This is a genomic window from Ancylobacter sp. GW821-FHT10E12, from assembly GCF_058809335.1.
The window spans coordinates 1-55,537 of sequence record NZ_JBXASN010000005.1 but is presented as its reverse complement, the minus strand read 5'-3'; the positions used below and the strand labels follow the sequence as shown (position 1 = coordinate 55,537).

General features: G+C 69.5%; 53 protein-coding genes and 1 pseudogene (1 of these 54 cut by a window edge). 41 read left to right on the top strand and 13 right to left on the bottom strand.

Annotated features, from left to right (window positions below):
* The 4 genes from dnaJ to AC1RU4_RS08030 form a co-directional block, all read right to left on the bottom strand.
* Nucleotides 1-1,023: the 5' portion of a molecular chaperone DnaJ gene (gene dnaJ, locus AC1RU4_RS08045; RefSeq protein WP_492890541.1), read on the bottom strand. It extends 120 nt beyond the left edge of the window; the window shows 1,023 of its 1,143 coding nt (coding positions 1-1,023); its start codon is at nucleotides 1,021-1,023; its stop codon lies off the left edge, out of view.
* A gap of 200 nt (nucleotides 1,024-1,223) precedes the next feature.
* Nucleotides 1,224-3,122, bottom strand: coding sequence for a molecular chaperone DnaK (dnaK, locus tag AC1RU4_RS08040; RefSeq protein WP_492890540.1), 1,899 nt, complete (start codon nucleotides 3,120-3,122; stop codon nucleotides 1,224-1,226).
* Between the two features lie 204 nt (nucleotides 3,123-3,326).
* On the bottom strand, nucleotides 3,327-4,256 hold the full coding sequence (locus AC1RU4_RS08035; RefSeq protein ID WP_492890539.1) for a sugar phosphate isomerase/epimerase family protein: 930 nt from the start codon (nucleotides 4,254-4,256) through the stop codon (nucleotides 3,327-3,329).
* A gap of 156 nt (nucleotides 4,257-4,412) precedes the next feature.
* Nucleotides 4,413-4,796, bottom strand: a complete 384-nt coding sequence (locus tag AC1RU4_RS08030; RefSeq protein WP_492890538.1) for a VOC family protein — start codon at nucleotides 4,794-4,796, stop codon at nucleotides 4,413-4,415.
* Between the two features lie 195 nt (nucleotides 4,797-4,991).
* On the opposite strand from AC1RU4_RS08030, the gene AC1RU4_RS08025 reads away from it, so the two are divergent.
* The 5 genes from AC1RU4_RS08025 (at nucleotide 4,992) to AC1RU4_RS08005 (ending at nucleotide 11,706) form a co-directional block, all read left to right on the top strand.
* A complete protein-coding gene (locus tag AC1RU4_RS08025) occupies nucleotides 4,992-5,681 on the top strand; it encodes a glutathione S-transferase family protein (RefSeq protein WP_492890537.1) in 690 nt (229 codons plus the stop codon).
* The gene (gene queG / locus AC1RU4_RS08020; protein ID WP_492890760.1) at nucleotides 5,657-6,898 is read left to right on the top strand and encodes a tRNA epoxyqueuosine(34) reductase QueG; all 1,242 of its coding nucleotides are present in this window, start codon (nucleotides 5,657-5,659) and stop codon (nucleotides 6,896-6,898) included. The genes AC1RU4_RS08025 and queG overlap by 25 nt, the downstream gene beginning before the upstream one ends.
* Nucleotides 6,895-7,746, top strand: a complete 852-nt coding sequence (locus AC1RU4_RS08015; RefSeq protein ID WP_492890536.1) for an NAD-dependent epimerase/dehydratase family protein — start codon at nucleotides 6,895-6,897, stop codon at nucleotides 7,744-7,746. Before queG ends, AC1RU4_RS08015 begins: the two co-directional genes overlap by 4 nt.
* 571 nt (nucleotides 7,747-8,317) lie before the next feature.
* Nucleotides 8,318-10,207, top strand: a complete 1,890-nt coding sequence (locus AC1RU4_RS08010; RefSeq protein ID WP_492890535.1) for a potassium transporter Kup — start codon at nucleotides 8,318-8,320, stop codon at nucleotides 10,205-10,207.
* 365 nt (nucleotides 10,208-10,572) lie between these two features.
* Nucleotides 10,573-11,706, top strand: a complete 1,134-nt coding sequence (locus tag AC1RU4_RS08005; RefSeq protein WP_492890534.1) for a putative bifunctional lysylphosphatidylglycerol flippase/synthetase — start codon at nucleotides 10,573-10,575, stop codon at nucleotides 11,704-11,706.
* Nucleotides 11,707-11,748: 42 nt separating this feature from the next.
* Here the strand turns inward: AC1RU4_RS08005 and AC1RU4_RS08000 are convergent, their stop codons facing one another.
* A complete protein-coding gene (locus AC1RU4_RS08000) occupies nucleotides 11,749-12,396 on the bottom strand; it encodes a hypothetical protein (protein WP_492890533.1) in 648 nt (215 codons plus the stop codon).
* A gap of 220 nt (nucleotides 12,397-12,616) precedes the next feature.
* A complete protein-coding gene (gene ppk2 / locus AC1RU4_RS07995; RefSeq protein ID WP_492890532.1) occupies nucleotides 12,617-13,633 on the bottom strand; it encodes a polyphosphate kinase 2 in 1,017 nt (338 codons plus the stop codon).
* Nucleotides 13,634-13,767: 134 nt separating this feature from the next.
* Here ppk2 and AC1RU4_RS07990 point away from each other — a divergent pair, with 134 nt between their 5' ends.
* From AC1RU4_RS07990 to AC1RU4_RS07940, 11 genes are all read left to right on the top strand, one after another.
* On the top strand, nucleotides 13,768-15,102 hold the full coding sequence (locus AC1RU4_RS07990) for an ATP-binding protein (protein WP_492890531.1): 1,335 nt from the start codon (nucleotides 13,768-13,770) through the stop codon (nucleotides 15,100-15,102).
* 146 nt (nucleotides 15,103-15,248) lie between these two features.
* Complete coding sequence (pstS, locus tag AC1RU4_RS07985) at nucleotides 15,249-16,295, top strand: phosphate ABC transporter substrate-binding protein PstS (RefSeq protein WP_492890530.1); 1,047 nt, start codon at nucleotides 15,249-15,251, stop codon at nucleotides 16,293-16,295.
* Between the two features lie 279 nt (nucleotides 16,296-16,574).
* A complete protein-coding gene (gene pstC / locus AC1RU4_RS07980) occupies nucleotides 16,575-17,552 on the top strand; it encodes a phosphate ABC transporter permease subunit PstC (RefSeq protein WP_492890529.1) in 978 nt (325 codons plus the stop codon).
* A 14-nt stretch (nucleotides 17,553-17,566) separates the two neighbouring features.
* Nucleotides 17,567-18,400 (top strand): phosphate ABC transporter permease PstA, encoded by an 834-nt coding sequence (gene pstA, locus AC1RU4_RS07975; protein ID WP_492890528.1) that lies wholly within the window; start codon nucleotides 17,567-17,569, stop codon nucleotides 18,398-18,400.
* A gap of 7 nt (nucleotides 18,401-18,407) precedes the next feature.
* The gene (gene pstB / locus AC1RU4_RS07970; protein WP_492890527.1) at nucleotides 18,408-19,229 is read left to right on the top strand and encodes a phosphate ABC transporter ATP-binding protein PstB; all 822 of its coding nucleotides are present in this window, start codon (nucleotides 18,408-18,410) and stop codon (nucleotides 19,227-19,229) included.
* A 26-nt stretch (nucleotides 19,230-19,255) separates the two neighbouring features.
* Complete coding sequence (gene phoU, locus AC1RU4_RS07965; protein WP_492890526.1) at nucleotides 19,256-19,969, top strand: phosphate signaling complex protein PhoU; 714 nt, start codon at nucleotides 19,256-19,258, stop codon at nucleotides 19,967-19,969.
* 44 nt (nucleotides 19,970-20,013) lie between these two features.
* Nucleotides 20,014-20,715 (top strand): phosphate regulon transcriptional regulator PhoB, encoded by a 702-nt coding sequence (phoB, locus tag AC1RU4_RS07960; RefSeq protein ID WP_492890525.1) that lies wholly within the window; start codon nucleotides 20,014-20,016, stop codon nucleotides 20,713-20,715.
* Nucleotides 20,716-20,919: 204 nt separating this feature from the next.
* On the top strand, nucleotides 20,920-21,669 hold the full coding sequence (gene nthA / locus AC1RU4_RS07955; RefSeq protein WP_492890523.1) for a nitrile hydratase subunit alpha: 750 nt from the start codon (nucleotides 20,920-20,922) through the stop codon (nucleotides 21,667-21,669).
* Nucleotides 21,666-22,001, top strand: a complete 336-nt coding sequence (locus tag AC1RU4_RS07950; protein WP_492890522.1) for a hypothetical protein — start codon at nucleotides 21,666-21,668, stop codon at nucleotides 21,999-22,001. The genes nthA and AC1RU4_RS07950 overlap by 4 nt, the downstream gene beginning before the upstream one ends.
* Nucleotides 21,995-22,360, top strand: coding sequence for an SH3-like domain-containing protein (locus AC1RU4_RS07945; RefSeq protein ID WP_492890521.1), 366 nt, complete (start codon nucleotides 21,995-21,997; stop codon nucleotides 22,358-22,360). The genes AC1RU4_RS07950 and AC1RU4_RS07945 overlap by 7 nt, the downstream gene beginning before the upstream one ends.
* A complete protein-coding gene (locus AC1RU4_RS07940) occupies nucleotides 22,357-22,698 on the top strand; it encodes a nitrile hydratase accessory protein (protein ID WP_492890520.1) in 342 nt (113 codons plus the stop codon). Before AC1RU4_RS07945 ends, AC1RU4_RS07940 begins: the two co-directional genes overlap by 4 nt.
* A gap of 12 nt (nucleotides 22,699-22,710) precedes the next feature.
* On the opposite strand, the gene AC1RU4_RS07935 is transcribed toward AC1RU4_RS07940, so the two are convergent.
* Entirely contained in the window at nucleotides 22,711-23,475 is a 765-nt protein-coding gene (locus tag AC1RU4_RS07935; RefSeq protein ID WP_492890519.1) for an SDR family oxidoreductase, read from the bottom strand.
* Nucleotides 23,476-23,635: 160 nt separating this feature from the next.
* Here AC1RU4_RS07935 and AC1RU4_RS07930 point away from each other — a divergent pair, with 160 nt between their 5' ends.
* From AC1RU4_RS07930 to AC1RU4_RS07920, 3 genes are all read left to right on the top strand, one after another.
* On the top strand, nucleotides 23,636-24,532 hold the full coding sequence (locus AC1RU4_RS07930) for a LysR family transcriptional regulator (protein WP_492890518.1): 897 nt from the start codon (nucleotides 23,636-23,638) through the stop codon (nucleotides 24,530-24,532).
* Between the two features lie 98 nt (nucleotides 24,533-24,630).
* A complete protein-coding gene (locus AC1RU4_RS07925; RefSeq protein WP_492890517.1) occupies nucleotides 24,631-25,587 on the top strand; it encodes an AraC family transcriptional regulator in 957 nt (318 codons plus the stop codon).
* A 145-nt stretch (nucleotides 25,588-25,732) separates the two neighbouring features.
* Nucleotides 25,733-26,254 (top strand): hypothetical protein, encoded by a 522-nt coding sequence (locus tag AC1RU4_RS07920; protein WP_492890516.1) that lies wholly within the window; start codon nucleotides 25,733-25,735, stop codon nucleotides 26,252-26,254.
* Nucleotides 26,255-26,620: 366 nt separating this feature from the next.
* On the opposite strand, the pseudogene AC1RU4_RS07915 reads toward AC1RU4_RS07920, so the two are convergent.
* A pseudogene (locus tag AC1RU4_RS07915) lies at nucleotides 26,621-27,934 on the bottom strand (polyhydroxyalkanoate depolymerase); the annotation flags it as partial.
* Nucleotides 27,935-28,166: 232 nt separating this feature from the next.
* Here AC1RU4_RS07915 and AC1RU4_RS07910 point away from each other — a divergent pair.
* Both AC1RU4_RS07910 and AC1RU4_RS07905 read left to right on the top strand, forming a co-directional pair.
* Nucleotides 28,167-29,579, top strand: a complete 1,413-nt coding sequence (locus tag AC1RU4_RS07910) for an ActS/PrrB/RegB family redox-sensitive histidine kinase (protein WP_492890515.1) — start codon at nucleotides 28,167-28,169, stop codon at nucleotides 29,577-29,579.
* Between the two features lie 157 nt (nucleotides 29,580-29,736).
* Nucleotides 29,737-30,285 carry an ActR/PrrA/RegA family redox response regulator transcription factor gene (locus AC1RU4_RS07905; RefSeq protein WP_492890514.1) on the top strand — a complete coding sequence of 183 codons (549 nt, stop codon included), beginning with the start codon at nucleotides 29,737-29,739 and terminating at the stop codon, nucleotides 30,283-30,285.
* 3 nt (nucleotides 30,286-30,288) lie between these two features.
* Here the strand turns inward: AC1RU4_RS07905 and AC1RU4_RS07900 are convergent, their stop codons facing one another.
* Nucleotides 30,289-31,185, bottom strand: coding sequence for a class I SAM-dependent methyltransferase (locus AC1RU4_RS07900; RefSeq protein WP_492890513.1), 897 nt, complete (start codon nucleotides 31,183-31,185; stop codon nucleotides 30,289-30,291).
* 175 nt (nucleotides 31,186-31,360) lie between these two features.
* The gene (locus tag AC1RU4_RS07895; RefSeq protein WP_492890512.1) at nucleotides 31,361-32,362 is read right to left on the bottom strand and encodes an adenosine kinase; all 1,002 of its coding nucleotides are present in this window, start codon (nucleotides 32,360-32,362) and stop codon (nucleotides 31,361-31,363) included.
* Between the two features lie 602 nt (nucleotides 32,363-32,964).
* Between AC1RU4_RS07895 and murJ the strand changes: the two genes are divergently transcribed.
* The 20 genes from murJ to AC1RU4_RS07795 all read left to right on the top strand — a co-directional run bounded on the left by murJ (nucleotide 32,965) and on the right by AC1RU4_RS07795 (nucleotide 52,370).
* Nucleotides 32,965-34,596, top strand: coding sequence for a murein biosynthesis integral membrane protein MurJ (gene murJ, locus AC1RU4_RS07890; RefSeq protein ID WP_492890759.1), 1,632 nt, complete (start codon nucleotides 32,965-32,967; stop codon nucleotides 34,594-34,596).
* A gap of 144 nt (nucleotides 34,597-34,740) precedes the next feature.
* Nucleotides 34,741-35,784, top strand: coding sequence for a tryptophan--tRNA ligase (trpS, locus tag AC1RU4_RS07885; protein WP_492890511.1), 1,044 nt, complete (start codon nucleotides 34,741-34,743; stop codon nucleotides 35,782-35,784).
* A 370-nt stretch (nucleotides 35,785-36,154) separates the two neighbouring features.
* A complete protein-coding gene (locus tag AC1RU4_RS07880; RefSeq protein ID WP_492890510.1) occupies nucleotides 36,155-36,652 on the top strand; it encodes a universal stress protein in 498 nt (165 codons plus the stop codon).
* 421 nt (nucleotides 36,653-37,073) lie between these two features.
* Nucleotides 37,074-37,346, top strand: a complete 273-nt coding sequence (locus AC1RU4_RS07875; RefSeq protein ID WP_492890509.1) for a hypothetical protein — start codon at nucleotides 37,074-37,076, stop codon at nucleotides 37,344-37,346.
* A gap of 240 nt (nucleotides 37,347-37,586) precedes the next feature.
* Nucleotides 37,587-38,141 (top strand): NifU family protein, encoded by a 555-nt coding sequence (locus AC1RU4_RS07870; RefSeq protein ID WP_492890508.1) that lies wholly within the window; start codon nucleotides 37,587-37,589, stop codon nucleotides 38,139-38,141.
* 145 nt (nucleotides 38,142-38,286) lie between these two features.
* Nucleotides 38,287-38,970, top strand: a complete 684-nt coding sequence (gene tsaB / locus AC1RU4_RS07865) for a tRNA (adenosine(37)-N6)-threonylcarbamoyltransferase complex dimerization subunit type 1 TsaB (protein WP_492890507.1) — start codon at nucleotides 38,287-38,289, stop codon at nucleotides 38,968-38,970.
* The gene (gene rimI / locus AC1RU4_RS07860) at nucleotides 38,967-39,464 is read left to right on the top strand and encodes a ribosomal protein S18-alanine N-acetyltransferase (protein ID WP_492890506.1); all 498 of its coding nucleotides are present in this window, start codon (nucleotides 38,967-38,969) and stop codon (nucleotides 39,462-39,464) included. The genes tsaB and rimI overlap by 4 nt, the downstream gene beginning before the upstream one ends.
* A 62-nt stretch (nucleotides 39,465-39,526) precedes the next feature.
* The gene (locus AC1RU4_RS07855) at nucleotides 39,527-39,958 is read left to right on the top strand and encodes a Fur family transcriptional regulator (RefSeq protein ID WP_492890505.1); all 432 of its coding nucleotides are present in this window, start codon (nucleotides 39,527-39,529) and stop codon (nucleotides 39,956-39,958) included.
* A gap of 3 nt (nucleotides 39,959-39,961) precedes the next feature.
* A complete protein-coding gene (olsA, locus tag AC1RU4_RS07850) occupies nucleotides 39,962-40,726 on the top strand; it encodes a lyso-ornithine lipid O-acyltransferase (RefSeq protein ID WP_492890504.1) in 765 nt (254 codons plus the stop codon).
* Between the two features lie 217 nt (nucleotides 40,727-40,943).
* Nucleotides 40,944-42,371: a tRNA (N6-isopentenyl adenosine(37)-C2)-methylthiotransferase MiaB gene (gene miaB / locus AC1RU4_RS07845; protein ID WP_492890503.1), complete on the top strand. Its 1,428-nt coding sequence runs from the start codon at nucleotides 40,944-40,946 to the stop codon at nucleotides 42,369-42,371.
* A gap of 122 nt (nucleotides 42,372-42,493) precedes the next feature.
* Complete coding sequence (locus AC1RU4_RS07840) at nucleotides 42,494-43,528, top strand: PhoH family protein (RefSeq protein WP_492890502.1); 1,035 nt, start codon at nucleotides 42,494-42,496, stop codon at nucleotides 43,526-43,528.
* A complete protein-coding gene (gene ybeY / locus AC1RU4_RS07835) occupies nucleotides 43,525-44,043 on the top strand; it encodes an rRNA maturation RNase YbeY (RefSeq protein ID WP_492890501.1) in 519 nt (172 codons plus the stop codon). The genes AC1RU4_RS07840 and ybeY overlap by 4 nt, the downstream gene beginning before the upstream one ends.
* Nucleotides 44,044-44,048: 5 nt before the next feature.
* Complete coding sequence (locus AC1RU4_RS07830) at nucleotides 44,049-45,239, top strand: hemolysin family protein (RefSeq protein ID WP_492890500.1); 1,191 nt, start codon at nucleotides 44,049-44,051, stop codon at nucleotides 45,237-45,239.
* Between the two features lie 73 nt (nucleotides 45,240-45,312).
* Entirely contained in the window at nucleotides 45,313-46,920 is a 1,608-nt protein-coding gene (gene lnt / locus AC1RU4_RS07825) for an apolipoprotein N-acyltransferase (protein WP_492890499.1), read from the top strand.
* 104 nt (nucleotides 46,921-47,024) lie between these two features.
* A complete protein-coding gene (locus AC1RU4_RS07820) occupies nucleotides 47,025-47,435 on the top strand; it encodes a helix-turn-helix domain-containing protein (RefSeq protein ID WP_492890758.1) in 411 nt (136 codons plus the stop codon).
* 44 nt (nucleotides 47,436-47,479) lie between these two features.
* Nucleotides 47,480-48,769 (top strand): methionine adenosyltransferase, encoded by a 1,290-nt coding sequence (gene metK / locus AC1RU4_RS07815; RefSeq protein WP_492890757.1) that lies wholly within the window; start codon nucleotides 47,480-47,482, stop codon nucleotides 48,767-48,769.
* Between the two features lie 82 nt (nucleotides 48,770-48,851).
* Complete coding sequence (trmB, locus tag AC1RU4_RS07810; RefSeq protein WP_492890498.1) at nucleotides 48,852-49,589, top strand: tRNA (guanine(46)-N(7))-methyltransferase TrmB; 738 nt, start codon at nucleotides 48,852-48,854, stop codon at nucleotides 49,587-49,589.
* A 78-nt stretch (nucleotides 49,590-49,667) separates the two neighbouring features.
* Nucleotides 49,668-50,015: a hypothetical protein gene (locus AC1RU4_RS07805; RefSeq protein WP_492890497.1), complete on the top strand. Its 348-nt coding sequence runs from the start codon at nucleotides 49,668-49,670 to the stop codon at nucleotides 50,013-50,015.
* The gene (locus AC1RU4_RS07800; RefSeq protein WP_492890496.1) at nucleotides 50,015-50,431 is read left to right on the top strand and encodes a phage holin family protein; all 417 of its coding nucleotides are present in this window, start codon (nucleotides 50,015-50,017) and stop codon (nucleotides 50,429-50,431) included. The genes AC1RU4_RS07805 and AC1RU4_RS07800 overlap by 1 nt, the downstream gene beginning before the upstream one ends.
* 151 nt (nucleotides 50,432-50,582) lie before the next feature.
* Nucleotides 50,583-52,370, top strand: a complete 1,788-nt coding sequence (locus AC1RU4_RS07795; RefSeq protein WP_492890495.1) for a tetratricopeptide repeat protein — start codon at nucleotides 50,583-50,585, stop codon at nucleotides 52,368-52,370.
* A gap of 32 nt (nucleotides 52,371-52,402) precedes the next feature.
* Here the strand turns inward: AC1RU4_RS07795 and AC1RU4_RS07790 are convergent, their stop codons facing one another.
* From AC1RU4_RS07790 to AC1RU4_RS07780, 3 genes are all read right to left on the bottom strand, one after another.
* On the bottom strand, nucleotides 52,403-52,828 hold the full coding sequence (locus AC1RU4_RS07790) for a DoxX family protein (RefSeq protein ID WP_492890494.1): 426 nt from the start codon (nucleotides 52,826-52,828) through the stop codon (nucleotides 52,403-52,405).
* Between the two features lie 546 nt (nucleotides 52,829-53,374).
* Entirely contained in the window at nucleotides 53,375-53,866 is a 492-nt protein-coding gene (locus AC1RU4_RS07785; RefSeq protein WP_492890493.1) for a hypothetical protein, read from the bottom strand.
* 225 nt (nucleotides 53,867-54,091) lie between these two features.
* Nucleotides 54,092-55,333 carry an MFS transporter gene (locus tag AC1RU4_RS07780; RefSeq protein ID WP_492890492.1) on the bottom strand — a complete coding sequence of 414 codons (1,242 nt, stop codon included), beginning with the start codon at nucleotides 55,331-55,333 and terminating at the stop codon, nucleotides 54,092-54,094.
* Nucleotides 55,334-55,537: the final 204 nt, after the last annotated feature.

Here is a 55,537-nt window from a genome sequence, read left to right as displayed (position 1 = left end):
GAGGTTCTGCGGCGTCTCCACCACGACCTGCACATACATGTCGCCGCGGGTGCGGGTGCGCAGCACCGGCATGCCCCTTCCGGCGAGCCGGAAGCGCTTGCCGGACTGGGTGCCCTCGGGGATCTTCACCTTGGTCTTGTCGCCGTCGATGGTCGGCACCTCGAAGCTGCCGCCGAGCGCGGCGGTGACCATCGAGATCGGCGCGCGGCAGAACAGGTCGGCGCCGTCGCGCTGGAAGAAGTCGTGCGGGGCGATGGACAGGAAGATGTAGAGATCGCCCGACGGGCCGCCGCGCGCGCCGGCCTCGCCCTCGTTGCCGAGGCGGATGCGGGTGCCGTCCTCGACGCCGGCGGGAATGGCGACCTGCAGCGTGCGCTCCTTGGTGACGCGGCCGGCGCCGGCGCAGGCCGCGCAGGGGTCCTCGATCACCTGGCCGCGGCCCTGGCAGGTCGGGCAGGTGCGCTCCAGCGTGAAGAAGCCCTGCGCCTGGCGCACCCGCCCCGCGCCGCCGCAGGTGCGGCAGGTGGTCGGCTGGGTGCCGGGCTTGGCGCCGGTGCCGGTGCAGGTCTCGCAGATGATGGAGGTCGGCAGGCGGATGGTGGCGTCCTTGCCGCCGAACGCCTCCTCCAGCGTGATTTCCATGTTGTAGCGCAGGTCCGCCCCGCGCTCGCGGCCCGAGGCACGCCCGCCGCGACGCCCGCCGCCGCCTCCACCGCTCATGCCGAACAGGTCGTCGAAAATGTCGGAGAAGGTCGAGGCGAAGTCGGAGCCGAAGCCCGGTCCGCCGCCCCCGCCATTCTCGAAGGCGGCATGGCCGAAGCGGTCATAGGCGGCGCGCTTTTGCGCGTCCTTGAGCACGTCATAGGCTTCGCTGATCTGCTTGAAGCGCGCCTCCGCCTCGGCATTGCCGGGATTCTTGTCGGGATGCCACTTCATGGCGAGCTTGCGATAGCTCGTCTTCAGGTCGCCATCCGTACAGGTGCGGGTGACCTCGAGAATCTCGTAATAATCGCTTTTGGCCATTTATCGTCGTGCCGCCGAATCTCTTCCGTCCTGAGCCAGCCTTCCCGCCGGGTCCACTGGCGGACGCGCGGGGCTGGCGGACATTCGGGCCTGTCACATGCAGGAAGCTTGCCGCGACCTGACGGCCGTCGGCATCCCCGCATCCCTCATGCAAGGCCGCCCCGGAAGCAGGCTCCCGGGGCGGTGCGTCGCATCGGCGATCAGGCCGACTTCTTCTTGTCGTCGTCGACCTCGGTGAACTCGGCGTCGACCACGTCGTCCTTCGGCGCGCCGCCGGCATCACCCTCGCCGCCCGACTGCGCGGCGTACATCGCCTCGCCGAGCTTGAGGGAGGCCTGCGCCAGCGCGTTGGTCTTGGCGGCGATCGTCTCGGCGTCGTCGCCTTCCAGCGCCGCCTTCAGCTCGGTGATCCCGGTCTCGATCGCGGCCTTCTCGGGCGCGCCGACCTTGTCGCCATGCTCGGCGAGCGCCTTTTCGGTCGAGTGGATCAGCGCCTCGCCGTGGTTCTTGGCTTCCACCAGCGCGCGGCGCTTCTTGTCCTCGGCGGCATGCGCCTCGGCGTCCTTCACCATCTTGTCGATGTCGGAATCCGACAGGCCGCCCGAGGCCTGGATGCGGATCTGCTGCTCCTTGCCGGTGCCCTTGTCCTTGGCCGAGACATTGACGATGCCGTTGGCGTCGATGTCGAAGGCGACCTCGATCTGCGGCACGCCGCGCGGCGCCGGCGGGATGCCGACCAGGTCGAACTGGCCGAGGATCTTGTTGTCCGCCGCCATTTCGCGCTCGCCCTGGAACACGCGGATGGTGACCGCGGTCTGGCCGTCCTCGGCGGTGGAGAACACCTGGCTCTTCTTGGTCGGGATGGTGGTGTTGCGGTCGATCAGGCGGGTGAACACGCCGCCCAGCGTCTCGATGCCGAGCGAGAGCGGGGTCACGTCGAGCAGCAGCACGTCCTTCACGTCACCCTGCAGCACGCCGGCCTGGATCGCGGCGCCGATGGCGACCACTTCATCCGGGTTGACGCCCTTGTGGGGCTCCTTGCCGAAGAACTGCTTCACGATCTCCTGCACCTTCGGCATGCGGGTCATGCCGCCGACCAGCACCACTTCGTCGATCTGCCCGGCGGTGAGGCCGGCATCCTTGAGCGCCTTCTTGCAGGGCTCGACGGTGCGCTGGATGAGATCGTCGACCAGCGCCTCGAACTTGGCGCGGGTCAGCTTCAGCGTCAGGTGCTTCGGCCCGGTGGCGTCGGCGGTGATGAAGGGCAGGTTGATCTCGGTCTGGCTGGCGCTCGACAGCTCGATCTTCGCCTTTTCGGCGGCCTCCTTGAGGCGCTGCAGCGCGAGCTTGTCGTTGCGCAGGTCGATGCCCTGCTCCTTCTTGAACTCGTCCGCCAGGTAGTTCACCAGGCGCATGTCGAAGTCCTCGCCGCCGAGGAACGTATCGCCATTGGTGGACTTCACCTCGAACACGCCGTCGCCGATCTCCAGGATCGACACGTCGAAGGTGCCGCCGCCGAGGTCGTAGACCGCGATCACGCCGGCCTGCTTCTTGTCGAGGCCGTAGGCGAGCGCGGCCGCGGTCGGCTCGTTGATGATGCGCAGCACTTCGAGGCCGGCGATGCGGCCGGCGTCCTTGGTGGCCTGGCGCTGGGCGTCGTTGAAATAGGCCGGGACGGTGATGACCGCCTTGTCGACCTTGGCGCCGAGATAGGCCTCCGCGGTCTCCTTCATTTTCTGCAGCGTGAAGGCGGAGATCTGCGAGGGCGAGTATTTCTTGCCGTCCGACTCCAGCCAGGCGTCGCCATTGTCGCCCTTCACGATGGAATAGGGGACGAGCTTCTTGTCCTTCTCGACCATGGGGTCGTCGTAGCGGCGGCCGATGAGGCGCTTCACCGCGAAGAAGGTACGCTCGGGATTGGTGACCGCCTGGCGCTTGGCCGGCTGGCCGACGAGGCGCTCGCCGTCTTCGGTGAAGGCGACGATGGAGGGCGTCGTGCGCGCGCCTTCCGCGTTCTCGATCACCTTGGGCGTGGAGCCTTCCATGACCGCCACGCAGCTATTGGTCGTTCCGAGGTCGATGCCGATGACTTTAGACATGAATATTCTCCTTCTGGCAGGCCGGCCGGACCTCGTGAAGCACCCGGAGAGGAACGGGACGGGCGCGTGCGCCGCGCCGTTCCCCCGGACCGGCCCCCAATCGATTGGGTACGGCGCGTTGCCCCGCGCCGTTCGCCGCCGATATAGGGGCGGCGTTCTTCGGCTGCAAGAAGACTCGTCCCGTTAAACGACAGCCGGAGTCCGTTAAACCATGGCCGGCTCGGCTGCGACGAGGAATCGGGACGCGAGCGCCTTCACCGCCGGCACCTGCGCGGCGATTTCCCGCCAGTGCCGCGGGTTCAGCTCGAGGATCGCCACCGCGCCGGCGGCCAGCGGCGCCGCCGCGACCACGCCCTGCCAGTCGATGGCGCCCCAGCCGATCGGCAGATGCAGGTCGCCGTCGCCGAAGGCCGCCGCCTCGGCGGGGTCGAAGGTCCACAATTCCTTGGGCCGGCCGAAGGAATCGTGCAGGTGCAGGTGGCGCGCATGCGGCGCCAGCGCCGCGATCTCGGCGAAGGGGTCGAGCCGGTTCTCGGCGCAGCGGATGAAGGCGTGGCTGACGTCGAGCGTCGCCTTCACCGCCTTGTGGTCGATGGCGGCGAGCTCGCCGGCGAGCTTCAGCGGGCTCGCGGTCTCGCGCACGCCGCCGAAGCGGAACACGTTCTCCACGCAGAGCGTGACGCCGGCCGCCGCCGCGCGGTCGCCGGCGCGGGCCAGCGCGTCGCGCTGGCGGGAATAGGCGACCTCGATGTCGTCGGCAGGATCGCGCACCATTCCCGTGTGCACCACCAGATGGGCGGCGCCGATCGCCCCGGCAATGTCGATCGAGGCGGCCAGCACCGCCTCGTGGCGCGGCAGCCGCTCCGGCAGGTCCATCAGGTTGATGGCGAGCGGGCCATGCACGCTGTAGCCCAGCCGGCGGCCGGCAAGGGCGCCCTTCAGGTCGGCGAGACGCCCCGCCAGCACCCGCCCGCCGACGATCAAATGCCAGGCATAGGCCGGCAGTTCCACCATATCGGCACCGAGCGCCTCCGCCTCGTCGAGCGCGGAGCCGAGATCGTCGAATTCGGGGCTGCCTTCGCGGAGGGAATAGCCGCAGGCGCGGATGGGGGAGGCCGGAAGGGGCATCTGCATCGTTCGGGGTGTCCTTCTCGTGGATATCCGCTGGGCGGATGGAAGCGGCGCAGCAGCGGTTTGACGCACTGCAGCAGCCTTGCACGAAATGGGCGCCCGACCTAATCAAGGCCGAACTACCGTTGCGTTACCAATAGCTTAGGAGGGTTTCGTCCCTCACATCGCCGGCGTGATCCAGCCCATATAGGCGCCTTCGGCATCCCTGAGGATGGCGATGCGCCCGATGCCCGGCACGTCGAAGCCCGGCCGCACCACCGTGCCGCCGGCCGCCTCGGCCTGCTTCAGCCGGGTGTCGACGTCGTCGACGGCGATATAGGTGAGCCAATGGGCGGGCATGCCCTCGAATTCCGGTCCGGCCAGCGGGAACAGGCCGCCGATCTCCTTGTCGCCCTTCTTGATGGTCCAGTAGTCGCCGCCCTCCATCGGCAGCGGCTCGAAGCTCCATCCCATCAGCTTCCCGTAAAAGGCCTTGGCGGCCTCGGGATCCGGGCTGTTGAGCTCGTTCCATACGACAATACCATGTGTCGCAGCGTCGGTCATGTCGGCGTCTCCTTGTGGCGTTCGGCGCGGCGTTAACCTCGCGGATACGATAACGCGAAAAACGTGACAGGGTCGCTTCGGTACCGGGCACGGGCGCGCCATCTTGGCGCCGTGATCGCTTGCGATGTCGCCCGAACCCTTCTAGACCGATCAGCAGGCGGCGTGTTTGAACGGCCGCGCGGCGCATCCCGGACAATGCAGCTCTATCATCATCCCTTCTGCCCGTTTTCGCGCATGATCCGCCTCGCCTCCGGCGAGATGGGGATGGAGCCCGAGCTCATCGAGGAACGGGTCTGGGAGCGGCGTCCCGGCTACCTGATGCTCGACCCCGCCGGCCAGACGCCGGTGCTGGTGGAGGATGACGGGCTGGTGGTGCCGGGCGGCGTCGTGGTCGCCGAATATCTCGACGAGACCTACGGCCACATGATGGGCGACCGCCGCCTGCTGCTCGCCGACCGCGAGGGGCGCATCGAGGTGCGCCGGCTGATGGCCTGGTTCAACGAGAAGTTCTACGCCGAGGTCTCCGAGCCGCTGGTGCGCGAGAAGGTCTACAAGCGCTACATGCCGCGCGAGGCCGGCGGCGGGCCGCCGGAAATGTCGACCATCCGCGCCGCGCGCTCGAATATCCGCTATCATCTCCACTATATCGGTTGGCTCCTCAAGACGCGGAACTGGCTGGCCGGCGAGCAGCTCACCTATGCCGACCTCGCCGCCGCCGCGCATATTTCCTGCGTCGACTATCTGGGCGACGTGCCGTGGAACGAGGACGAGACGGCGAAGATCTGGTACGCGCGCATCAAGTCGCGCCCGGCGTTCCGGCCGCTGCTCGCCCTGACCATGGCGGGCATGCCGCCCTCGGCCTGCTACGCGGATCTGGACTTCTGACCCCGGACGCCGCCGAGGCTGGCGTCGCCGAGGCTGGCGCCGCCGATCCCCTGGCCGCCGATCCCCTCGCGGCCGATCTTCTCGCCGCCAGGTCGCTGCTTCTCGACCTCGCCCGCGCCGAGGGCTTCGACGCCGCCGGCATCTGCGCCGCCGATGCCATCCCGCACGCCGCCCCGCGCCTCGCGCAATGGCTGGCCTCCGGCGCCCAGGGCGACATGGACTGGATGGCCGAGACCGCGGTGCGCCGCGCCGCGCCGCGCGCGATGTGGCCGCAGGCGCGCTCCGTGCTGATGCTGGGCCTCAATTACGGGCCGGACGAGGATCCCCGCGCCGCGCTCGCGGAACGCTCGCGCGGCGCCATCTCGGTCTATGCGCGCGGCGACGACTACCACGAGCTGGTCAAGGGCAAGCTCAAGCGCATCGCCTCGCGCTTCGTGCCGCGCGCCGGCGGTCCGGGGCGGGTCGAGGTGAAGGTGTTCGTCGACACCGCGCCGCTGATGGAGAAGCCGCTGGCCGAGGCCGCCGGGCTGGGCTGGCAGGGCAAGCACACCAATCTGGTCTCGCGCCAGCGCGGCTCCTGGCTGCTGCTCGGCGCCATCGCCACCAACCTGGACCTGCCGCCCGACGCGCCGGAGCGCGACCATTGCGGCTCCTGCCGCGCCTGCCTCGACGCCTGCCCGACCGATGCCTTCCCCGCGCCCTACCAGATCGACGCGCGCCGCTGCGTCTCCTATCTCACCATCGAGCACCGGGGACCGATCCCGCGCGAGCTGCGCCCGCTGATCGGCAACCGCATCTATGGCTGCGACGACTGCCTCGCCGCCTGCCCGTGGAACAAGTTCGCGATGCTGGGACGCGAGGCACGGCTTGCCGCCCGCGACGAGAACCGTGCCCCGGAGCTCGCCGAGCTCGCCCGGCTCGATGACGCGCAGTTCCGCCTGCGCTTCTCCAGGAGCCCGATCAAGCGCACCGGCCGGGTGCGCTTCCTGCGCAACGTGCTGGTCGCCATCGGCAATTCCGCCGATCCGGCGCTGGCCGCCGAGGCGGAGCGCCTGCTCGCCGATCCGCATCCGCTGATCCGCGGCGCCGCGGTATGGGCGCTGGCGCGGCTGTTGCCGGGGGAAGCGTTCGCCGGGCTCGCCGCCCGCCACCTGCCGACCGAGCCCGACGATGCCGTGCGGGCCGAATGGGATCCCTCGCTGGAGCGCGCCGCGTGACGACGCTGATCTGCCTCGGCTACGGATTCTGCGCCCGTCGCTACGCCAACCGGTATGCCGCGCGTTTCGACCGCATCCTCGGCACCTCCCGCACGTGGGAGGGCGCGGACGGCCCGGTGACGCTCGTCGCCCCGGATTCGCCGCTGCTCGCCGAGGCGGCGGCCGGCGCGGCCTCGGTGCTGGTCAGCGCCGCGCCGGGGGAGGCGGGCGACCCGTTCCTGCCGCCGCTCGCCGGGGCGCTGGAGCGCGGGGGCGGGCCGGTCGTCTATCTCTCCACCATCGGCGTCTATGGCGATAGCGCCGGCGCCTGGGTCGACGAAACCGCGCCGCTCGACACCACCCAGCCGCGCGGCCGCCGGCGCATCGAGGCGGAAGCCGGCTGGCAGGCGCTCGGCGCCCGCATCGGCCGGCCGGTGGCGGTGCTGCGGCTCGGCGGCATCTACGGACCCGGCCGCAACGCCCTCGTCGACGTCGCCGACGGCAGCGCCCGCTGCGTCGAGCGTCCCGGCCAGGTGTTCAACCGCATCCATGTCGACGACATCGCCCGCGCGATCGACGCCGCCTTCAGGGGCGGCTTCGACGGCGCGGTGAACGTGGTCGACGACGAGCCCTCGCCCTCCTGCGCGCCGGTGCGCCATGCGGCGCGCCTGCTCGGGCGCCCGGAGCCGGCGGCGGTGCCGTTCGAGACGGCGAAGGCTTCCATGTCGGCGATGGCGCTGACCTTCTGGGCCGATAACCGGCGGGTCGACAATGCCCGGCTCAAGGGCGATCTCGGCATCCGTCTTGCCTATCCGAGCTATCGCGAGGGCCTCGACGCGCTGTTCGCCGAGGGCGAGGGCCGAAGCTGAGCCGGAGCCGCCGGGCATATGCCGGCCGTTGCCGGCGAGGCCATTTGCCACTAGAGGGCGGTACCCGGATAGAATGAGTAATATATACTTAAAATCGAAATGCCTTGATCACTTCGTCGATAATGTTGTCGGAGGCGGCTAAAAGCATCCTGACAATCGGATGACGGCCATTTATATGTTATCTATCGGGCTGACTGAGTCGACTGACACGGTCTTCGATCGGAAACTCGGAAATACGGTTGGATTCTTGTACCCGCCGCCGAGAGTCCGAAGGCCCCCGCAAGCCTTCGGGTCGCTCCGACGGATGGTCGAGGGAGGAGAGTTTATCCGCCCCCCATGCTCTCCTCCCTCATTCCGTCCTCCGCGCCGTCCTCCGCCCGCGGCCAGACGGCCCCTCGGGAAACTCCGCTTGGCGCCGGCGGCGCGGCGCGCTATTGCTGCGGGGCGCTACTGTCTCCTCATCGTCGGCGTCGATCATGCCCATGGCCAGTTTCGTGAAGTGCGTCTGCATCGGGTTGACCGGCGGGCAGCGCCGGCTGCGCGCGGCGCGCTAGGGACGTAACGAGGCGTCATGGCCCGATCTTCTTCTCCGTCACGACCCGCCCGCGCGATTCCCTTCGCCGCGGAGATCGCGGCGCTCGGCGTGGTGTTCGGCGATATCGGCACCAGCCCGCTCTACGCCTTCAAGCAGGGCCTCATCGCCGTGGGCGGGGCGGTGCCGACCCAGGGCGAGGTGCTGGGCCTGCTGTCGCTGGTCACCTGGGCGATCATCCTCTCGGTCACCATCAAATATGTGCTGCTGGTGCTGCGGGCCGACAATGACGGCGAAGGCGGCATCCTCGCGCTCGTCACCCTGCTCGACCTGCACCGCAGCGCCACCGGCGGCCGGCTGTGGCTGCTGATCGCCGGGCTGGTCGGCGGCGCCATGCTGATCGGCGACGGCGTGCTGACCCCCGCCATCTCGGTGCTCTCCGCCATCGAGGGCCTGGAAGTGGTGGCGCCGGCGCTCGACCACTGGATCGTCGCCGTCACCGTGCTGGTGATCATCGCCGTCTTCGTGTCGCAGCGCGCCGGCACCGACCGCATCGGCGCCCTTTACGGGCCGATCATGCTGGTGTGGTTCCTGACCCTCGGCCTCATCGGCCTCCACGGCATCATCCAGGCGCCCGGCGTGCTGGCCGCCGTCGACCCGCGCTACGGCATCGCCCTCATCGCCGACCACATCTGGCTGTCCGGCGCGGTGCTCGGTGCCACCTTCCTCGCCATTACCGGCGGCGAGGCGCTCTATGCCGATCTCGGCCATTTCGGCCGGCCGGTCATCACCCGCGCCTGGCTGTTCGTCGCCATGCCGTCGCTGCTGCTGAACTATTACGGCCAGGGCGCCACCGTGCTGGTCAATCCGGCGGCGGTGCGCAATCCCTTCTACGACCTGTCGCCCGATTTCATGGACGTGCCGCTGCTGATCCTCGCCGCGGCGGCGACCGTCATCGCCTCGCAGGCGATCATCACCGGCGTGTTCTCGCTGGCCAAGCAGGCCATCGAGCTCGGCTACCTGCCGCCGATGCGCATCCGCTATACCAGCGAGCACAACGACCAGCACATCTATATCGGCCGGCTCAACTGGCTGCTGCTGGTGGCCTGCATCGCGGTGGTGATCTCCTTCGGCTCCTCGGACCGCCTCGCCTCCGCCTATGGCATCGCGGTGGCGATGGCGATGATCTCCACCACCATCCTGTTCGTCGCCTATGTGAAGCGGCTCGGCCGCCTGCCCTGGCCGGCGCTCGCGGCGCTGGCCGCCGGGCTGCTGGTGGTCGATCTCTCCTTCGCCGCCGCCAACCTCACCAAGCTGCATGACGGCGGCTGGCTGCCGGTCGCCATTGCCGCCGTGGTGCTGGTGGTGATGGTGAGCTGGCGGCGCGGGCTGGAGGGGCTCGGGATCCAGCAGAAGCGCTTCGCCCCGCCGCTCGAGGAGTTCATCGCCCGCGCCAAGCCGGCCGGCTGCGCCACCAGCCCACGCACCGCCATCTTCCTGTCGCGCGGTGGCGCGCTGACCCCGGTGGCGCTGGGCCGGCTCTCCGACCTGCTCAACGTGCAGTTCACCAAATCGGTCATCGCCTCGGTGTGGATCGCCTCCCGCCCGCGGGTGGCGGTGGACGAGCGGGTGCGCGTCACCGTGCTCGATGCCGGCCATGTCAGGGTCGACGTGCGCTTTGGCTACATGCAGCAGATCGACGTGCCCTCGGTCCTCGGCCCGGCGCTCTATTCGCTGGGCATCGATCCCGACGAGGCGGTCTATGTCATCGGCCATGAGCGCATCATGCCGCCGGACGAGATCGGCGGCATTCGCGATGCACTCGCCCATGTCTTCGCCTTCCTCGCCCGCAATGCCGAGCGCTCGGTCGACCGTTTCGGCCTGCCGCGCCCGCGCACCATCGAGATCGGCTACCCGGTGCGGCTATAGGAGCCGTTCTGGTCGGGCGGAATCGCCTCCCCGACAGGAAAGCGAGCCGATTCCAACGGGTTGTGGCATGCGCCGCTCGCAAGCCCGCTCAAGCGCCGCCAGGCCTGCCGCAGGGGGCGGCGGGGCTCTCCCGTTCGCCCCTCTTCATCACGGACGCGCGACCGTCATTCGCCCGTCACGGCTCTGCCGCGTTCTGGGCGGACAAGCGCGCTCCTCGCGCGGTGCCGCGGCATTCCGGGTGGTTCCGCCGGCGCCGAAGGTCTGCTAGGGCTGGGATCCGTCGCCTTTGGAAGCGGAACGTGACGAGGCAAAGGTGGCGGGCAGGGGTTGCGGGCAAGAATGACGGAAACGTCGATGGGAGCGCAATGAACAAGCTGGGCGCGATAGCGAGATTCCTGCGCGAGCGCGTCGGCTGGCACGGCCTCGGGGTCCTGGCCAGTCTCGTCATCATCGCCATCGCGGCGACCGTGCTCTACGAGATGCTGCGCAACATCCACCCCGGCGAGGTGCTGGACGCGCTCACCGATACCTCGCCCTGGCGGGTCGGGCTTGCGGCGCTGTTCGTCGCCGGCGCCTATTCCACCCTCACCTTCTACGACTGGTTCGCCCTGCGCACCATCGGCAAGACCCATGTGCCCTACCGCACGGCGGCGCTGGCCTCCTTCACCTCCTATTCCATCGGCCACAATATCGGCTTCTCCGCCTTCACCGGCGGCACGGTGCGCTACCGCATCTATTCGGCGCACGGGCTGGGGGCGGTGGATGTCGCCAAGCTGTGCTTCATCACTGGCCTCACCTTCTGGCTCGGCAACATGGCCATTCTCGGCCTCGGCATCACCGTCGAGCCGTGGGCGGCGGGCGCGGTCGACCAGCTGCCCGCCTGGATCAACCGGCTGATCGGCCTCGGCCTGCTGGCGGCGCTCGCGGGCTATGTGGTGTGGGTCGGGCTGAAGCCGCGCCGCATCGGCGTCGGCAAGGGCCACTGGCAGGTGACGCTGCCCGGATCGAAGCTGACCCTGCTGCAGATCGGCATCGGCATAATCGACCTCACCTTCTGCGCCGCGGCGATGTATGTGCTGATGCCGCAGGCGCCGTTCATCGACCCGATCGCGCTCGGCGTCGTCTTCATCTCGGCGACGCTGCTCGGCTTTGCCAGCCACGCGCCCGGCGGGCTCGGCGTGTTCGACGCGGCGATGCTGGTCGCCCTGCCGCAGTTCGAGAAGGAGCCGCTGCTCGGGGCGCTGCTGCTGCTGCGCCTGCTCTATTACGTGACGCCCTTCGCCATCGCGCTGGTCATGCTGGGGGTGCGCGAGCTCATGGTCGGCCGCCGCCGCCGGCGCGTCTCGCTGGAGAGCGCGCTGGCCGCCGCCGCCGTCCCCGCCCGTCTCGACGACGTGCAGCCGGTGTTCGCGGAGGCCTCCTTCGCCGCACGCGAGGCCGAAGCCGATACGGCCGATACGGTGCCGGAAACCGATGCGCCGCGCCGGGCGGCGAGCTGATCCCTTGCTGCCGGGCCGCCCGAAGCCCCGAACCGCGCCTTGTCAGCGCGTCAGGCTCGGCATCATGCCTTCGATGGCGAGCGGCAGGCGGGTGACCCTCACCCCCTTGGGCAGCATCACCGCCTCCGGGGGCAGCGGCGCGCGGGAGATCTCCACCGCCTCGAACATCACCTTCTTGCCGGAATCGGTGTAGCTCAGCGAGCGCAGCGGCACGCCGTCGAGGGTGATGCAGGCCTCGATCGGCGCCGCCGTGGCCGGGTCGGCACCTTCCCAGGTCTCGCAGACCTCGCCTATGACGATGTCGGTGCCGGTGCGCTGGCTGTCGGCCGGCATGTTGATCGCGATATATTCCGGCGGCACGTTCATCTCCACCGCCACCCGGCCGAGGCCGGGCAGGCTGGAGAGCACCGCCATCTTGTGCGCCTTCAGGTCGATGAAGCCGGTCAGCGTCGTCGGCATTTCCGCCAGCGCGACATCGATGCGCAACCGCCCCTGGCGATGGGCGATCCGCACGTCGCCGCCCTCGGGGAGGGTGCGCCCGCGCATCGCGAAGTCGATGGACGGGTGCGGCGGCATCTGGGCGGCGGTCGGCTGGGCCATCGCCGAATCGGCCATGGCCGATTCGGCCAGCGCCGGTCCGGTGGCGGCGGCGCACAGCCCGAGCAGGCCTGAGGTCAGAAGGCATCGCATTGGCCGGGTCAACGTCATGGCGGAGCTATCGCTATGGCCTTTTCTACAAGATCTCCACGGCAGGACGGCCGTCGGGTCGGGTCGGCGGCCGCCGGGCGATCGGGCGGCCCGGCACCGCCCCATCGCCCCGGCCCCGTCGAATCTGCGCGATCCGGGGCCGACGCGGCGGCATGCTTTTACGGTAAGGAAGATTGGCAGGCAATCTGGGCGGCAGCGGGGCTCAGCCGTCGGCCCGGTGTAGAAAATTGCGGCCGCCGAGCACGATTTGCGGGTCGGGCACGCCGACCACCCGGTCGTCGCGGCCGGCATAGGGCAGTTGCGCCAGGATCTGGCGAATCACCCCCAGCCGCGCCCGCATCTTGTCGTTGGCGAGCACCGCGGTCCATGGCGCCGCCGGGGTGTCGGTGGCGGCGATCATGGCGTCGCGCGCCGCCGAGATCGCCCCCCAGCGCGCCGGCGCCGCGAGGTCGACCGGCGACAGCTTCCAGTGCTTCAGCGGGTCCTTCTTGCGGTCGAACAACCGCTTGAGCTGCATCTCGCGGCCGATATCGAGCCAGATCTTCGACAGGCGGATGCCGTCATCGGCCAGCATCTTCTCGAAGACCGGCGCCTGTTCGAGGAAATGCGCGGTCTCCTGCGGCGAGCAGAAGCCCATCACCGGCTCGACCACGGCGCGGTTGTACCAGGAGCGGTCGAACAGTGCGATCTCGCCCCGGCGCGGCAGGTTGGCGATGTAGCGCTGGAAATACCACTGGCCGGCCTCCGCCTCGGTCGGCTTGGTCAGCGCCACCACCCGCACGAAGCGCGGATTGAGATGCTGGATCAGCCGGTGGATGGTGCCGCCCTTGCCGGCGGCGTCGCGGCCCTCGAACACGACGACGATGCGCTCGCCGGTCTGCACCACCCAGTTCTGCATCTTCAGCAGCTCGATCTGCAGCGCGTGCAGTTCCTTCTCGTAGTGCTTGCGCTTCGGCCGGTCGGCATAGGGATAGTTGCCGCTGCGATAGGCCCGCTCGGCGACGATCGCCGGCAGCGCCGCCGCCTCCAGCGAGAAGCCGGCCAGCGCCTCGGCGAGGTCGTCCGCCTTGTCCTTGGCGGGCTTGTCGTTCGCCGTCTCTTTCCGGCCCGGCTTTTTCGGGTCGGGCTTTTTCGGATCCGGCGCCGCCGCGAGCGCGTCGTTGTCGGCGGTTTTGGCGGCGGCGGGCTTGACCGCGGGGCGGTTCGGCTTCTTCGTCATATGGAAGCCTCTCGATGAGACCATAAGGAGAGCGGTGAGTCGTTCCCTTGCCTGCCGGCCGAACCCTTGCGGGTCCGCGCCGCGAAGCGGAGGACTTTATAGCGAAGATAGGGCGCTCCTGGGAGGATTCCGCCATGGACATCGACGAATCCGGCCTGTTTGCGCGCGAGACGCTCGGCGAGCGCCTGGCCGCCGCGCGCTGGATTCTGCTCGCCGCCGGGCTCGGCCTCGTCATCGCGGTGGCGCGGGAGGAGATCGCGGCCGGACCGGCGGTGCTCATCGGCCTCGTCATGCTCGTCGCCGCCGCGCTGCCGGTCGGCAAGCGCCTGCGCCGCCTGCCGGTGCCCGCCGCGCTCGTGCGCTTCCGCGAGCCGCCGTCCAATCCCTCGGCGGACCGGCTGGCGGCGCTGGTCGGCGCGCTGCCCGAGGCGGCGCTGCTGCTCGACCATCGTGGCACCGTGCGCGCGGCCAATTCCCGCGCCTCCGGCATGCTCGCCAGCGTGCGGGTCGGCGATCCGGTCTCCTTCGCGGTGCGGGTGCCGGAAGTGCTGGAGGCGATCCGCGCCGCCAGCGCCGACGGCCAGGCGCGCCGCGTCGAATTCGCCCAGCGGGTGCCGGTGGACCGCTGGCTGCGGGCCGACATCGTGCCGGTGGCCGGCACGCCGGCCACCGGCTCGGGGACCGGCCGCGCCGCGGTGGAAGCGCTGCTGCTGAGCTTCGTCGACCTCACGCCGCAGCGGCGGGTCGAGCAGATGCGGGTCGACTTCATCGCCAATGCCAGCCACGAGCTGCGCACCCCGCTGGCCTCGCTCTCCGGCTTCATCGAGACGCTGCAGGGCCCGGCCCGCAACGACGCCAATGCCCGCGAGCGCTTCCTCAAGATCATGGCCGAGCAGGCGCGCCGCATGTCGCGGCTCATCGACGACCTGCTGTCGCTCTCGCGCATCGAGCTCAACGCCCATATGCGGCCGCAGGCGCGGGTCGATCTCGTCGCCGTGGTCGGCCATGTGCGCGAGGCGCTCGCCCCGCTCGGCGCCGACCGGCAGGTGGAGATCGCCTTCACCCATCCCGACCAGCCGGTGACCGTGCAGGGCGACCGCGACGAGCTGATCCGCCTGTTCGAGAACCTGGTGGAGAACGCGCTGAAATATGGCGGCTCCGGCGGGCGGGTGGAGATCACCCTGGCGCGGGAGGGCGGCGACGCGGTGGTGGCGGTGCGCGATCACGGGCCGGGCATCGCCCCCGAGCATGTGCCGCGGCTCACCGAGCGTTTCTACCGGGTCGATACCGCCCATTCGCGCGAGCAGGGCGGTACCGGGCTGGGCCTCGCCATCGTCAAGCACATCGTCGCCCGCCATCGCGGCCGCCTCGGCATAGACAGCGTTCCGGGCGAGGGGTCGACATTCTCGGTGCGGCTTTCGGCGCTTCCGGCCGATCTGGTGAAAAGCGAAGTCCGTTCAACGGCTTGATTTGTCATCTGTCCGTCATCGCAAAGTCATAGAACCGTGGCGTCGGGGCGCTAAGAGTCCCGTGTGACCCTTTTCACCGCCTCTGGGCAAAGCCTCCGGCAGGGATCGCGCGCCGCGCGGACCGCCGAAGTTCTGGGAGAAGACCCTTGAAATTCAACCGCCTCCTCGGCGTCGCCGTGGTCTCGTTCGCCACCGCCCTTTCCGGCGCTGCCTTCGCCGCCGACATCAACGGCGCCGGCGCCTCCTTCCCCGCCCCGGTCTACCAGGCCTGGGCCGCGGCCTATAAGGACAAGTCCGGCACCGGCCTGAACTACCAGTCCATCGGCTCGGGCGGCGGTCAGAACCAGATCGTCAACCGCACCGTCGATTTCGGCGCCTCCGACGCGCCGATGAAGGACGACAAGCTCGAATCCGCCAGCCTGCTGCAGTTCCCGACCGTGATCGGCTCGGTGGTCGCCATCGTCAACATCGACGGCGTCGGCGACGGCCAGCTCACCCTCTCGGGCCCGGTGCTTGCCGACATCTACCAGGGCAAGATCACCAAGTGGAACGACCCGAAGATCGCCGAGCTCAACAAGGGCGTGGCCCTGCCGGACCTCGCCATCGTCCCGGTCTACCGTTCGGACGCGTCGGGCACCTCCTTCGTCTACACCTCCTATCTCGCCGCCGCGAGCGCGGACTGGAAGGCCAATATCGGCGCCGCGACGTCGGTCCAGTGGCCGGCCGGTGCGGGCGCCAAGGGCAATGAGGGCGTTGCCGGCACCGTGAAGAACACCAAGGGCGCGATCGGCTATGTCGAGTTCGTCTATGCCGCGGCCAACAAGCTGGCGGCCACCAACCTCGTCAACAAGGCCGGCAAGGTCGTGAAGCCCTCGACCGAGGCCTTCATGGACGCCGCCGCCGCCGCCGACTGGAAGGGCGCGAAGAACTTCGCCGCCTCGATGATCGACACCGCCGGCGAAAAGGCCTGGCCGATCACCAGCGCCACCTACATCCTGCTGCCGAAGAACCCGACCAGCGCCGCGCAGTCGGCCGAGGCGATCAAGTTCTTCGACTGGGCCTACGGCGCCGAGGGCGACGCCATCGCCGAGAAGCTGCACTACATCCCGCTGCCGGACGCGGTGGTGAAGACCATCCGCGATGCCTGGAAGGCCGAGGTGAAGGCGGACGGCAAGGCGGTCTGGACCAACTGATCCCGACCGGACGCATTCTGGGCGAGGGGGATGCCGCGCGCGCCGCGGCCGCCCCCTCGCCTTCCGCTCGCGTGCCGCGCCCGCCGTGCCGGTCTCTCCGCTGCCCGTCATCGTGCCTGCGTCATCCGCGTCCAAGTCGTCTCGTCCAAGTCATCTCGCGTGAGTCACAAGTCATCTCGCGTGAGTCATTCGTGCCTATCCATGCCCGCCACCCGTCCGTGGTAGGCTGACCCCGTTTCAGCGCATCCTCCGGCCGACAGCGCTCAAGGAACATTCGACATGGCTGCCTCCATCAGCGGAACCGAGGCCAACATGGCCCTGATCGCCGCGCGCAAGCCGGCGGGCCGGCTCTCCGATCCCGTTTTCGTCGGCCTGCTCTGGGCCAGCGGCCTGTTCGTGCTGCTGCTGCTCGGGCTCATCATCGCCATGCTGTTCGAGGGCGGGCTGCCGGCGCTGCGCGAGTTCGGCATCTCCTTCCTGTGGTCCACGATGTGGAACCCGGTGACCGAGCGCTTCGGCGCCGGCGTCATGGTGTTCGGCACCATGATGAGCGCGATCATCGCCGTCATCGTGGCGCTGCCGCTGTCCTTCGGCATCGCCTTCTTCCTCACCGAGATCGCGCCCGGCCCGCTGCGCCGGCCGATCGGCGTCGCGGTGCAGCTGCTCGCCGCCATCCCCTCCATCATCTACGGCATGTGGGGCTTCTTCGTCGTCGTGCCGCTGATCGCCGCTTACGTGCAGCCGCCGCTCATCGAATGGCTGTCGCCGATCCCGGTGCTCGGCGCGCTGTTCCAGGGCCCGCCGCTCGGCGCCGGCATGCTCACCGCCGGCCTGATCCTGGCGCTGATGATCCTGCCCTTCATCACCGCGATGTTCGTCGAGGTGCTGGAATCGGTGCCGCCGATGATCAAGGAATCCGCCTATGGCGTCGGCGCCACCACCTATGAGGTCTACCGCAACGTCTCGGTGCCCTATGGCCGCACGGCCATGGTCGGCGCGGTGATGCTGGGCCTCGGCCGCGCGCTGGGCGAGACCATGGCGGTCACCTTCGTCATCGGCAACGCCACCCGCATGTCGGCCTCGCTGTTCGCGCCGGGCGCCACCATCGCCTCCACCATCGCCAACGAGTTCCCGGAAGCCTCGATCGGCTCGCTGAAGCTGCAGGCGCTGCTCCAGCTCGGCTTCATCCTGTTCGTCATCTCCTTCATCGTGCTGGCGCTCTCGCGCCTGCTGGTTCGTTCGAAGCTCAAGGGCTGAGTGGGGACATCATCATGGCATCGCTCGCCCGCCGTCGCACCACCGACTACGCCGTCAAGGCGATCTCCACCGGCTTCGCCGCCCTGTCGCTGGTGCTGCTCGCCTGGATCCTGTGGACGCTGCTGTCCCGCGGCCTGCCGGCCCTCGGCCCGCATGTCTTCACCCGCATCACCGCGCCGCCCGGCGCCGGCGGCGGGCTGCTCAACGCCATCATCGGCTCGCTGATCCAGATCGGCGTCGCCCTCGCCGTCGGCACGCCGATCGGCCTGATGTGCGGCACCTTCCTCGCCGAGAACGGCCGCGGCACCCATGTCGGCAACGTGGTGCGCTTCGTCAACGACGTGCTGCTCTCCGCCCCGTCGATCCTGATCGGCCTGTTCGTCTACCAGCTGCTCGTGGTGCCGTTCGGCGGCTTCTCCGGCTGGGCCGGCTCGGTGGCGCTGGCCATCCTGGTCATCCCAGTGGTGGTGCGCACCACCGAGGACATGCTGAACCTGGTGCCGATCGGCCTGCGCGAGGCGGCCTTCGCCCTCGGCGCGCCGCAGTGGAAGGTGGTGACCTTCATCACCTGGCGCGCCGCCCGCGCGGGCATCGTCACCGGCATCCTGCTGGCGGTGGCCCGCGCCGCCGGCGAGACCGCGCCGCTGCTGTTCACCTCGCTCGGCAATAACGGCTGGTCGGTGAACCTCTCCGCGCCGATGGCCAGCCTGCCGATCGCCATCTACCAATACGCCGCCAGCCCGTTCGAGGACTGGGTCGCCCTCGCCTGGGCCGGCGCGCTTCTCATCACGGTCGGGGTGCTCACCCTGAACATCCTTTCCCGCCTCGTCCTGGCGAAGATGAAGTGAGACGGCTATGAATTTCGCACCCGAGACCTCGATCGACATCGCTTCCGCCGTCAACCGCGCCACCGCGCCGTCCGCCGAGCCCAAGCTCAAGGTCGAGAAGCTGAATTTCTACTACGGCGAAAATCACGCGCTGAAGAACATCAACTTCCACATCCCCGAGAAGCGCGTCACCGCGATGATCGGGCCGTCGGGCTGCGGCAAGTCCACGCTGCTGCGCATCTTCAACCGCATGTACCAGCTCTATCCGGGCCAGCGCGCGGAAGGGCAGATCCTGTTCGACGGCGTCGACCTGCTCGGCAAGGAGCTCGATTCCACCATCGTGCGCTCGCGCATCGGCATGGTGTTCCAGAAGCCGACGCCGTTCCCGATGTCGATCTACGACAACATCGCCTTCGGCGTGCGCCTGCACGAGAGCCTCTCCAAGGCGCAGATGGACGAGCGCGTCGAATGGTGCCTGCGCAAGGCCGCCATCTGGGAAGAGACCAAGGACCGCCTGCACACCTCGGCGCTCGGCATGTCCGGCGGCCAGCAGCAGCGCCTGTGCATCGCCCGCACCATCGCGGTGCGCCCGGAAGTGATCCTGCTCGACGAGCCCACCTCGGCGCTGGACCCGATCTCGACCTCGAAGATCGAGGACCTGATCGACGAGCTGAAGCAGGAATTCACCATCGTCATCGTCACGCACAACATGCAGCAGGCCGCCCGCTGCGCCGACATCACCTCGTTCTTCTATCTCGGCGAGCTGATCGAGGCCGGCCCGTCGGCCGATATCTTCACCAATCCGCGCGAGGCGCGCACCCGCGACTACATCACCGGCCGCTTCGGCTGAACCGCGCGACGAAAGAGATCATCCCCATGACCGAACACATCGTCTCGTCGTTCGACGCCGATCTCAAGGAGATCGGCCGTCGCGTCGTGGAAATGGGCGGGCAGGCCGAACAGCTGGTCGCCGATTCCGTGCAGGCGCTGGTGAAGCGCGACACCGAGCTCGCCCAGAAGGTGATCGTGCTCGACGGCCCGATCGACCTCTTGCAGCGCGAGATCGAGGAAAAGGCGATCCTCACCATCGCCCGCCGCCAGCCGCTGGCCGGCGACCTGCGCGAAATCGTCGCCGCCATGCGGATCGCCAACGACCTGGAGCGCATCGGCGACCTCGCCAAGAACACCGGCAAGCGCGTGCTGGCGCTTTCCGGCGAGTTCCACCCGCAGAAGCTGGTGCGCGGCGTCGAGCACATGGCGGGCATCGTGTTCGAGCAGCTGAAGATGGTGCTGGACGCCTATGCGAGCCGCGAGGACGCGCGCGCCATCGAGGTCTGGCAGCGCGACGGCGAAGTCGACGTGCTCTACACCTCGCTGTTCCGCGAGCTCCTCACCTACATGATGGAGGATCCGCGCAACATCTCGCTGTGCACGCACCTGCTGTTCTGCGCCAAGAACATCGAGCGCATCGGCGACCACGCCACCAACATCGCCGAGACCGTGCACTACCTCGCGACCGGCCAGTTGCTCACCGACGAGCGGCCCAAGCAGGACACCACCAGCATGACCTCGGTTCCGTTCCCGTCCTGAGCCGGACGGAACGGCAGTCACGCGCAGCTTGCACGGGGAACGCGATGCCGACCAACATTCTCATCGTCGAGGACGAGGAGCCGCTGACCCTGCTCCTGCGCTACAATCTCGAAGCCGAAGGCTATGCGGTGGAGAGCGTCGGGCGGGGCGACGAGGCGGAGACCCGGCTGCGCGAGACGGTGCCGGACCTGCTGCTGCTCGACTGGATGCTGCCGGGCCTGTCCGGCATCGAATTGTGCCGGCGCCTGCGCGCCCGGCCGGAGACCGAGCGCATGCCGATCCTCATGCTCACCGCCCGCGGCGAGGAGACCGAGCGCGTGCGGGGGCTGGCCACCGGCGCCGACGACTACGTGGTGAAACCGTTCTCGGTGCCCGAGCTGGTGGCGCGGGTGCGGGCGCTGCTGCGCCGGGCCAAGCCGGACCACGTCTCGACGCTGCTGCGCGCCGGCGACATCGAGCTCGACCGCGAGACCAAGCGGGTGCACCGTTCCGGCCGCGAGCTGCATCTCGGGCCGACCGAGTTCCGGCTCTTGGAATTCCTCATGCAGTCGCCCGGCCGGGTCTATTCGCGCGAGCAGCTGCTCGACGGCGTGTGGGGCCAGGACGTCTATATCGACGAGCGCACGGTGGACGTGCATGTCGGCCGCCTGCGCAAGGCGCTGAACCGTCCGCGCCAGCCCGACCCGATCCGCACCGTGCGCGGCTCCGGCTACTCGTTCAACGAGATGTTCGCCCGCGCGCATTGAGCGCGGCCGGCGACAACAGGCGCCGGCGACCTCCACGATATGGCGTGTCGGCGCATCCGGGGGGGCGTCGCGCGGCCATGGCGCCGGTCCGTCGCCGCGATCTTGGGCATGCCGCTTTTCTACCCCTGCGTCGTCGACAGGCGCCCGGCATGTCCGCATAGTGTCGCCCTCACGGCGCCCAGGCGCTTCGGCGGACCGACTGTCATGGCAGCGCAAGACCAAGATCACGAACACGACCACGATCACGACCACGATCACGACCACGACCACGATCACGGCGACCATCCCCACGATCCTCACGACCATTTCCACCGCATCCATTCCGAGCCCGCCGATGCGCTGCTGACCTCGATCGCCGACATCGAGATCAGCGCCCGCGTCAAGGCGCTGGAGGAACTGCTCACCCGGAAGGGTCTGGTCGATCCCGCCGCGCTCGACGCGGTGGTCGATCTCTACGAGAACCGCATCGGCCCGAGGAACGGCGCCAGGGTCGTCGCCCGCGCCTGGACCGACCCGGCCTATCGGGCCTGGCTGTTCGAGGACGCCAATGCCGCCATCGCCGATCTCGGCTTCACCGGCGCGCAGGGCGAGAACATGGTGGCGTTGGAAAACACCGCCGAGGTGCACAATGTCGTCGTCTGCACCCTGTGCTCCTGCTACCCGTGGCCGGTGCTCGGCCTGCCGCCGGTCTGGTACAAGAGCATGCCCTATCGCACCCGCATCGTGCGCGATCCGCGCCCGGTGCTGGCCGAATTCGGCACGCGGCTGCCCGACGGCATGGAAATCCGCGTCTGGGACAGCAATTCGGAAATCCGCTACCTCGTCATCCCCCGCCGTCCGCCCGGCACCGAGGGGATGGACGAGGCGGCGCTGGCCGCCCTCGTCACCCGCGACAGCATGATCGGCGTCACCGAGGCCGGTACTTCCGCACCTGCCATGGAGGCGGCGCCATGAATTCCCTGCATGATTGCGGCGGCGTCGACGGCTTCGGCCGCGTGGTGCCGGAGGGCTATGACGGGCGCGAGCCGGTGTTCAAGCAGGAATGGGAGCGGCGCATGTGCGCCCTCTTCATGATCACCATCGGCGCGCATTATTCCGACGACGAGTTCCGCCAGTCGCGCGAGCGGCTGGACCCGGCGCTGTACCTCACCCGGCCCTATTACGAGCAATGGTGGTTCGCGGTGACGCGGCTGATGATGGAGAAGGGCCTGCTGGCGCCCGAGGAGATCGACGCCCAGCTGGCCGCCCAGTACGCCGCCGCCCTGCACGGGGATGCCGGATGCTGAGCGCGGCCGACATCCTCGATCTGCTCGCCGCCGGCGCCACCACGCGGACGGAGGACGCCTCCCGCCTCCCGGCCTTCGCGCTCGGGCAGGCGGTCGTCACCCGCAACCTCAATCCGCGCACCCATACCCGCCTGCCGCGCTATTGCCGTGGCCGGCGCGGCGTGGTGGTGAAGGTCCACGGCCTGTTCGCGCTGCCGGACCTGCGCGCCGTCGGCGACGAGGAGAGCCGCGAATATTGCTACGCGGTGCGCTTCTCCATGCGCGAGCTCTGGGGTCCGCAGGGCGCGGACGGCGACAGCCTCACCATCGACCTGTGGGACAGCTACCTGCTGCCTTGCGGGACGGAGGCGGCGTCGTGACCACCGCCCCGACCCTCCCCGATCTCGACCGGCCGCACATCTTCGCCGCCCCGTGGGAGGCGCAGGCCTTCGCTCTGGTGGTCAAGCTGCATGAACGCGGCCTGTTCGAATGGCCGGAATTCGCCGCCCGCCTCAGTGGCGAGATCCATGCCCATCCCGATGCGCCCTATTACCAGTGCTGGCACGAGGCGGCGGTGGCGCTGCTCCTCGACAAGGGGCTGGTCGAGGCCGGGGCGCTGTTCGAGCAGGCCCGCGCGGTGGTGCGGTTCCGTGCCTCCGACCATCACCACGTCGCCCGCACCACCCCGATCGCCGTCGACCCGCCCCGCGCCGGCTGATCCTCCGAACCGTCAGGTGCGGGTGATCGACAGGCCGCCATCGACCAGATGCGCGGTGCCGGAGACGAAGGAGGCATCGTCCGAGGCGAGGTAGAGCACCGCGCGGGCGATCTCCTCCGGCCCGGCCACCCGCTTCAGCGCGTGCAGCCCGGTGATGAAGCCCTGTGCCTCCGCGGTATTGTTCTTCTCGCGATACATGTCGGTATCGACCGCGCCGGGCAGCACCGCATTCACCCGTACGCCGGCCGGCCCGTATTCGGCGGCCAGAACCTGGGTCAAGCCGATCAGGCCGGATTTCGACGCCGCATAGGCCGCGGTGCCGGGAAAGCCGACCGAGTAGCCGACGAAGGTGGAGGTGAACACCACCGAGCCGCCGCCGTCCTTCAGCATCTGCGCGATCTGGTGCTTGGCGCCGAAGAACGCGCCGGTGAGGTTGATCGCCAGCGTGTCGTTCCAGCCGTCGGCGGAGACGCCGACGCTGTCGCCGCCCTCGCCCAGCGTGCCGGCATTGTTGAAGGCGATGTCGAGCCGGCCATAGCGCTCGACCGCCAGCGCCACCAGCGCCCGCGCATAGTCTTCCGAGCGCACGTCGCCGGCCAGCGCGGCGGCCTCGCCGCCGGCGGCGGCGATCTCGGCGACCAGGGCGTCCAGCTCCTCCTTGCGGCGGGCGCCGACCACCACCCTGGCGCCCTCCTTCGCGAACAGCCGCGCGGTGGCGCGGCCGATGCCCGAGCTGGCGCCGGTGACGAGCGCGACCTTGTCCTTGAGACGAGCCATGGAAATTCTCCTCGGAAATTCTGTTCGGAAATTCTGTTCGATTGCCTGCGGCCGTCTGCCGGAAAGCTCCGGCCGGCCTGTTTCGTCGATGAGTATGGCGATGCCGCTGCGTTCGGATTAGCCTGCAAATAGTGAACCTGATGTCCGGGAATGCCGAACGATGAAGCTCGATGGCATCGCCGCCTTCGTCGCCGTGGCCGAGGCCGGCTCGATCAGCGAGGCCGCCCGCCGGCTGCGGCTGTCGAAATCGGTGGTGAGCGACCGGCTGGCCGAGCTGGAGCGCCGTCTCGGCGCCAGCCTCATCCACCGCTCGACCCGCAAGCTCTCGCTGACCGAGGACGGCGCGGCGTTCCTGGAGCGGGCCTCCGGCGCGCTGCGCGACCTCGACATGGCAGCGGCCGATCTCGCCGAGCGGCGCGGCACGCTTGCCGGCCCGCTGCGCCTGTCCGCCCCGGTCACCTTCAGCCGCCTGCATCTCGGCCCGGCGCTCTACCCGTTCCTCGCCCGCCACCCGCACATCGAGCTGACGCTGGAGCTCGACGACCGCCGCATCGACGCGCAGGCGGAAGGCTATGACGGCGTGGTGCGGCATGGGCCGATGCATGATAGCCGGCTCGTCGCCTGGCGCCTCGCCCGCAGCCGGCGGGTGCTGGTGGCGGCGCCTTCCTATCTGGCGCAGCACGGGTCGCCGCGCTCGCTGGCGGCGCTCGACGGCCATCGCGGCATTTTCTACACCCATCGCGGCATTGCCGACTGGCGTTTCGTGACGGCGGAAAAGACCGTGCAGGTGCGCGGCCAGGTCGCGTTGCGGGTGAACAATGGCGAGGTGATGCGCGACGCCGCCATGGCCGGGCTCGGCATCGCCCTGCTGCCGCTGTTCATCGCCGGCCCGGCCATAAGGGCGGGAGCGCTTCAGCTGGTCGAGGTCGGCGCCGTCACCGAGCCGGAATTCATCTATGTCGCCCATCCCGAAGGGCGGCTGCCCTCGGCCAAGCTGCGCGCGCTTGCCGATTGCCTGCGTGCCGCCTTCGGCGATCCGCCCTATTGGGAGCTCTGATCCGGGCTCCCGGCGGCTGGCCGCCCCAGTCGTTCATTGACTTTTCTGCCGTAACGTCACACCACACCGCCCGGCCAGCGGGCCGCGGGGATAGAGCCATGCAGCGCTTGTCGACCGAGGACATACCCACCCATCAGCGCCTCGCCTTCATCCACGACGTGGTGGGCCGGCACGCCGCGGGCATGACCTTCAATCCGGTCGACCGGACCCGGTTCCGCGCCTGTTTCTCCATCTTGCCGCTCGATCGGCGTGTGCTGGTGAGCGAGGCCGGCTATGACGCCTTCACCGCGGCGCGGCCGCGCGAACTGCTCGCCGACGGCCGCGACGACTACCAGCTGCTGATCAGCCGGGCCGGCTTTGAAACCGAGATCGACGGCGGGGCCACGCTGAATGTCGGGGCCGGCGATCTGCTGGTCGTCGACCAGGGCGTGCGTTTCGTCACCCGGTCGCCGGCCAGCCGCTACGAGGTGATGATCCTGCCGAAGCGCGAGTTGGCCGCGCTGGTGCCGGGGCTCGGCGCGCGGGCCTATGGCGCCGTGCGTCGCGGATCGCCCGGCCTCGGCCTGCTGGCCGGCTATGCCGAGCTGCTCCGGCGCGAGCCGCCGCCAACCCCGGCGGCGGAAAGGCTGGCGGCCGACCATATCCTCCGGCTGGCGGCGCTGACCCTCGCGGCCGACCCGGCCGAGAGCGCGCGCGAGCACGGCTCGACGCTGGGCATGGCCCGGCTCGCCCTGTTGAAGAAGCACATACTCGCGCGGCTGGACGACCCGGCGCTCGACATCACCGCGATCGCCCGCCGTCACGGCATATCGCCGCGCTACGTGCAGCGGCTGTTCGCGCAGGAGGGCACCAGCTTCTCCGATTTCGTGCGCGCGGAGCGCCTCGACCGGGCCTTCCGGCGGCTGGGTGAACCCGCCGGCGGGCAGGCGATCGCCGCGATCGCCTTCGAGGCCGGGTTTTCCGACTTGTCGACCTTCAACCGCGCCTTCCGTCGCCGCTACGGCTGCACGCCCTCCGACGTGCGGGCGCAGGCGATTCGCGCACGGCAGGGCTGATCCGCGCACAGAAGGGCTGATCCGCGCGCGACCGGGCCGGCCGGGGCCGGTTCGCCGCACGCCCAGTTCGTGCGCGCGGTGCCGAGACCGCGTCCGGCGGTCCCGCTACCCAAGGCACCCCTGTCCCTCCAGCGAGTGCCCTTCCATGTTCCGTCTGTTTTTCCGCCTGCGGGCGGGCGCGGCCGCCGCCGTGCTCGCGCTCGCCCTTCTCGCCGGCCTGTCCGCCCACGCCATGGCGCTGACCGCCCGCGAGGCCGCGAAGGTCGTCGATCTCATCGACAGGCTCGACCCGGAGCTCGGCCCGCTCGCCTATGACGAGGAGACCGCCGACGACTGGTTCGCCCGCGACGCGGCCCTGGACGGCCTCATTGTCAAGGCCGGCTTCAGCCGCGCCAGCTGGCGCGCCGCCTTCGACGCCACCATTTGCGGCTATCTCGCCGCCATCCCGCAGGACTCGGTGGATGCGCTGTTCGCGCAGATGCGCCGGCGTCTGGAGCATTCCCCGCGCCTGACGGCGGAGCAGCGCACCGCCGCCGCCGCCTTCATCGAGATGGAGCAGGCGAGGTTCAGCCGCCTGCGGGCGGCGGGACGCGCCGACGTGGCGGTGGTCCAGCCCTTCGCGCCGCATCTGCGTCGCCTGCTGCCGCAGGCGGTGGTCAGCGAATGAGCGGCCTCATTTCGCGTCGTCGTCTCCGCTGCCGGCGACGGGCGTCTCGGCAACGGGCGTATCGGCGCCAGATGTCTGAGCGGCGGGCGTCCCGGCGACGGGCGTCTCCGCCACCTCCGCCACAGGCGCCCCAGCCACAGGCGCCCCAGCCACAGGCGTGCCCGAAACAGGCGTCTCGGCCACGGACGTCGCGGCAACGGCAGTCGGAGCGGCGGGAGTCCCGGCGGGAAGCTCGACGAGCGGCGCTTCTTCGACGATGGTCGCTTCGGCAAGGGGTGCTTGCGCAGCGGGCGTCCCGGCGACGGCGCTCCTAGCGATCGCCGTCGCGGCCGCCGGGGCGTTGTCGCCCTTGCGCGGCCAGTTGTGCGACAGCACGAAATCGGAGATGCGCGGAGCGATCTCGGCGCGGAAGCGCGAGCCGTTGAACACCCCGTAATGGCCGACGGTGGGCTGCAGGTAATGCGCCCGCTTGTCCTCGGGCAGGTTGACGCACAGCTTGTGCGCCGCCCGGGTCTGGCCGACGCCGGAAATGTCGTCGTTCTCGCCCTCGACGGTCAGCAGCGCCACGTTGTGGATGGCGCCGGGGTCGACCCTCTCGCCGCGATGGGTCAGCGTGCCCCTGGGCAAGGCATGGTCGATGAACACCGCCTGCAGCGTCTGCAGGTAATATTCGGCCGGCAGGTCCATCACCGAGAGATATTCGTCGTAGAACTCGCGGTGCTTGGCGGCGGAATCGCCGTCGCCCTTGACGAGGTGGCGGAACATGTCGGCATGCGCCTGCAGGTGCCGCTCCAGGTTCATGCTCATGAAGCCGTGCAGTTGCAGGAATCCGGGATAGACCTGCCGCATCACGCCGGGATGCGGCCAGGGCACCGTGGTGACGACGTTGCGGCGGAACCAGTCGAGCCCGCGCGCCTGCGCAAAATCGTTCACCGCGGTGGGGCTCTCGCGGGTGTCGATCGGCCCGCCCATCAGCACCATCGAGGCCGGCACGTCGGGATCGCCCTTGGCCTCCATCACCGCCACCGCCGCCAGCACCGGCACCGCCGGCTGGCACACGGCGAGCGCATGCACGCCGCCGCCGAGATGGTGGAAGATGTCGATCAGGTAGTCGATATAGTCGTCGAGGTCGAACCGGCCCTCGGCCAGCGGCACGGTATGCGCATCGGCCCAGTCGGTGATGTAGATGTCGTGGTTCGGCAGCAGCGTCTCCACCGTGCCGCGCAGCAGCGTCGCGTAATGGCCCGAGAGCGGCGCGACGATCAGCATGCGCGGCTGCGGCCGGCGCGGCGGGCGCGCGAACACCCGCTCGAAATGCAGCAGACGGCAGAACGGCTTCTCCCATACCGTCTCGATCTTCACCGGCACCTTTTCGCCGCCGACCGTCGTGTGGTCGAGGCGCCAGTCCGGCTTGCCGTAGCGGCGGGTGGTGCGCTCGAACATCTCGAAGCCGGCGAGCAGCGTGCGGCCGAGATCGGTATGGCTCAGCGGGTTGGCCGGGTTGCGGTAGTACAGCCGCCCGACATCGGCGAAGGCGCGGAACGGATCGAGCGCCGCCTGGCCCATCTCGAACATCCAGTACAGCGGCTTGGAGAACACCGACGCCGCTTCCAGCATGTCCTCCGGCGTCCCTGCGGCTTCCACCACGTCGGGCACGTCCCCGAATACTCCGATCGCCATGCGCGTCTCCGATTCTGAAACATATCCCGTGGCCGGGTTGCCGGGCCGCGGGTCACCCCGGCCGTGCGTCGGCAATTCCCGCTCCCCGATCCGGTTCCCGCAATGGCGAAAAGACCGGCGGAGGCATTGTGCACTGCAACACAAATAGACCGTTTCCGCTCCGCGTCAACGAATCAGCGCATTCCCGCCGCGCCCAGCTTGACTGTATAGAGGGGTAAGTGAAGGAAACCCTATGCCACTTTCGCTGGAACACCCCATCGGCGAGCGCTTCTTCGGCCTCCGGCTCGACACGCTTATCCGCTTGCGCTGGCTGGCGATTTCCGGCCAGACCGCCGCTATCGTCGTGGTGCAGTGGCTGCTCGGCCTCACCGTTCCGGTGGGCGCCTGCCTGGCGGTGGCGGCGCTTTCCGCATGGCTGAACCTCGCTTTGCGGCTGCGCAGCCCCGGCGCGCGGCGGTTGTCCAATACCGAGGCGACCTGGCTGCTGGCCTATGACATCCTCCAGCTGGCCGCGCTGCTGTTCCTCACCGGCGGCCTCGCCAATCCCTTCGCGCTGCTCTTCCTCGCCCCGGTGCTGATCTCCGCCACCGCGCTGTCGCCGCGCTCGACGCTGCTGCTCGGCCTGCTGGCCGGCGGGCTCGCGGGGCTGGTCGGGCTGTGGCAGATGCCGCTGCCGTGGAAGCACAGCGACGCGCTCGGCGCCGGTCCGTGGCTGCCGCCGCTCTACCTCGCCGCCATCTGGAGCGCGCTCGCCGTCGCCATCGCCTTTATCGGCGTGCATGCCTGGCGCGTCGCCGAGGAGACGCGCGAACTCTCCGAGGCGCTGGCCGCCACCGAGCTGGTGCTGGCCCGCGAGCAGCATCTCTCGGCGCTGGACGGGCTGGCGGCCGCCGCCGCGCATGAGCTCGGCACCCCGCTCGCCACCATCACCGTGGTCGCCAAGGAGCTCGCCCGCGCGCTGCCCGCCGACAGTCCCCATGGCGACGACATCCGCCTGCTCGGCGAGCAGGCCGAGCGCTGCCGGGCGATCCTGCGCCGGCTCACCACGCTGGATGCCGGCGCGGCGCCGTTCGACCGCATGCCGGTCTCGCACATCCTGGAGGACGTCGCCGCGCCGCACCGCCATTTCGGCATCGATGTCGAGGTGGCGCTGCCCGCCGCGCCGTTCGGCTCCCATGCCGCCGAGCCGGTGATCGCCCGCAATCCCGGCCTGCTCTACGGGCTCGGCAACATCGTCGAGAACGCCGTCGACTTTGCCGCCGGCCGGGTCGACATCGCCGCCGACTGGACCGAGCGCGACCTCATCGTCACCGTCAGCGACGACGGGCCGGGTTTCCCGACCGAGCTCATCGACAGCATCGGCGCGCCCTATGTCACCAGCCGCGGCCGGCATCGCTGGCGGCGCGAGGAGGCGGGGGAGGGCCGTGGCGAGGGCCGGGGGGAAGGCGAGGCCGGCGAGGCCGGCGAGCAGGGACTCGGCCTCGGCCTGTTCATCGCCAAGACGCTGCTGGAGCGCTCCGGCGCCGAGCTCGCCTTCGTCAACCTGCCGGCGCCCGGCCATGGCGCGCAGGTCAGCGTGCGCTGGCCGCGGCGCCTCATCGACATTTCCGACCGCGACGACGGCGAGGCGCCCGTGCCGGCGTGACCGTCGCGGCGATGCCGTTGCCGCCATGACAAGCCATTTCGTCGCGCTATAATGACGCGACGCTGGGCATCGCCGGCCGGGCAGTGTAGCGTTGGACAAAAGACAAAGGCCTTCGCGCCGCCGCGGCGGCACAAGGAAGCCCAGTTCGGAAAACGCCATGCTCGACGCCACTGCCGATACGCCCGACCGCTCGCTGCTGATCGTCGACGACGACCGGCCCTTCCTGCAGCGCCTGGCCCGCGCCATGGAGATGCGCGGCTTCGCGGTGGTCACCGCCGAGACGGTGGCCGACGGCCTCGCCCGCGTCGAGGGCGGCCCGCCCGCCTATGCGGTGGTGGACATGCGGCTCGGCGACGGCAACGGGCTCGACGTCATTTCCGCCCTGAAGCGGCGCCGGCCGGAGGCGCGCGGCATCATCCTCACCGGCTATGGCAACATCGCCACCGCGGTGAATGCGGTGAAGATCGGCGCGGTCGACTATCTCGCCAAGCCCGCCGACGCCGACGACATCTGCGCGGCGCTGAACGCGCAGGGCGACTACAAGCCCCAGCTTCCCGAGAACCCGATGTCGGCCGACCGGGTGCGCTGGGAGCATATCCAGCGGGTCTACGAATTGTGCGGGCGCAACGTGTCGGAGACGGCGCGCCGCCTCTCCATGCACCGCCGCACCCTGCAGCGCATCCTCGCCAAACGCGCGCCGCGCTGAGTTTCAGCGTTCGCCCGCGGGCTCCCGCGCGGCGATCACCGCGCTCACCTCCACCACGCTGGAAAACCGGCCGTCGGGCGCCAGCCCGGCCAGCGCCGCCCGCAGCTCGGCCTCGAAGGCGTCCCGTCCGGTGCCGAGCGCCGCCGGCGAGGTCACCGAGCGCGATAGGGCGAGGCCGACGAGGCTGTCTATGTCATGGCGCCGCTCGACGATGCGGCCGATGCGTTCGAGATGGCGGAACGGCGAGTGCAGCAGCACCGCCTCGTGCGGCACCCAGCCGGCGCCCTTTCGCCGGCGCTGCTCGGCAGCGCGCTCGGGTGCGAAGCGCTCGGCGAGCGCCTCCATCGGCCGGCGCCAGTCCGGGGCGGCGAAGATCAGCCGGTCGCCCATCAGCACCACGGCGCCGCCGGGCTCGATCAGCCCGTCGAGCGCGTGCAGCGTCGCCACCCGGTCCATCCAGTGGAAGGCGCGGCCCATCACCACCGCGCGGAAGCGCCCGAGCGTGCCGCCGAGCCGGGTGGGCGCCAGGTCGTAGGACGAGCCCGGCAGCAGCGTCAGCGCCACGCCGGCCTTGCCGGCGGCGATGCGGGCGGCCTCCAGCATGGCGGGCTCGGGGTCGATGGCGGTGACCTCCAGCCCCAGCCCGGCGAAGGCGATCGCCAGCGGCCCCGGCCCGCAGCCGAGGTCGAGCAGCCGCTCGCCCGGCTCCAGCCCCAGCCGGTCGGCCACGGCGGCGATGAGGTCGGGCGGGTAGGGCGTGCGGTAGCGGCCGTAATAATCCACCGTCGAGCGGAAGCGGTCGGCCTCGAACGGCACGGTCTCAGGCGCGATGGAGATCGGGGCGGCGGCTGGGAGCGGGGCGGCTGGGAGCGGGGCGGCGGATGATGAGGCGGCGGTCATGCGGCGAACCTCCGGCGGCGGGTCATCGCCCGCAGGCGATATCCCCAGAAGCGATGTTCTGTCGCCAGCCTCGCGCGCAATCGTGACCAAGATACGTCGGCAGGATACGTCGGGCAGGATACGTCCTGACCCCGGTACGTCCCGACCCGGATGCGTCGGGACGTTGCCGCGTCCCTCACACCCTGAGCCCGTTCTCCTGCGCAAGCTCCTTCAACCCGCGCTCGGGGCGGGCGCCCATGTGGCTGATCACTTCCGCCGCGCACAGCGCGCCAAGCCGCAGCGATTCCTCCGGCAGGAAGCCGCGCGAGAAGCCGTGCAGGTAGCCGGCGGCGAACAGGTCGCCGGCCCCCGTCGTGTCGACCACCCGCTCCACCGGGAAGGCCGGCACGGCCACCAGCTCGTCGCCCGTCACCGACAGCGCTCCGAGCTCGGAGCGCGTCACCACCGCGCGGCGCGCGTCCTGGCGCAACTGGGCGAGCGCGGTGTCGAAATCGGCGGTCTCGTAGAGCGATTTCAGCTCCGTCTCGTTGGCGAAGACCAGGTCGACGACGCCCTCGCGCATCAGCTTGAGGAATTCGCCGCGGTAGCGGTCGACGCAGAAGGCGTCGGACAGCGTCAGCGCCACGCTCCGCCGCGCCTCGTGGGCGATGGCGGCGGCGCGCAGGAAGGCGGCCTTGGCCGGCGGCGGGTCCCAGAGATAGCCTTCGAGATAGGTGACGGTGGCGCCGGCCACCGCCTCGGCGTCGACATCGCCGGGCGAGAGGTCCTGCGCCGCGCCGAGATAGGTGTTCATGGTGCGCTCGCCGTCCGGCGTCACCAGGATCAGGCAGCGCGCGGTCGCCGCCCCGGCCTGCGCCGCCGGGGTGCGGTAGGCGACGCCGGCCGCCGATATGTCATGGCCGAAAATGCCGCCGAGCGCGTCGTCCTTCACCTTGCCGATGAAGCCGGCCCGTCCGCCCAGCGCCGCGACGCCGACCATCGTGTTGGCCGCCGAGCCGCCGGAGATCTCGATGCCCGGCCCCATGGCGGCATAGACCGCCTCGGCGCGGTCTTCGTCGATCAGCGTCATGCCGCCCTTGCGCATGCCGTGGCCGGCGAGGAAGTCGTCCTCGGCGCGGGCGAGAACATCGACGATGGCATTGCCGAAGCCGATCACATCGAGCGTTTGCGCGGTCACGTTCGGGCCTTTCGCGTGGGGATGGGGTGCGGGGACGGGGTGCGGGGACAGCTTCCTTGCCGGTAGCAGAGCTGGCGCGCGCCCGCAACGCCCGGAGGGGCCGGCGGCCGATGGCACGGCGGCGGAGAGCGGCCCGCCGGTGGTTGCCGGGGGCGCCCTCGTCGCTGCCGGCGACGACGGGCCGGCCTGCTCGCGGGGTCGAGGGTGTCGAGGCGGGGCGCAGAGTGTGTGTGGGCGATGGCGGCGGGGATCGCGCTGCTCGCAGCCACGCGGCATGGAGCCGCGTCGGTACCCCGACATGGATCACCGCCGGCCCCCGGCGTCCGGTCGGCGCCCGCGCCCTTCGTGGCGAGGCCGTTGCGGATCAGCGAGACCTCTCCGACTGCCACGACCCAGGCGCCGCCATCTTGCCACCCCGGCCACAGGTCACGGCGACGCACGCCACCGCCGCACCTGCCACAACCGCACCTGCCACCGCCATCCCGGCCGCTTTGCCCGCTACCCGCCCTCGCCGTGGCCGGCGACGGGCTTTCGCCGGCCGGCGCTTGCGGCTATTGCTGGCGCCGTCCCTTCCGCCCGGCAATGCCATAGTCCTGGTGCCCATGTCCCTGCTGCGGCACGCCTCCACCGTCGTCTCGCTCACCCTCGCCTCCCGCGTGCTGGGCTTTGCCCGCGACGCGGCGGTGGCGGCCCTGTTCGGCACCGGGACGGTGGCGGATGCGGCGGTGGCCGGCCTTGCCATTCCGCAGCTGGCGCGGCGGCTTCTGGGGGAAGGCGCGCTCAACGCCGCCATCCTGCCGCGCCTGCCGGAGTGGAACGCGGCTGCTGAAGGGCATGGCGCGCATCAGGAGCATGGCGCGCCGGATGCCGCCTCCCGCTCCGGCGCGCTCATCCTCGCCTTCACCCTCGCGAGCACCCTGCTCGCCGCCCTGCTCGCCCTGTTCATGCCGCAGGTGACGGCGCTGCTGGCGCCCGGATTCCTCGACGACCCGGCGCGGGCGCAGGGCGCGGTGCTGGCCGGGCGGATCGCCGTCGCGTGCCTGCCGCTCGCCGCCTGCGCCGGGGTCGTCGCCGCCCTCGCCAACGCGGCGGGGAGGGTGACGCGCCCGTCCTTCGCCCCGGCGGTCGGCAATGTCGCGGTGCTGGCGGTGGTGGGATTGCTGGCGCTCTCCGGCGCCGGGCATGGCGCTACCGCGCTGGCGTGGCTGGCGGTGGCGACGCTGGCCGGCGCACTCGCCCAGCTCATGGTGATCGGCGCTGCCTGCCCATACCCGCTGCACGCGATGCGGCCCGGCCGCGCCGCCTTCCTCGCGGCGCTGCCGGTGCTGGCGGCGGCGGCGCCGACGCTGTTCGCCGCCGCGCTGCCGCAGCTGCGCATCCTGGTGGCCAATGCGAGCGCCTCCGGGCTCGATGGCGGCGTCTCGGCGCTGTTCTATGCCACGCGCCTGGTCGAGTTGCCGCTCGGCCTCGTCGGGGCCAGCGCCGGGGCGGTGCTGCTGCCGGCGCTCGCCGCCGAAGGCGCGCGGCGCGCGCACCTCGGGCAAGGCGGATTGGCCGGGCAAGGCGGACCGACCGGGCAAGGCGGACCGACCGGGCAAGGCGAACTGACCGGCCGGGGACTTACAGGCCGGGGACTTGCCGCCGCGCTGGCCCTCACCGCGCCGGCGGCGGCCGGTCTCGCCCTGCTGGCCGAGCCGATCGTGCGCATCCTGTTCCAGCGCGGCGCCTTCGACGCCGGCGCGGCGGCGCTCACCGTGCGGGCGCTGGAAATGCTGGCCTTCAGCCTGCCGCTGCAGGCGATGGAGCGCATCCTCGCCACCGCCGCCTTCGCGCATGGCTTCGGCCGCCTCGTCACCCGCGCCAGCCTCGCCGGGCTGCTGCTCGGCGGCCTCGCGGGCTTCGCCGCCGTCGGCCCGCTCGGCCTTGCCGGCCCGGCGCTGGGGGTGATGGTCTCATCCCTGATCTCGCTCGCCGGCCTGTGGGTGGCGCTCGCCCGCGCCGGGCTGGTGCGGCCCGGCGGCGAGGACTGGCGGCGGCTCGGCTTCTGTCTGGTGGCGACGGTGCTGATGGCGCTGCCGGTCGCCGCCGGGGCGCGGCTGCTCGAAGCCCCGCTCGCCGCCGGCGGGCTGCACGGCGCCGCCGCGCTGGCGGCGCTGGTGCTGGCGGGCGTGCTCGCCTATGGGCTCGCCGCCCGCGCCTTCGGCCTGCTGCCGCGCCGGCCCCGCCGGCGGTGAGGCCGCGGACCGCCCGCCCCGCATGTACCGCCCCGCATGTGCCGCCGCACCTTGCGCGGCTCTGCCTTGCATGCCATGACGCGCGTCCGGCGCGCCGCCCCGGCGGCGTGTCGCGAGCGAGATCCACCGAGCATCGAGGATGCCATGGAAGTCCAGCAGCGCGTGTTTTCCGGCGTGCAGCCGACCGGGAACCTGCATCTCGGCAATTATCTCGGCGCCATCAAGCGTTTCGCCGAGCTGCAGGACAGTTTCGACTGCCTCTATTGCGTGGTGGACATGCACGCCATCACCCAGGACGTGCGCGTGTGGGGCGGCCCGGCCGAGCTGACGCGCAACATCCGCGAGGTGACCGCCGCCTATCTCGCCGCCGGCATCGACGCGAAGAAGCACATCGTGTTCAACCAGAGCCAGGTCGCCGGCCATGCCGAGCTCGCCTGGGTGTTCAACTGCGTCGCCCGCCTCGGCTGGCTGAACCGCATGACCCAGTTCAAGGAAAAGGCCGGCAAGGACCGCGAGAACGCCTCGGTCGGCCTCTACGCCTATCCCAACCTGATGGCGGCCGACATCCTGCTCTACCACGCCACCCACGTGCCGGTGGGCGAGGACCAGAAGCAGCACCTGGAGCTGACCCGCGACATCGCGCAGAAGTTCAACAACGACTTCGCCTCCACCATCGCCGGGAACGGCTTCGGCGACAGCTATTTCCCGCTGCCCGAGCCGCTGATCGGCGGCCCGGCGGCGCGGGTGATGAGCCTGCGCGACGGCTCGAAGAAGATGTCGAAGTCGGATCCGTCCGACCTGTCGCGCATCAACCTCACCGACGATGCCGACGCCGTTGCCTCCAAGGTGCGCAAGGCCAAGACCGATCCCGAGCCGCTGCCGACCGAGATCGACGGGCTGCAGGGCCGGCCGGAGGCGGAGAACCTGGTCGGCATCTATGCGGCGCTGTCCGGCACCACCAAGGAGGACGTGCTGGAGAGCTTCGGCGGCGGCCAGTTCTCCACGTTCAAGGGCGCGCTGGTCGACCTCGCGGTGGCGCGCCTCGGGCCGATCGGCAGCGAGATGAAGCGGCTGGTCGCCGACCCCGGTCATATCGACGCGGTGCTGCGCGACGGCGCCGAGCGCGCCCGCGCCATCGCCGAGGTCACCATGCGGCAGGTGAAGGACATTGTCGGCTTCGTGCGCTGAGGGCGGGCGGCGGACGGCCATGTCTCCGTCGCCGGCGCATCCAGCTCTCCCGTCATCCTGAGGTGCGCGCCACCGGCGCGCCTCGAAGGACGCGAGCCGCCGATGACGCGAACGGCCTTCTTGCTCCGAGGGTGCGCGTGCTTCGAGGCCGGCCTCGCGGCCGGCACCTCAGCATGACGGCGTGGGATAGGCCTGGCCCGCTTACATGGCGGGCGAGCGGCCGGCGGAGGCGTTCTGCCGTCCCGTCCCCCGCGTGCCGTCCCCAGCCCTTCCGTCCTCCACTCCCGCTAGGCACGCCCCCCGCTCCCTGTGATAGAACCTCCGCGTCCGGGCGCTCTGTCGCGCTCCGGCGGGGAGGGGGAGGCCGCCCATGCCGCGCAGGCGCCAGAGCCATGAGCCCGGCCATCGCCGCAAGTTCCTCGTGGTGGTCGACGATACGCCGGAATGCGACCGCGCGGTCTATTACGCCGCCCGCCGCGCCGCCCGCACGCAGGGCCAGGTGGTGATGCTGGCGGTGCTGGAACTGGCCGACGTGCAGAGCCAATGGCTCGGCGTCGCCGACCTGATGCGGGCCGAGGCCACCGACAAGGCGCAGGGCAAGCTCGACCAGTTCGCCGCCCGCACCCGCAGCCTGTCGGGCATCGAGCCGGAGCAGGCGGTGCGCGAAGGCAAGATCGCCGAGGAGATCCTGAAGCTCATCGAGGCGGACGAGGACATCGCCATATTGGTGCTGGCCGCCGGCACCGGCAGCGAGGGGCCGGGGCCGCTGGTCTCGGCGCTGGCCTCCGGCCTGTGGAGCCACCTGCCGATCCCCGTCACCATCGTGCCCGGCGCGCTCTCCGACACCGAGATCGACGCGCTGGCGTGAGGGCGGGGCCGCTTTGCGGCGGCCTGGCGCCGGGCCGCTCTGCGGCAGTTTCGCGCAACGCCGCGGGGGACGGGTTCCATCCCCGCCCGGCGGATCGTCCGTGCTTCGTCCTGCCGGTCCTCGGCCTAGAGGTTGCAGGTCTTGAGTATTCCGTCGACGGCGCTTGCGCGATCCTCGTGCCGGCAGGGTGACGACCTGCCCCAGCACGCCGAGCGCGATGCCGGATTTCGCGGTTCCCACCGCACGCAGGAAGGCAAGCAGGCGCGGCTCGTCCCCCTGCGAGGCGATCAGGCCGAGCTTGCCGTTGAAGTCCTTGGGGCGCATGGACATTTCGGTCTTTTCTCCCTTGTCGACGCGGACGATCACCTCCACCTCGTCCCTGTAGGAGGCCGAGGCGTCGAAGGGCGACATCGTCACCAGCATGAACAGCGTTTCGCCCGGCTGGCTTTCCCAGCATTTGAACCCGGCCATGAAGCCGGATGCGACGTCGCCGATGAAGGCGATCCTGGTATCCTCCAGCGGATCCTCGTCGACTTTCAGCTCCCAGGCCAGCGCGGCCGAGGTGACGAAGATCATCGCGGCGGCGCCTGCAAGAATGCGTGTTTTCATGGTTTCCTCCCCCTTCCGGCACTGTCGGGGAGCGGAAACCGGCTATCAACTGGAAATTGCATTTATGAACATATGCACCCGATAAATGCATCTGCGCCGCTTGTCCGGCCCCGGCGGGCGCCATCGCGTGCTTCCGGCCTCGTGAGCCGCGTGGTGCGTTGTCGAGCGCAGGGGCGGGGGCACGGCGGCACGCGCGGGGGCACGCCGCGTCTCTCGTGGCGAGATGCCGGCTTCGGCCCTTCCCCTCGGAGGCGCGAGAGCTTATTTACATTCCAAATCCCTCTCGTCGCCGGGGCCTTGAACTCCGGTGGGCCAGGAGCCATCCATGTTCATCCAGACCGAGGCGACCCCGAACCCCGCCACCCTGAAGTTCCTGCCCGGCCGCTCCGTGCTCGGCGGCGGCACCTTCGAGGCGCGCAATCCCGACGAGGCGGTCCGTTCGCCGCTGGCCGCCAAGCTGTTCGACATTCCCGGCGTCAGCGGCGTGTTCTTCGGCTCCGATTTCGTCACCGTCACCAAGGACCGCGCCGAGTGGGCGCATCTGAAGCCGGCCATCCTCGGCGCCATCATGGAGCATTTCGTCTCCGGCCAGCCGGTCATGCCGGACCAGCACGAGCATGCCGACGACGACGCCTTCTTCGAGGCCAAGGATGCCGGCCTCGTCGACACCATCCGCGAGCTCATCGACACGCGGGTGCGCCCGGCGGTGGCCAATGACGGCGGCGACATCACCTTCCGCGGCTACAAGGACGGGGTGGTCTACCTCGCCATGAAGGGCTCCTGCTCCGGCTGCCCCTCCTCCACCGCGACGCTGAAGAACGGCATCGAGAACCTGCTGCGCCATTTCGTGCCGGATGTCGTCGAGGTGCGGCCGGTCTGATCGGCCTCACCGGACGTTCCGGTCGGACTTTCGGCCTCATCATACACCTCACCATACTTGAGGCCGGAGGGTGGAGCGGTATCCCGATAGGTCTTCCCGTCGGGCTTCGCTCCTGTGCATGGTGACGCGAAGGAGTGTGGCGCCCATGCTGATTCTCGCCCTCGATACCGCGCTGGAGGCCTGCTCCGTCGCCCTGTACGATGTCGCGCGCGATGAGACCCGCGCCCTCGAATCGGTGGCGATGACGCGGGGCCATGCCGAAGCGCTGGTTCCGATGGTCGAGCGCGTCATGACCGGATCGGGCTGCGATTTCAATGAGATAGACATGTTCGCCGTCACGGTGGGGCCGGGCAGCTTCACCGGATTGCGGGTCGGTCTGTCGGCGGCGCGCGGCTTCGGCCTTGCGGTCGGGCGGCCGGTGATCGGCGTGTCGACGCTGACCACGCTGGCCGCGCCGCTGATCGCCGAGGACGACAGCGTGCCGGTGGCCGCCGCCATCGATGCGCGGCATGAAAACCTTTATATTCAGATGCTTGGCCCGGGCGGGCGGGTCATGGTCTCCCCCCGCCAGCTGGCGCTGAAGGAGGCGGTGCGGGCGGTGGCGAACGGGCCGGTCCGCCTCGTCGGCTCCGGGGCCGCCCTGCTGGCGGCGGCCTGGCCGAGCACGGTGCCGGCACCGCTGGAGCTGCGCGCCACCACCATGCCCGACCCGATCTGGCTCGCCCGCCTCGCCGCCGTCGCCGATCCGGCGAAGTCCGAACCGCGCCCGCTCTATCTGCGCGAGGCCGATGCCAAGCCGCAGACCGCGGGGCGGATCGCCCGGCGATGAGCTGGAAAATCAGCGATATCGTAAAGGCTTGGCGCTCGCCGCCGGTCTTTCGCCCGGCCGTGTCCACGGACGCCGAAGCGCTCGCCGCCCTGCATGCGGCAAGCTTTCGCATCGGCTGGGATGCGGCGGAATTCGAGCGGCTGCTCGCCGACCGGCTGAGCCGGACCCTGGCCGCCACCGGGGGATCCGGCGGCCGGCTGGTGGGCTTCATCCTGCTGCACGGCGTCGCCCCGGAGATGGAGATTCTCTCGGTTGCGGTGGCGCGCAGCCATCGCGGCGCCGGAATCGGTCGCCAGCTGGTCGAACGCATCATGGGCCGCCTCGCGGCCGAGGGCATCACCACGCTGTTCCTGGAGGTGGAGGAGGGCAATGCCGCTGCCATAAAGCTTTATGAGAAAACAGGTTTTCGCGAGATCGGGCGCCGTTCCGGCTATTATCGCTCCACGGAGGGAAAGCCGGTATCGGCGATCGCCATGCGGCGCGACATCGGCTGACGAAACGGTTGCCCTCCACCGCCGCCTTGCGTCATAAGCACCGCAGAGGAGATGCTGCACGCATGACCGAGAAGCCGACCGCCATCGAGGATGCCTGCGTCACGCTGGGCCTGCGCATGACGGACCAGCGCCGCGTGATCGCGCGCGTGATCGCCGACGCCCAGGACCACCCGGACGTCGAGGAACTGCATCGCCGCGCCGCCGCGGTCGACGACCGCATCTCCATCTCCACCGTCTACAGGACGGTGAAGCTGTTCGAGGATGCCGGCATCATCGAGCGCCACGATTTCCGCGACGGCCGCTCGCGCTACGAGCCGGTGCCGGACGAGCATCACGATCATCTCATCGACCTGCGCTCCGGCCATGTGGTGGAATTCCGTTCCGAGGAAATCGAGCATCTGCAGGAAGAGATCGCCCGCAAGCTCGGCTTCCGGCTGGTCGGCCACCGGCTGGAGCTCTACGGCGTGCCGCTCGACTCCAAGCCGAAGAAATAGGCCGTGCGCATCGCCCTGGTGCTGGTGCCGGTACTGGTCGCGACCCTGCTCGGCATCCCCGTCCAATGGGCGGCGATCAAGCTGAACCTGCCCGCCCGGCGCTGGATTCCCGTGCTCTATCATCGCTTTGCGCTGGCGCTGCTCGGCGTGCGCGTGCGCGTCGTCGGTGCGCCGTCGGCCGACCGGCCGCTTCTCATCCTGTCGAACCACGTCTCCTGGCTGGATATTCTCGTGCTCGGCGCGCAGATGCCGCTGGGCTTCGTCGCCAAGAGCGAGGTCGGCACCTGGCCCGGCATCGGCCTGCTGGCGAGGCTGCAGCGCACCGTTTTCGTCGACCGTTCGGCGCGCGCCGCCACCGGGCGCGTCAATGGCGAGATCGCCCGCCGGCTCGACGACGGCGATCCGGTGGTGCTGTTCGCCGAGGGCACGTCGAGCGACGGCAACCGCGTGCTGCCCTTCCGCTCCGCCCTGGTCGGCGCCGCCCGGCCGAGCGCCGATGGCGCTCCTGCAACCATCCAGCCGCTCGCCATCGCCTATGTCGCGCAGGGGGGCGTGCCGCTCGGCCGCGCGCGCCGCCCGCTGGTGGCCTGGTATGGGGTGATGGATCTTGCCCCGCATCTCATGGAGGTGGTCCGGCGCGGCGGCATCGACGTCGAGCTCCGCTTCGGCGACCCCATCGACGGCAGCGAGCGCAAGGCGGCGACCGGCCGTGCCGAGGCGGCGGTGCGCGGCATGCTGGCGAACGCGCTCAATCCCCGCCCGGATTGAGGGGTGGAATCCGCGCGTCGGCTCATTTCCTTTTGGCGGGAATCCCGCTAAACAAAGGGAAGGTGTCGACCGAGGAGACGTACACGATCTCGACCAGGGAACGAGCGGCGGAAAGCGGAGGCGCCTCGTCACGGGCGTGTCGATCGCGTGCCGTGTCCTCAACCTTCAATGACCCTGTCGCCCAAGCGGGCCGGTGGGGCGGGTCGATCGATACGCCATGAGTGAATCGCAGAAACTGAGCGACGCGCGCAAACTCTACGTCCGTTCCTTCGGTTGCCAGATGAACGTCTATGACGCCCAGCGCATGACGGACACGATGGCGAGGGAAGGCTATGTCGAGACCGACACGCCGGACGACGCCGACCTCATCATCCTGAACACCTGCCATATTCGCGAGAAGGCGGCCGAAAAGGTCTATTCGGAGCTCGGCCGCCTGCGCAAGGCGCAGGAGCAAGCCGGCCGCAAGTCGATGGTGGCGGTTGCCGGCTGCGTCGCCCAGGCCGAGGGCGCCGAGATCATCAAGCGCGCCCGCGTCGTCGATCTCGTGGTCGGGCCGCAGAGCTATCACAAGCTGCCGGAACTGGTCGCCCGCGCCCGCGAGAAACGCGGCGTGGTCGAGACCGAGTTCCCGGTCGAGGACAAGTTCGATTTCCTCGCCCCGCCGACGCCCTCCGCCATCGCCAGGCGCGGACCGACCGCCTTCGTGACCGTTCAGGAGGGCTGCGACAAGTTCTGCACCTTCTGCGTGGTGCCCTATACCCGCGGCGCCGAGGTCTCGCGCCCGCTGGAGCGCATTCTCGACGAGGTGAAGCGCCTTGCCGATTCCAGGGTGCGCGAAGTCACGCTGATCGGCCAGAATGTCAATGCCTATCACGGCATCGACGCCCATGGCCGCAGCGCCAATCTCGCCGAGCTTATGCGCCGGGTGGCCGCGGTGCCGGGCATTGCCCGCATCCGCTACACCACCAGCCATCCGCGCGACATGGACGACGAACTGATCGCCGCCCATCGCGAGATGAGGGCGGTGATGCCCTACCTGCACCTGCCGGTGCAGTCCGGCTCCGACCGCATCCTGGCGGCGATGAACCGCAAGCACGATCGCGCGCTCTATCTCGAGATTGTCGGGCATGTGCGCGCGGCGCGGCCGGATATTGCCTTCTCCTCCGATTTCATCGTCGGCTTTCCCGGCGAGACCGACGAGGATTTCGCCGACACGATGAACCTCGTCGAACGCGTCGGCTTCGCCGGTGCCTTCTCGTTCAAATACAGCCCGCGCCCCGGCACGCCGGCCGCCGGGCTCGACCGGCAGGTGCCCGAGCCGGTGATGAATGAGCGCATCTACGCGCTGCAAGCCTTGCTCGACCGCCAGAAGGCGGCCTTCGACGCCGCCTGCCGCGGCCGGCGCTTCGACATCCTGCTGGAAAAGCCGGGCCGGCTGCCCGGACAGATCATCGGGCGCTCGCCCTATCTTCAATCCGTCGTGGTGCTGGCCCCGCGCGAGGCGATCGGCACGCTCGCCAGCGTGGTGGTGCGCGACGTCAGCACCAAGAGTCTTTCCGGCGACATCGTCGCGGGCGAATTCTGGCCCGAAGGTGTTCCCGCCGGCACGAGCGTGATGGGGCAGGTCGAGAAACTGGAGGCGTGAACGTGCGTCGTGGGGGATCGGATACGGACCGGACGCTGGTGGCGCCGCGCTCAGGCGCGCGGGGAACCGGCACGACGACACAGACAGCCTCGACCTCCCGCTGGCTAACGCCGGATTCGGAGATGTCGAGCCAGATCGTGCTCGCCTTCGACGACAACCGGCTCGCCAGCCTGCTATTCGGCAATTACGGCCAGAATCTCGCGGTCATCGAGCGGCGCCTCGAGATCGTCGCCGAGCAGCGCGGCAACCATGTCACGCTCGAGGGGCCGCGCGAGGCCTGCGATCAGGCCCGGCATGTGCTGGAGACCCTTTACGCGCGGCTGAAGAAGGGCGGCGAGATCGCCCCCGGCGATGTCGAGGGCGTGCTGCGCGAGGCGGCCTCGCAGGGCTTCCTGTTCGATTTCGACCCGGCGACGAAGAAGCAGAGCTTCGACGAGATCCAGCTGCGCCGCCGCCCGGTGCGCGCCCGCACCCTGGCGCAGGACGCCTATATCCGTGCGCTGAAGCGCCAGACGCTGGTATTCGGCGTCGGCCCCGCCGGCACCGGCAAGACCTGGCTGGCGGTCGCCTATGCGGTGCATCTGCTGGAGCGCCGGGTGGTCGACCGCATCATCCTGTCGCGTCCGGCGGTGGAGGCGGGTGAGCGGCTCGGCTTCCTGCCCGGCGACATGAAGGAGAAGGTCGACCCCTATCTGCGCCCGATCTACGATGCGCTGCACGACCTGATGGACAAGGCCTTCGTCGAGCGGGCGCTGGTCTCGGGCGAGATTGAGATCGCCCCGCTGGCCTTCATGCGCGGCCGCACGCTGGCCAATGCCTGCGTGATCCTCGACGAGGCGCAGAACACCACCTCGATGCAGATGAAGATGTTCCTCACCCGTCTCGGCGAGAACTCGCACATGATCGTCACCGGCGATCCGAGCCAGATCGACCTGCCGCCGGGCCAGACCTCTGGCCTCGCCGAGGCGGTCGGGCTGCTGGAAAATGTCGAGGGCGTCGAGGTCTGCCACTTCAACGCCGCCGACGTGGTGCGCCACGAACTCGTCGGCCGCATCGTCGCCGCCTATGACGGCAAGGCTGTCGCCGTCCGCCAGGCCTATGCCAAGGACGCGCCGAAGCCTGCGCCGGTTCCGGCGGCGGAGGAGCCGCCGCGATGACCGACGGCTCTCCCATCGAGGTCGACGTCCTCGTGGCCGACGGGCCCTGGTCCGAACGCCCGGAGGTCGCCGACCTCGTGGCGCGGGCGGTGCGTGCCGCCTATGCGGATGCCACGGCGGAATATGATCTCGGTATCGATGTGGGCGAGGTGGCGGTGATGCTCACCGACGATGCCGGCATCCGCACCCTCAACCGCGACTGGCGTTCCAAGGACAAGGCGACCAATGTGCTGTCTTTTCCGACGCCGCAGGTGGCGCGGGAGGCCGGCGAGCCCCATCTGGGCGATATTGCCATTGCCTATGAGACCGTCGCCCGGGAGGCGTCCGCCGAGGAGAAGAGCTTCGACGACCACCTGACCCATCTCGCCGTCCACGGCATGCTGCATCTGCTCGGCTTCGACCATGAAAGCCCGGACGAGGCCGAGGAGATGGAAGCCATGGAGCGCCTGATCCTGTCCCATCTCGGCATTGCCGATCCTTATGCCGAGACCGAACCCGTTCATCAAACCCTCTGAAGGCCATGTCCGACCCTGTTTCCAAAACCTCGCCCGCCGCCGACGCCTCGGCCAATGAAGGGCCAAGTATAAGTCCCGCCCCGCCCGCCGCCGAGCCCCGCGCCGGCGAGGGGCGGGGCGGGATTCTCGATCGTCTCCGCCACTTGCTCGGAGGCTGGCGGACCACGGGTTCGCTGCGCTCCGATCTCGCCGAGGCGCTGGCATCCAATGCCGAATTCACCGCCGATCTTTCGGCCACCGAACGCGCGATGCTCAAGAGCATCCTCGAACTGCGCGAGCAGCGGGTCGGCGACCTCATGGTGCCGCGCGCCGACATCGTCGCGGTACAGAAGGATATCTCGCTCGGCGAATTGCTGACGGTGTTCGCCAATGCCGGCCATTCGCGGCTCGTCGTCTATGACGACACGCTCGACGACCCGGTGGGCATGGTCCATATCCGCGATCTCGTCGCCTATCTGACCCAGCGCGCCATGACGCCGCGCGCCCCCGCTGCCGCCAGAGGTGAATCCGACGGCGGGCCGAAGGGCGCGACGCGGGCGGAGGGCAAGGCGGTTCCGGCCTTCAATCTCAAGGCGATCGACCTCTCCGCCTCGCTCAGCGCTGCGCGGCTGATCCGGCGCCTGCTCTTCGTGCCGCCCTCCATGCCGTCGATCGAGCTCCTGGCCAGCATGCAGGCCAGCCGCATCCATCTCGCCCTCGTCATCGACGAGTATGGCGGCACCGACGGCATCGTCTCCATGGAGGATCTGGTCGAGGAAATCGTCGGCGACATCGAGGACGAGCATGACGACGACGATGCGCCGATGATCGCCCGCCAGAGCGATGGCAGCTACATCGCCGATGCCCGCGCCGGCCTCGAGGAAGTCGCCGAGATGGTGGATCCGGCCTTCGCCAATGGCGAGGAGGCCGAGGAGGTGGATACGCTCGGCGGCCTGCTGGTCACCCTCGCCGGTCGCGTGCCGGTGCGCGGCGAGATCGTCGCCGGCCCCGGCGGCTTCGAGATCGAGGTGCTCGACGCCGATCCGCGTCGCGTCAAGCGCCTGCGCATCGCCGCTCCGCGCGGCAACGGGAATCCGCCGCGGGGGTCGGCGCGCGGGACGGCGCCGGACGAGCGCCCCTCGGCCAGCCTGCCGCCGCCGGCCCAGCAGAATGACAGCCTGCGCACCGCCGCCCTGCGCGGTCCCGATGCGGCATGAGGCGGTCTCTCCCGCTGCGTCGGATCCGCGTGCGGTGCTGAACGGGGCCGGCGGCCGAAAACCGGCGGCCCGCATGCTGAATCGTCTGGCTGCCGGCGTGCGGGGCGGGTCCTATGGCCGGCGGGCGCTTGTCGCCCTGCTCGCCGGAGCCGCCTCGGCGCTCGCCATGCCGCCCTTCAACCTGTGGCCGGTGCTGGCGCTGACGCTGCCGATCCTGGTGCTGCTGCTCGATGGCGTGCGCGAGGCGCATTCACGCCCGCATGCCGCGTTGCGGCCCGCCTTCGGGCTCGGCTGGTGCTTCGGCATGGGCTATTTCGTGGCCGGCCTATGGTGGATCGGCGCCGCTTTTCTGGTGCAGGCCGACGACTTCGCCTGGCTGATGCCCTTCGCCGTATTGGGCCTGCCGGCCTATCTCGCGGTATATACGGGGCTGGGCGCGGCCGGCGGCATGCTGTTCTGGCCGCCTGGGCCGGCACGGGTTCTCGGCTTCGCCGCCATGATGACCCTCGCCGAATGGCTGCGCGGCACGCTGCTCACCGGCTTTCCCTGGAACAATTTCGGCTATGCGCTGGCGACCGACCTGAATTTCGCGCAGGCGAGCGCGGTGTTCGGGTTGAACGGCCTGTGCCTCGTCACGCTCGCCGGCCTGAGCAGCCTCGTCGCGCTCGTCGACGGCCGGCGGTCGGCGCGTGCCCGGTTCGCCCCGCCACTCGTCGCGGCGGTCGTGTTGGCGGGGATGTGGGTGGGCGGCGCCTGGCGTCTCGCTCATGTCGACGTCGGCGCGGTGCCCGGCGTGAAGCTGCGCATCATGCAGCCCGACCTGCCGCAGGACCAGAAGTTCCGCTACGATGCGCGGCGCAGCGTCATGGACCTCTATGTCGCCACCAGCCAGAGCGAGGGCGGGCTCCAGGGCATCACCCATCTGTTCTGGCCCGAATCCGCCTTCCCGTTTTTCATCGACCGCGAGCCCGAGGCGCGAGCCAGGCTGGGAGAGATGCTGCCGGAGGGCACGGTGCTGGTGACGGGGGCCGCCCGGCTGGAGGCGCGGCCGGGCGGTGGACAGCCTGCGGCGTATAACAGCCTGCTCGCCATCGATTCGCAGGGCCGGACCATTGCCACCGCCGACAAGGTGCATCTCGTTCCGTTCGGCGAATACCTTCCGTTTCAGGAAACGCTGGAGGCGCTGGGGCTGCAGCAACTTACGCGTGTACGCGGTGGTTTCTCGGCGGCGAGGGAGCGCCGGCCGATGGAAATTTCGGGATTGCCCCCCGCTTTGCCGTTAATATGTTACGAAGCAATATTCCCCGCCGAAATTGTATCGGTAAGCAACTCCGCGGACGGCGGGCGCCGGGGCATGTTGCTCAACGTCAGTAACGACGCTTGGTTCGGCGAGACGCCCGGGCCGTTCCAGCACTTCGAACAGTCCCGGCTGCGTGCCGTTGAGGAAGGATTGCCGCTGGTCCGTGCAACGAATAACGGCATATCCGCCATCGTCGACCCCTTGGGGCGAGTGATCGGCATGCTACCATTGGGTGCGCGCGGCGTTCTCGACGGCGCACTGCCACAAGCACTTCCTCGAACCATTTATGTCAATATTGGCAGTCTTGTGTTCGGATCCCTGCTTGCATTTTGCCTGCTGATCGCCTTTGCATCGCAACATAGATATACACGCAAAGATTGATCGACGTAGGCGCGTAGTTTGCCTAGACTGCTTGCCCTGATCGATGCGCTTTCCCTTCCCGAGAGGGGAGGGGAGGTATTTTTTTGTCCGAATCGGGGATGCCGATGACCAAGAAGTCTCCCAATCCAATAGACAAGCATGTTGGAAGCCGTGTGCGCATGCGCCGGATGATGATCAACATGAGCCAGGAGAAGCTGGGGGAAAGCTTGGGCATTACTTTTCAGCAAATTCAGAAATACGAAAAGGGCACCAACCGCATCGGCGCCAGCCGTCTGCAGCATATCGCCAATGTGCTGGGCGTCCCGGTTGCGTTCTTCTTCGAGGGCGCTCCCAGCATCGGCGCGATGGCTTCCGGCCTCGCGGAAGAGTCCTCACCGGCCTATGTCGCCGATTTTCTCGCGACCTCCGAGGGCCTCGCGCTGACCCGGGCCTTCACCCGCATCTCGGACGTCAAGGTGCGCCGACGGATCGTCGATCTCGTCGAGGCGCTCGCGGACGAGGCCACCCCCGGCTGAAGCGAGGTGGCCCGAGGAGAGGTGGCGTTCGTTTTTCCGAACGAATTCGTCCGCAAATCTTGACCGGCCTTGTCTGTCTTGCCAGAAAAGGCCGGCTGGACGTCATCTCTGCGCCGGCCGTGATGATGAGGAGCCGACGCGTGTCTCGACAAGCCTACGTATTTACGAGTGAATCCGTTTCCGAAGGCCATCCCGACAAGGTCTGCGACCGCATTTCGGACGAAGTCGTCGACGCCTTCTTCAGGGAAGGCCCGGCTCTCGGTTGGGATCCGAGCCATCTGCGCGTCGCCTGCGAGACCCTGGCGACCACCAATCGTGTCGTGATCGCCGGCGAGACCCGCGGCCCCGCGGCCATCACCCGCGACTTCATCACCCATATCGCCCGCCTCGCCATCAAGGATATCGGCTACGAGCAGGAAGGCTTCCACTGGGAAGACGCCGACATCGAGGTGCTTCTGCACGCGCAGTCGGCGGATATCGCCCAGGGTGTCGATTCGGCCGGCAACAAGGACGAGGGTGCCGGCGACCAGGGCATCATGTTCGGCTATGCCTGCCGCGAGACGCCCGAGCTGATGCCGGCGCCGATCTATTACGCGCACCGCATTCTCAAGCTGCTGGCCAATGCCCGCCATTCCGGCGAGAGCTCGGTGCTCGGCCCCGATGCCAAGAGCCAGGTGACGGTGCGCTATGAGGGTGGCAAGCCGGTCGAGGTCACGCAGATCGTGCTGTCGACCCAGCATCTCGACGCCGATCTCAGCTCCCACGACGTGCAATCGATCGTCGAGCCCTATATCCGCGAGGCGCTGCCGGAAGGCTGGGTGACGCCCTCGACCATCTGGCACGTCAACCCGACCGGCAAGTTCGTCATCGGCGGGCCGGACGGCGATTGTGGCCTTACCGGCCGCAAGATCATCGTCGACACCTATGGCGGCGCGGCGCCGCATGGCGGCGGCGCCTTTTCCGGCAAGGACCCGACCAAGGTCGACCGATCGGCGGCCTATGCGGCCCGCTACCTCGCCAAGAACGTGGTGGCGGCGGAGCTTGCCCAGCGCTGCACCATCCAGCTCGCCTATGCCATCGGCGTGTCCGACCCGCTCGCCGTCTATGTCGACCTGCACGGCACCGGCGAGGTGGACGAGGCTAGGCTGGAGACCGTGCTGCGCGAGGTGATGAACCTGCGGCCGCGCGGCATTCGCGAGCATCTCGACCTCAACAAGCCGATCTATGCCCGCACCTCCGCCTATGGCCATTTCGGCCGCGCGCCGGAAGAGGATGGCGGCTTCTCCTGGGAACGTACCGATCTGGCCGCCGCGATCCGTTCGGCGGTCGGCTGAGCCCGGCTTGCACCTTTCCACCGATGATTTTATGCGGGGCGGATCTGCGGATCCGCCCCGCATTGTTTCCGGATGAACGATGATGAACAGCGTGCCCGAGGATGACCGCGACCCGGATCGTGACCGAGGCCGCGATCCCACCGCGCGCGAGGCGGGATTCTATGGCCGGCGCAAGGGCAAGCCGCTGCGCGCGCAGCAGGCCGCCCATCTCGATGCCGACCTGCCACGGCTGCAGATCGACCTCGCCGCCCTCGGCACGGCGCCGCTTGCGGCGCTGTTTCCGGTGCCGGTGTCGTCCGTCCGGCTGGAGATCGGCTTCGGCGGCGGCGAGCATCTGCTGGCGGAGGCGGCTCGCCATCCCGCGATCGGCTATATCGGGGCGGAAGCCTTCGTGAACGGCGTCGCCAAGGCGACGGCGGGCATTGTCGCCGCCGGGCTCGCCAATGTGCGGCTCCATGGCGACGATGTCGTGCCGCTGCTCGACCGGCTGCCGCCCGCCTCGCTGGAGCGCATCGACCTGCTCTATCCCGATCCCTGGCCGAAGCGTCGCCACTGGAAGCGGCGCTTCGTGCGGCCGGACAATATCGACCGGATCGCCCGTTTGCTGCCGCCGGGCGGCCGCTTCCGCTTCGCCACCGATGTCGAGGACTATGCCGCCTGGACGCTGCGCCACTTCCTCGCCGACGAGCGTTTCGACTGGACCGCGCGCGTCGCCGACGACTGGCGGCAGCCCTGGGGCGGCTGGCCCGGCACGCGCTACGAGGCCAAGGCGGTGCGCGAGGGGCGGATACCGGGTTATTACGAGTTCCGGCGCATCTGATTACCGCATAGACTGGAACCTAGCCGCCCCGGCGACGTTGTGTGGAGGCACCATCGGGGTATGGCACAGGAGACCAGAATGGCCGATCCAAATCCGCAGGAAGATTTCTCCAAGCTCACCGCCGATCTCGCCACCCTGCGGGAGGACGTTGCCAAGCTCGCCGAATCGTTGGCGTCTCTCGCCAGGCAGGAGAGTGCCGCCGCTGCCGAGACGGTGAAGCAGAAGGTGCGCACCGGCAAGGCGCAGGCTGAGGCGACCGCCGCCGGGCTGCTCGACGAGGGCGTCGCCGCGCTCGCGGATGCCAAGACCTGCGCCAAGGCCTTTGGCAATGACGTCAGCACGGCCATCGAACGCAATCCATTCGCCGCCGTGGTCGCGGCGCTCGGCGTCGGTTTCGTCTTCGGCCTGCTGTCGCGGAGCCGGTGATGCTGAAGCTGCTGCTCGGTCTGGTCGGCGTCGAAATCGATCGCGCCATGCGCCGCGCCGCGACGACCGCGCTGCTGTTCTTCCTCGGCGCGCTGCTGTTCGGCGGCGCGCTGCTGTCGGTGCTTGTTGCGATTTTCATTGCACTGGCAGAGGCTTACGATCCCTTGGTCGCCGCGCTGCTCATCGCGGCGCTGTGCTTCGTGCTCGGCAGCGGCCTGCTTGTCGCCGCCTATGCCCGGTTGCGCAGCCGCTCGCGCCGCGCGGCATTTCCGTCGCTTGCCGCGCTGGGTGCGGCGCCCGCTGCACCGGCGAATCGTCCTGCCGAACCGCCGGCGCCGCCGATGAGCGCGAGGACCGTGGTGGGAATTGCCTCGGCGGTGGCGATTGTCGGCCTTATTCTTGGCCGACGTATCTGAAACTCTCCGCTTCGTGCGCGACGCAGGCCGTTCCGGCTACCTCCCGTTCTTGCAGGACCGGGCAAAAAGGAACAATCTGCCCGCTGGCACTTGGGTCGCCGGCCGCTTGAGCGGCCGCGGCTGACAGGGTTTGCCGCTGGAGGTTCTGAATTTGACGTTTCGACGCTCGTCGCTGCGGCCGGGTGCGGCCGTACTCGCCCTGCTGCTGGCCCTTGGCGGGGCGACGACGGCACTGGCTGAGGCACCGCCCGCCGCGCTCATCGCCCGCTCATCGCCCGCCGGTAATTATCTCGCCGCCCGCCTCGCCCTCGCTGAGCGCGATACGGGTGCTGCGGCCGCCTATTATCGTGCGCTGGTGCGGGTTTTCCCGCGCAATGGCGAGATTCTGGAGCGCGCCTTTCTGACCCTGCTCGCCGACGGATCGATCGACGAGGCGGTGGAGCTCGCCCAGCGAATCATCCGCATCGATCCCGAGCACGCGCTGGCGCGGCTGGTGCTCGGCGTGAAGGCGATCAAGGCCAAGCAATATGTCACCGCCCGCTCCAATCTGCGCCGCGCGGGGGACGGCGCCATCGCCGAGCTCAGCTCGACGCTGATGAGCGCATGGAGCCAGCTCGGTTCCGGCAATGCCCGCACCGGCGTGGCGGCGATCGACGAATTGCAGGGGCCGGAATGGTACCAGGGCTTCAAGGCGCTGCATTCGGGCCTGCTCCTCGATGCCGCCGGCATGCGCAAGGAGGCCGGCCCGCGGCTGGAGCAGGCGCTGAAGCTCGACCCGCGCATGCTGCGGGTGGTCGACGCCTATGCCCGCTGGGCCTCGCGCAGCGGCAACAAGAAGCTCGCCGTCGAGACCTACGAGGCCTATGACAAGGTGGCGCCGAACGACCCGCTGGTCGAAAAGGCGATGGAGCAGCTCGACGCCGGCAAGACCTTGCCGTTGCTCGTCGATTCGCCCGCCGCGGGCGCTGCGGAAGTGATGTACGGCCTCGGCGCCGCGCTCGGCCGGCAGGGTGGAGAGGACCTCGCGCTGGTCTATCTGCAGCTTGGCCGCTGGCTCGATCCCTCGCATCCGCTGATCGAGGTGACGCTCGCCGACCTGTTCGAGAGCATGAACAAGCATGACGAGGCGATCGTGCTGTTCCGGGCGGTGCCGACGGATTCGCCGCTGAAGCTCAATGCCGACATCCAGCTCGGCATCAACCTGAATGCCGCCGGCCAGAAGGACGAGGCGGAGAAGACGCTGGAAGCGGCGCTGGCCCGCAATCCCAAGGATTTGCGCGCCATGATGGCGCTCGGCGACGTGCTGCGCTCGAACGAGAAGTTCGACAAGGCGGCGGCCATCTATACCCAGGCCATCGACCAGCTGAAGGCGCCCGCCGCACAGAACTGGACGCTGTACTATTTCCGCGGCATTTCCTACGAGCGCACCAAGCAGTGGGACAAGTCCGAGGCGGACCTGAAGAAGGCGCTGGAGCTGCGCCCCGACCAGCCGCACGTGTTGAATTATCTCGGTTATTCCTGGATCGACCAGGGAATCAACCTCGACCAGGGACTGGAGATGATCCGCAAGGCGGTGACGCTCCGGCCGGATGACGGCTATTTCATCGACAGCCTGGGCTGGGCCTATTACCGCATCGGCAAATATGACGACGCGGTGCGCGAGCTGGAGCGGGCCGTCGAGCTGAAGCCGAACGAGGCGGTGATCAACGACCATCTCGGCGACGCCTACTGGAAGGTCGGTCGCCAGCTGGAGGCGCGGTTCAAGTGGAACCAGGCGCGCGATCTCGATCCCGAACCGGCGGATCTCGTCAAGATCGACCGCAAGATCGCGGTCGGCCTCGACGAGGCGCAGAAGACCGAGGCGGCGCAGAACAACGCCTCGGTCGACAAGCCCGCGACCCCGCCCGTGGCGGCGAAGCCGGCTGGCGGGGGAGGCTGATTCCTCAGCCTCCCCCGTGGGTTAGCTGAGGATCAGGCGGTCGCGGTGCGACCGGCGAAGAGCAGCGGGCGCGAGCGCAGGGCGAACGCGCCGTCGCCGATCAGCCACAGGGCAAAGGACGTGACGATCAGGAAGGCCGGGTATTCCCAGCCGCCGCCGGCGGAGGAGAACAGCCAGCCATTGCCGATATGCGCGCTCATCGCCCCGACCATTACCGGGATCATGAGAAGGGCGACGTGGCGGGCATAGACGCCGGCCACGATCAGCAGCCCGCCGACCAGCTCGGCCAGGATCACCGGGCCGGCGAGGAAGGTCGGGAATCCGATGCTGCCGAGATAGCCGGCAAAGCCCGGAACGGTGAAGACGAGGTACTTCAGTAGGGCGTGCGAGATCCACATGAGGCCGAGGGCCACGCGCAGGACGAAGACGCCATAGGGGGCGGAGCGGGTGTCGATCATGGTCGTGTATCCGTGTCCAGTGAGTATGGTGAGGTGTACGGTCAGGCCGAAAACGTCGTGACACAGACGTAACCCACTGCAGCACGGCACGCGATAGCCGGAAAAACCGGACCTACATTGCAAATGTGCAATGGTTCGATTCGCACGGCAAACCCGGTCGAATCGCGGCTGCGCGCGGAAGTGAAAATCGGGCTCGGAGCCCCCTCGTTGGGGCGGCTTCGGGCCGTTCGGGAGCGGGCGCCGCCGGCGGGGTGAAGCCGGGCGCGCCGGGAGGCCCCCGCGATGCGGTCATGCCCGGTTCGGGCGCTCGCTGGAAATGGGTCGGTCGCGGGAAGGCCGCCTCCAGCGCCGGGCCGGCTGTCGCGGCGCCGTCGCTCCCTCGGCGTCCGGTCGTCCGAACGTCGCCCGTTCGGGCGGAATCATCCGGCAAACAGGACGATGCCGGGGGCCGCACGAGCGGCCGGCTTGGCGGCGGCGCTGTCCGTCGTCGCCGGCAGCCTGCGTCGCCGGCAACCTGCCGAGTGGACGTCGTCTAGCGGGCGCCGTCTAGTGGACGTCGTCCTGCGCGTCGTCGACGCGGGCGGTCTGGGTGCCGGCGCTCGCCCGCGTGCGCTCGACCAGCCGCGTGCGGCCGCTGCCGCCGCGCTTGAATTCGCACCAGAGATTGTCGAAGCCGGCGAGATTGCCGCGGAAGGCCTCGGTCGAGGTCTTCTCCAGCTCGAAGCAGGGCTGGAAGGCCACGCCCTTGAGCCTGGCGCAGACCTTTTCGTCCTTCGTCTGCACCGTCCCGGCGGGCAGGGCGACATAGCGGGCATTGCCCTTGCCGCGCACCTGGATGGTGCCGGCCACCGAGCCGTCCTTCAGCACCCGGCCGGCGCCGACCGTGCCCTCGTAGCAGCTATAGGAAAAGGTGCGCCCGACCACGAAGCGCTGGGCGCTCTGCGCATTCATCGGCTCGGCCGACACCGTCGCGGTGGAGGCGGCAAGTGTGGCGGCACATCCGGCAGCGGCAGCCAAAAGAACGGACGTTACCCGCATGCGAGACCTTCCCATCAGGACCTGTTCATCGACCCGGCGCCGCTTCCCGAGGGCGCCGCTTCACGATGCGCCGCAATTTCCGCTTCCCGCAAGAGCCGGGCCGGAACCGGGCACCGCTCGGGGTGCTGCGGCCGCCGACCTGTTGCAGGATTGCTACGCGGATCGCCCGCAACGCCGGATGAATCCTGGCACGAGATGGTTAACAGGCTGCCAACGCGCCCGCGGTCAGGTGACCGAAGGATGCAGGCGCTCGGCCACAGGACGCTCGACGATCGGCAGGTTGATGATCGCCGAGGCGAAGGAAAGCGCCACCGACAGCCACCAGACCAGCTCGTAATTGCCGAGCCGCTCATAGAGCACCCCGCCGAGCCACACGCCGAGGAAGCCGCCGACCTGGTGGCTGAAGAAGGCGAAGCCGTACAGCATGGCGAGATAGCGGGTGCCGAACATCAGCATGACGAGGCCGGATGTCGGCGGCACGGTGGACAGCCACAGCAGCCCGATGGCGATGCCGAAGCCGATCGAGGCGATGGGGCTGGCCGGCAGCAGGATGAAGACGGCGATGGCGATGCCGCGGGCGAAATAGATGGCGGCCAGCAGGTAGCGGCGCGACATCCGGCTCGACAGCCAGCCGGAGCCGAGCGAGCCGACCATGTTGGCGAGGCCGATCACCGCCAGCGTCCAGCCGCCGATGGTGATGGAGAGCCCGCGATCGGTGAGGTAGGCCGGCAGGTGGGTGGTGACGAAGGCGAGCTGGAAGCCGCAGGTGAAGAAGCCGAGCACCAGGAACACATAGCTCGGGTGGCGGAAGGCCTGGCTGAGCGCTGCGCCGATGGTCTGCTTCGGCTCGCTGCTCACCGTGCCGGCGCGGGGCGGGCTCATCAGCGCCACCGCCAGCGGCAGCACCATCAGCATGGTGCCGGCGAAGACGATCAGCGTCTCCTGCCAGCCCACCGTGCCGATCAGGCCGGCCGCCAGCGGCGGGAACAGGAACTGGCCGAACGAGCCGGCGGCGGTGCCGGCGCCGAACGCCATCGGCCGCCACTTGTCCGGCAGCATCTTGCCGAAGGCGGCGAGCACGATGTTGAACGAGCAGCCCGACAGGCCGAAGCCGACGATGACGCCGGCGGACAGGTGCAGCAGGCCGGGCGTCGAGGCATAGGCCATCAGCGCCAGGCCGGCGGCATAGAGCAGCGCGCCGGCGCACAGCACGCGGGCGACGCCGTAGCGGTCGGCGATCGCCCCGGCGAACGGCGTGCCCAGCCCCCAGATCAGGTTCTGGATGGCGATGGCGAGGCCGAACGTGTCGCGGCCCCAGCCATATTCCTGCGTCATCGGCAGCAGGAAGATGCCGGAGGAGGCGCGCGGCCCGAAGGTGAGCATGGCGACGAGGCAGCCGCACAGCACGATGATCAGCGGCGCGCGCCGCGCCAGGCCGGCGCCGGAGGCAGGGAAAGTGGCGGACATGGCAATCGTCTCGGGGAGCGGGGACCGGGATGCTGGCAAATTACAGTCCGCGTGCCGACCTCTATAACGAATAATTTTGCGGTCGGTCATCAGCAAAATAGATGAATGGCCGCTGGTCGTGCTGGCCCGCATAGTGTCCAGCCTCGCCCGCCGCCCGCCGCCCGCCGCCCGCCGCCCGCCGCCCGCCGCCCGCCGCCCGCCGCC

Excerpts from the sequence above, each read along its gene's own strand:
- AC1RU4_RS08035 (WP_492890539.1), bottom strand. The coding sequence starts at position 4,256 with ATGCAGATGCCCCTTCCGGCCTCCCCCATCCGCGCCTGCGGCTATTCC.
- trpS (WP_492890511.1), top strand. The coding sequence starts at position 34,741 with ATGGAAGTCCAGCAGCGCGTGTTTTCCGGCGTGCAGCCGACCGGGAAC.
- AC1RU4_RS07855 (WP_492890505.1), top strand. The coding sequence starts at position 39,527 with ATGACCGAGAAGCCGACCGCCATCGAGGATGCCTGCGTCACGCTGGGC.
- dnaK (WP_492890540.1), bottom strand. The coding sequence starts at position 3,122 with ATGTCTAAAGTCATCGGCATCGACCTCGGAACGACCAATAGCTGCGTG.
- AC1RU4_RS07905 (WP_492890514.1), top strand. The coding sequence starts at position 29,737 with ATGCTCGACGCCACTGCCGATACGCCCGACCGCTCGCTGCTGATCGTC.
- ybeY (WP_492890501.1), top strand. The coding sequence starts at position 43,525 with ATGACCGACGGCTCTCCCATCGAGGTCGACGTCCTCGTGGCCGACGGG.
- rimI (WP_492890506.1), top strand. The coding sequence starts at position 38,967 with ATGAGCTGGAAAATCAGCGATATCGTAAAGGCTTGGCGCTCGCCGCCG.
- AC1RU4_RS07785 (WP_492890493.1), bottom strand. The coding sequence starts at position 53,866 with ATGCGGGTAACGTCCGTTCTTTTGGCTGCCGCTGCCGGATGTGCCGCC.
- AC1RU4_RS07805 (WP_492890497.1), top strand. The coding sequence starts at position 49,668 with ATGGCCGATCCAAATCCGCAGGAAGATTTCTCCAAGCTCACCGCCGAT.
- AC1RU4_RS07820 (WP_492890758.1), top strand. The coding sequence starts at position 47,025 with ATGACCAAGAAGTCTCCCAATCCAATAGACAAGCATGTTGGAAGCCGT.
- AC1RU4_RS07920 (WP_492890516.1), top strand. The coding sequence starts at position 25,733 with ATGTTCCGTCTGTTTTTCCGCCTGCGGGCGGGCGCGGCCGCCGCCGTG.
- AC1RU4_RS08000 (WP_492890533.1), bottom strand. The coding sequence starts at position 12,396 with ATGCGATGCCTTCTGACCTCAGGCCTGCTCGGGCTGTGCGCCGCCGCC.
- AC1RU4_RS07880 (WP_492890510.1), top strand. The coding sequence starts at position 36,155 with ATGCCGCGCAGGCGCCAGAGCCATGAGCCCGGCCATCGCCGCAAGTTC.
- AC1RU4_RS07910 (WP_492890515.1), top strand. The coding sequence starts at position 28,167 with ATGCCACTTTCGCTGGAACACCCCATCGGCGAGCGCTTCTTCGGCCTC.
- pstC (WP_492890529.1), top strand. The coding sequence starts at position 16,575 with ATGGCTGCCTCCATCAGCGGAACCGAGGCCAACATGGCCCTGATCGCC.
- AC1RU4_RS08005 (WP_492890534.1), top strand. The coding sequence starts at position 10,573 with ATGAACAAGCTGGGCGCGATAGCGAGATTCCTGCGCGAGCGCGTCGGC.
- AC1RU4_RS08010 (WP_492890535.1), top strand. The coding sequence starts at position 8,318 with ATGGCCCGATCTTCTTCTCCGTCACGACCCGCCCGCGCGATTCCCTTC.
- miaB (WP_492890503.1), top strand. The coding sequence starts at position 40,944 with ATGAGTGAATCGCAGAAACTGAGCGACGCGCGCAAACTCTACGTCCGT.
- AC1RU4_RS08030 (WP_492890538.1), bottom strand. The coding sequence starts at position 4,796 with ATGACCGACGCTGCGACACATGGTATTGTCGTATGGAACGAGCTCAAC.
- ppk2 (WP_492890532.1), bottom strand. The coding sequence starts at position 13,633 with ATGACGAAGAAGCCGAACCGCCCCGCGGTCAAGCCCGCCGCCGCCAAA.
- AC1RU4_RS08025 (WP_492890537.1), top strand. The coding sequence starts at position 4,992 with ATGCAGCTCTATCATCATCCCTTCTGCCCGTTTTCGCGCATGATCCGC.
- nthA (WP_492890523.1), top strand. The coding sequence starts at position 20,920 with ATGGCAGCGCAAGACCAAGATCACGAACACGACCACGATCACGACCAC.
- lnt (WP_492890499.1), top strand. The coding sequence starts at position 45,313 with ATGCTGAATCGTCTGGCTGCCGGCGTGCGGGGCGGGTCCTATGGCCGG.
- phoU (WP_492890526.1), top strand. The coding sequence starts at position 19,256 with ATGACCGAACACATCGTCTCGTCGTTCGACGCCGATCTCAAGGAGATC.
- tsaB (WP_492890507.1), top strand. The coding sequence starts at position 38,287 with ATGCTGATTCTCGCCCTCGATACCGCGCTGGAGGCCTGCTCCGTCGCC.
- AC1RU4_RS07800 (WP_492890496.1), top strand. The coding sequence starts at position 50,015 with ATGCTGAAGCTGCTGCTCGGTCTGGTCGGCGTCGAAATCGATCGCGCC.
- AC1RU4_RS07900 (WP_492890513.1), bottom strand. The coding sequence starts at position 31,185 with ATGACCGCCGCCTCATCATCCGCCGCCCCGCTCCCAGCCGCCCCGCTC.
- pstB (WP_492890527.1), top strand. The coding sequence starts at position 18,408 with ATGAATTTCGCACCCGAGACCTCGATCGACATCGCTTCCGCCGTCAAC.
- AC1RU4_RS07790 (WP_492890494.1), bottom strand. The coding sequence starts at position 52,828 with ATGATCGACACCCGCTCCGCCCCCTATGGCGTCTTCGTCCTGCGCGTG.
- AC1RU4_RS07990 (WP_492890531.1), top strand. The coding sequence starts at position 13,768 with ATGGACATCGACGAATCCGGCCTGTTTGCGCGCGAGACGCTCGGCGAG.
- AC1RU4_RS07945 (WP_492890521.1), top strand. The coding sequence starts at position 21,995 with ATGCTGAGCGCGGCCGACATCCTCGATCTGCTCGCCGCCGGCGCCACC.
- trmB (WP_492890498.1), top strand. The coding sequence starts at position 48,852 with ATGAACAGCGTGCCCGAGGATGACCGCGACCCGGATCGTGACCGAGGC.
- AC1RU4_RS07780 (WP_492890492.1), bottom strand. The coding sequence starts at position 55,333 with ATGTCCGCCACTTTCCCTGCCTCCGGCGCCGGCCTGGCGCGGCGCGCG.
- phoB (WP_492890525.1), top strand. The coding sequence starts at position 20,014 with ATGCCGACCAACATTCTCATCGTCGAGGACGAGGAGCCGCTGACCCTG.
- AC1RU4_RS07950 (WP_492890522.1), top strand. The coding sequence starts at position 21,666 with ATGAATTCCCTGCATGATTGCGGCGGCGTCGACGGCTTCGGCCGCGTG.
- AC1RU4_RS07870 (WP_492890508.1), top strand. The coding sequence starts at position 37,587 with ATGTTCATCCAGACCGAGGCGACCCCGAACCCCGCCACCCTGAAGTTC.
- AC1RU4_RS07930 (WP_492890518.1), top strand. The coding sequence starts at position 23,636 with ATGAAGCTCGATGGCATCGCCGCCTTCGTCGCCGTGGCCGAGGCCGGC.
- AC1RU4_RS07925 (WP_492890517.1), top strand. The coding sequence starts at position 24,631 with ATGCAGCGCTTGTCGACCGAGGACATACCCACCCATCAGCGCCTCGCC.
- pstA (WP_492890528.1), top strand. The coding sequence starts at position 17,567 with ATGGCATCGCTCGCCCGCCGTCGCACCACCGACTACGCCGTCAAGGCG.
- AC1RU4_RS07840 (WP_492890502.1), top strand. The coding sequence starts at position 42,494 with ATGTCGAGCCAGATCGTGCTCGCCTTCGACGACAACCGGCTCGCCAGC.
- AC1RU4_RS07830 (WP_492890500.1), top strand. The coding sequence starts at position 44,049 with ATGTCCGACCCTGTTTCCAAAACCTCGCCCGCCGCCGACGCCTCGGCC.
- AC1RU4_RS07875 (WP_492890509.1), top strand. The coding sequence starts at position 37,074 with ATGAACAGCGTTTCGCCCGGCTGGCTTTCCCAGCATTTGAACCCGGCC.
- AC1RU4_RS07935 (WP_492890519.1), bottom strand. The coding sequence starts at position 23,475 with ATGGCTCGTCTCAAGGACAAGGTCGCGCTCGTCACCGGCGCCAGCTCG.
- murJ (WP_492890759.1), top strand. The coding sequence starts at position 32,965 with ATGTCCCTGCTGCGGCACGCCTCCACCGTCGTCTCGCTCACCCTCGCC.